This is a genomic window from Streptomyces sp. NPDC058279, from assembly GCF_042881255.1.
Classification (GTDB): Bacteria; Actinomycetota; Actinomycetes; order Streptomycetales; family Streptomycetaceae; genus Streptomyces.
On the sequence record NZ_JBHVYA010000008.1, the window covers coordinates 281,766 to 323,478 of the forward strand.

Below are 41,713 nucleotides of genomic sequence, written 5' to 3' on the forward strand. Positions count from 1 at the left end.
CCGCCTGCGCGGGCGTGGTCGCGGACCTCGGGTGCCGGGCGATGTCGATGAACGTCTTGAACTCCGGGGTGACCTGGAGCTTCGGCGACGCCAGCGCCTCCAGGGTGGAGGGCACGTTGTGGATGGCGTTGGCGAAGGCCACCACCGCGTCGGTGTCGGTGGTCATGTACTTCACCAGCTCCCAGGCGGCGTTCTGCTTGCGGCTCGCCGAGGAGATGCCCATGATCGTGCCCGAGACGTAGCCCTTGCCGTAGTCGGCGACCTGCTCGTCCGGCACGGGCAGCGGGGCGGTGCCGATCTCGAACGCGACGCCCGCCTCCTTCGCCATCGCGGGCCGCCATTCGCCGTCGATCTGCATGGCGACCTTGCCGGTGTGGAAGGGGTGTTCGGCGCTCCACTCGTCGCCGAAGGTGGTGCGGTACTTCTCCAGCTTCTCGTAGCCGCCGAGCTTGCCGACGAGGTCCTTCTGCGCGGCCAGCATGTTCGCGAAGGCAGGGTCCTTCGCCAGGTTCGACTTGCCCTGGGCGTCGAAGTAGGTCGCGCCCCACTGGGCGGCGAGCCGGGTCGGTTTCGTCTCGTAGCCGTGGAAGGTGGGCATCACGCCGAGCCGCTCGTAGCTGTCGCCGCGCGTCACCGTGAGCTTCCGGGCGTCCTCCGTGAACTCGCTCCACGTCTTGGGCGGTGCGCCGATCCCGGCTTCCGCGAAGGCGGTCTTGTTGTAGACGAGGCCGTACGCGTCGCTCAGCAGCGGCAGGGTGCACTGGTCGCCGGCGAACTGGGTGTACTCCAGCAGCGTCTTGGGGAAGACCTTCGCCTTGTCGACGCCCGACTTCTTCAGGAAGGGGTTGAGGTCCGCGAAGGCGCCGGAGTGGCAGAACTTGCCGACGCTGTCGGTGGTGAAGGAGGAGACCACGTCGGGAGCCTTGCCGCCGCCCGCGCGCAACGCCTGGTTGATCTTGTCGTCGGTCATGTTGGCGGTGACCTGGACCTTGATGTTCGGGTGGGCCTTCTCGAACCGCGCGATGTTCTCCTCGATCGCCTTGACCTCCCCGGGCGCGGACCAGCCGTGCCAGAAGGTGAGGGTGACCGGCGCCTTCGGGTCGTCGTCGGCGGCGGCGCCGCTCTGGCCCGTACAGGCCGTGGCGAGGGCGGCCAACGCCGCGAGGGCGGCGAGGGTGGTGGTCGGTCGTCCGGATCTGGGCATGGCGGGGCTCGCTCTCTGGGTGAGGAACTTCCGTGGGGGGTGCCGTGGACGGGGTACGGGCGTGGTGCGGTGCCGTGGACGGGTACGGCGTGGTGCGGTGCGTGGGGGTGTCAGCGTCGGCGGGAGGTGTCGAAGACCTCGTCGCGGGTGGTGATCAGGGCGCTCTCCAGCGCGCCGCGCAGGACGGGCCGCTCGCGCACTTCGCCGGGGACCAGCCGGGGCCGGGAAGGCGCCAGTTCGGCCAGTTCGTCCTCCAGCAACGCGCGCAACGGTTCGCCGCCGGCCCCGATCGCCGAGCCCGACAGCACCACGATCTCCGGGTCGAGTACGGCGACCAGGGAGGCCAGACCGGTCGCGAGGACGGTGGCGTACGACTGGAGGAAGCGCAGGTACGCGCCCTCGGGCCGGGCGGCGGCCCGCTCCAGCAGCGCGACCCCGACGGCGACCTGCGGGCCGCCCGGCTCCCCGCTCGCGCCGGGCTCCCCGCTCGCGCCGGGCGCCTCGCCGCCGCCCGGGGCGTCCGGCCCGCCCGGGACCTCGATCCCCAGCTCCCGGGCCAGGCGGGGCAGCACCTGCACGCCCGCCAGTTCCTGGTAGCCGCCGGTGTTGGCGCGGGTGACCTGCCGGACCAGGGGGTGGCCGGACACGGGCAGGAAGCCCACCTCGCCCGCGCCGCCGGTCCAGCCGCGGTGCAGCCGGCCGCCGAGCACGAGCGCGGCGCCGAGCCCCTCCTCGTTCCACAGCAGGACGAAGTCCTCGTGGCCGCGGGCCGCGCCGAGCCGCTGCTCGGCGATCGCGGCGAGGTTCACGTCGTTCTCGTACTCGACCGGCATCGGCAGGGCCGCCGCCAGTTCGTCGAGGAGGGTGGGGGAGTGCCAGCCGGGCAGGTGGCCGGCGTAGCGCAACTGGCCGGTCTGCGGGTCGAAGGCGCCCGGCGTCGCGATGACCAGCCGGTGTACGTCCGAGCGCTGGAGCCCGGCGGCCTCGACGGCCCCGGCGAGCGCCTCGGTGACCTGCGCGACGGCGTCGGCGCCCGCCGCGGAGGGGAGTTCGAAGCTGCCGACCACCTCGCCGGTGAGGTCGGCGACGGCCGCGGCGACCCGGCCGGGGGTGACGTCGAGCCCGGCCACGTGGGCGGCGCCCGCGTCGAGGGCGTAGAGCTGGGCGTTGGGGCCGGGACGGCCGCCGTCGGTGCCGGTGGCCACGACCAGCCCGGCGGCCTCCAGCCGGGCCAGCAACTGGGAGGCGGTGGGCTTGGACAGACCGGTCAGATGCCCGATCCGGGTCCGGGACAGCGGTCCGTGCGTCAGCAGGAGCTCCAGCGCGGCGCGGTCGTTCATGGCGCGCAGCAGGCTGGGCGTTCCGGGGGTGGCGGCGGGCATGGGACTGGTTTCTCCCTCACCGAAGCGAACTGTTAGGTAAGTTTCCTATTGCGGTCCGAGGCCTGTCAATGCCGCTGCCCCGCAGGTTGTGACCTGCGGGGCAGCGGAGGGGTGAGAAGGCGCTACGCGACTACTTGGTGATGCGGGGGTTCCCCGGTGCGGCCGGGGGCGGGATCGGGTTGGTGGCCAGCGACTGCACGGAGGTCGGGTTGGCGAGCGCCGACGGCGGCGCGACGGCGGCCGTCGGGTCGGCGGCGCTCTTCTCGTCGTCGTCGGCGGCCGGCAGACCGCCGATGATGCCGATGCCCGCGGCGTCGAAGGCCTCCTTGATCCGCCAGCGCAGTTCCCGCTCCACGGCGAGCTGCTTGCCGGGCATCGTCTTCGCCGACACCTTCACCGTCATCGAGGCCAACAACACCTCGTCCAGGCCCAGCACCTCCACCGGGCCCCACAGCCGCTCGTCCCACGGCGACTCCTTCGCCATGCCGTCGGCGACCTCCTGGATCACCTCGCGCAGGCGGGCGAGGCTCTCCGTCGGCTTGACCTGGATGGCCACCCCCGCCGTGGCCCAGCCCTGGCTGAGGTTGCCGATCCGCTTGATCTCGCCGTTGCGCACGTACCAGATCTCGCCGTTGTCCCCGCGCAGCTTCGTCACGCGCAGCCCGACCTCGACCACCTCGCCCGAGGCCACCCCGGCGTCGATCTTGTCGCCGACGCCGTACTGGTCCTCAAGGATCATGAACACGCCGGACAGGAAGTCCGTCACCAGGTTCCGGGCGCCGAAACCGATCGCCACACCGGCCACCCCCGCACTCGCCAGCAGCGGCGCCAGGTCTATCCGCAGTTGGGCGAGCACCATGAGCACGGCCGTGCCGAGGATCAGGAACGAGGCCACCGAGCGCAGCACCGAACCGATCGCCTCCGAGCGCTGGCGGCGCCGCTCGGCGTTGACCAGCAGCCCGCCCAGCGCCGTCCCCTCGACGGCCTCGGCGCCCCGGTTCATCCGGCTGATCAGCTTGGTCAGCGACTTGCGGATGACCGAGCGCATGGCGAAGGCGATGACCAGGATCAGCAGGATCCGCAGCCCCATCGCCAGCCAATCGGCCCAGTTCTTCTCGATGAAGTCCGCGGCGTTCGTCACGCTCTCGGTCGCGTCACCCGTCGTCGTCGGGATGTCGTCTGCCATCGGTAGCAAAGTGGCGGGCGAGGGCACGGCGGGAAACCTCCAGGCATAGCGGTCCGCCCGAAGGGGGAAAAACGGGCGGCCCCACCACACTAACGGGGGAGCCGCCTTGACCCCGTCGTCGTGTTCGAGGGAGAGACCGGACTCACGCGGGGATGAATCGGGTGTGGTGGAAAACACCTCCGACCCGTTACGAGCGCGTGGTGGCGCTTCGACCAGCCGTAAGGGGAGACTGGAGAGCAGATCGTCCCGGCGCGAGCCACGCGCCGCCGGCGTACAAGGAGGCAGTCCGTGCCGCACGTCCTGGTCCTCAACGCGTCGTACGAGCCCCTCGGCGTCGTACCGCTCCGCCGCGCGCTCGTCCTCGTCCTGGAGAACAAAGCGGTCTCCCTGGAGGAATCCGGCGCCTTTCTGCACAGCGCGACCAGAGCCGTCCCCGCGCCCAGCGTGGTCAGGCTCAAGCGCTTCGTGCGGGTCCCCTACCGGGGGCCCGTTCCACTCACCCGCCGCGCGCTCTTCGCCCGGGACGGCGGCCGCTGCATGTACTGCGGGGCCGTCGCGACGAGCGTCGACCACGTCGTCCCGCGCAGCCGGGGCGGCCAGCACGCCTGGGACAACGTGGTCGCCGCGTGCAGGCGGTGCAACCACGTCAAGGCCGACCGCCACCTGCTGGAACTCGGCTGGCGGCTGCGTCACCAGCCGGCCCCGCCGTCGGGCCTGGCCTGGCGCATCATCGGGACCGGCCACCGCGACCCCCGCTGGATGCCGTACCTGGAGCCGTACGGGGCCGAGGCCGCGCTGGACCGCATCGGGGTGGCCGCCTCGTAGCCGAGCGCCGGCCCGGTCGGGAGAGCCGTACGACCGGGCCGCGCCCTCTCGACGGCGTACGGGGCCGCGCGCGCCCGGCGTGACCGGCGCTGCGCGCGCCGCGCCCCCGACCCGTCCCGGACGTGCCGGGAATGCCCGCCGTCCGACGGGGTAGTGCTGCGGTGTTCGCCGGGCGTGTTACATCGGTCCCACGAACCCGCGCGAAGGAGTGCTTCCATGAAGGCCCGATCCGCCCGCACCGCCGCCGTCCGCCCCCCGACCCCCCGCGCCCTGCCGGCCCTCCTCCGCGGCCAACGCGGCCCGGCGGACGTGCCCCACACGCCGTTGACCAGCGAACCCCCGCTCGACTGCACCGCGTATGCCCCCCTGACCAGCGAACCCCCGCTCACGCACGAGACCGCGCTGACGAGCGAGCCCACCGTGCCCACCCGCGCGGGCGACTGACCCCACCCAGCGATCAGACAGGGACCCACATGGACGACCTCGACCGGCTCGCGGCCCTGCACGGCGTCGCCACCTCCTACCAGCCCGCCGAGGACGTCACCCTGCGGGTGCCGGAGGCCACCGTCGTCGCCGTGCTCGACCGGTTGGGGGTGTCCGCCGGGGACCCGGAGGCCGTACGGGGCGCTCTGGCGGCGGCGGAACGGGCTGCGGCGGACCGGCTGCTGCCGCCCGTCGTCGTCGGTTGGGCGGGCTCGGCCCCGGCCGCGCTGGACGGGCTCCCGCCCGGCACCACCCTGCGCGTCGCCCTGGAAGAGGGCGGCGAACTGCCCTGGGGGCCCGGACTGCCGTTGGGCGTCCACCACCTGACGGCCAGTGCCCCCGACGGCCGCACCGCCACCGCGACCCTGATCCTGGCGCCCGACCGGGCCCCGGCCGCGCCCGACCGCACCGTCCCCGGCCTGCTCGTCCAGCTGTACTCGCTGCTCTCCGCCCGCTCCTGGGGCATGGGCGACCTCGGTGACCTGGCGGCCCTGGCCGACTGGGCGGCCCGCACGCACGGCGCCGAGTTCCTCCAGGTCAACCCGCTGCACGCGGCCGTACCCGGCAACCCGACCGACCCGTCCCCCTACCGGCCGTCCTCACGCCGCTTCCCCGACCCGGTCTACCTGCGCGTCGAGGACGTCCCCGAGTACGCCGGCTGCCCCGACCGGGAGGCCCTCGCGGAGTTGGCCGCCCGGGCCGGAGAGCTGCGCCGCGCGGTCCTGGAGAAGGGCGCGCTCATCGACCGGGACGCGGTGTGGGCGCTCAAGCGCGCCGCCCTGGAACTGCTGTACGCGGTCCCGCGCGAGCCGGCCCGGGACGCCGGGTTCCGCGCGTTCCGGAAGGCGGGCGGCTCCGCGCTGGCCCGGCACGCCACCTGGTTCGCGCTGGTCGAGCGGTACGGCACCGACCCCGCGGCCTGGCCCGAGGGCGCCGAGGACGCGCCGGAGACCGCCCGGGGCGCCGAGTTCCACTGCTGGCTGGCCTGGCTGACCGACGCTCAGCTGACCGCCGCCCAGCGCGCCGCGAAGGACGCGGGCATGACGGTCGGCCTGGTGCACGACCTGGCCGTCGGGGTGCACCCGGAGGGCGCGGACGTCTGGGCCGCGCCGGACACGCACGCCGCGGCGGCCACCGTGGGCGCCCCACCGGACGCCTTCAACGCGCGCGGCCAGGACTGGGGCCTGCCGCCCTGGCGCCCGGACGTGCTCGCCGCCCGCGACTACGCCCCCTTCCGGGCCCTGCTGCGCGGGGTGTTCCGGTACGCGGGCGCACTGCGCATCGACCACGTGATGGGCCTGTTCCGGCTGTGGTGGATCCCGCGCGACACCCCGCCCGCCGAGGGGACGTACGTCTCCTACGACGCGGAGGCGATGCTGGCCGTGCTGGTGCTGGAGGCCCACCGGGCCGGGGCCCTGGTCATCGGCGAGGACCTCGGCACGGTCGAGCCCGGCGTGCGCCGGGCGCTCGCCCGGCGCGGGGTGCTCGGCACGTCCGTGCTGTGGTTCGAACGGGACTGGCAGGGCGACGGGCAGCCGCTGGAGCCGGCGGACTGGCGGGCGGACTGCCTGGCCACCGTCACCACCCACGACCTGCCGCCCACCGCCGCGAAGCTGGCCGGCAGCCACGTCGAACTGCGCGACCGGCTCGGTCTGCTGACCCGGCCCGTGGACACGGAGCGGGCCGAGGACGCCGCCGACACCGCCCAGTGGCTGGCGGTGTTGGACCGGCTGGGTCTGGAGGCGAAGGGCGAGGAGGCTGCCGTACGGGGCCTGTACGCCTTTCTGCTGCGGACGCCGGCTCGGCTGGTCGGCGTGTGGCTGCCCGACGCGGTGGGGGACCGACGCCCGCAGAACCTGCCGGGCACCTGGGACCAGTACCCCAACTGGCGGCTGCCGGTCGCCGACGAGGCGGGCCGGCCGGTCACCCTGGAGGCGTTGATGGCCTCGCCCCGCGCGAACGCCCTGCTGAGCGCCGTGCGCGAGGGTGCGCGCACCCGTACGGCACCCCCGGGCGCGCGCCCCCTTTAGGTGTTCGCTACGTTTGCACCGTGGACAAGAAGAACGCTCTGCGCGCCGGCGCCGTCACGGCCGGAACGACGCTGATGATGCTGCTGATGACGTCTCCCGCCCTCGCGACGATCCGCGACGACGGCGACGACCCGGGTCCGGGCCTGAGCATCGGCGAGACGCTCGGTCTGTACGTGGCCACGCCGATCGCGCTGTTCCTGATCATCGCGGGTCTGGTGATCGTCGGCGACAAGTCGCGCAAGCAGCGTCCGACCGACTGATCCGGCCGCCCCGACCGGGGCGGTCCCATCGGTCATTCGTCAGAACTTCCGGGGCGCCGGGGGTCCGCACACCGAAACGGTGCGCACGGGACCCCCGGCGCTCCGTCGTGCCCTGCCCCGAGGGGCCGGGCCCCGGAGCACCCTTCCCCGGAGCACCCTTCCCCGAGGCGCGGGCCCCGACGGGCCGGGTCAGGGGGCGCCGGCCATCAGCTTGCGCAGCAGCCCGCTGAGCGCCGTCACTTCCTCGTCCGCCAGTCCCGCGAGCGCGGCGCGCTGTACCTCCAGGCCCGCGGCGACGGCCTCGTCGATGAGTTCGAGCCCGCGCTCGGTGATCGTCACCTGGAGCCCGCGGCGGTCGTTCGGGTCGGGGTTGCGGCAGAGCAGCCCGGCCTTCTCCAGCTTGTCCAGCCGCCCCGTCATGCCGCCGCTGGTGAGCATCAGCGTGGCCGAGAGCTGGCGCGGCGAGAGGGTGTAGGGGGCGCCGGACCGGCGGAGCGTGGCGACCACGTCGAACTCGCCGAGGGAGACCCCGTAGCGGTTGTAGGTGCGTTCCATCTCGTCGCTGACGGCCCGGGCGATCCGGTTGATACGGCCGAACACGGCCATCGGGACGGTGTTCAGGTCCGGTCGCACCGCGTGCCACTGGTCGGTGATCGCGTCGACGGCGTCCTTGTTGGCCTCGGTCATGAGCACAGTATCCGGCCTCCCCTTCTTCGATCACCAAAAGTCGCTTGACGAAAAGTAGCTTAGCGCTAAGCTACTTACAAGCAACCTAAGCAGCGGTGTTGCGAGGGGCTTCGCCACCTCATCGCCGCGCCGTCCCCGAGGAGTCGCCGTGAACCGCCTCGCCACCGTCGCCCTGACCGCCCTGGCCCCGATCTCCTGGGGCTCCACGTACGCCGTCGCCACCGAACTACTGCCACCCGACCGGCCGCTGTTCACCGGCGTCATGCGGGCGCTGCCCGCCGGGCTGCTGCTCACCGTCCTCTCCCGCCGGCTCCCCAAGGGCGAGTGGTGGTGGAAGTCCGCCGTCCTGGGGGCGCTCAACATCGGCGCGTTCTTCCCGCTCCTCTTCCTCGCCGCCTACCGACTGCCGGGCGGCGTCGCGGCCGTCCTCGGCAGCGCGGGCCCGCTGTTCGTCGTCGGGCTCGCCGCCCTGGTCCTGGGGGAGCGGGCGAGCCTGCGGACCGTGCTCGCCGCCGTCACCGGCGCGCTGGGCGTCAGCATGGTGGTGCTGACGGCCGCCGCCAAGCTCGACCTCATCGGGATCGTCGCCGGCGTGGTCTCCTCCGCCTCCATGGCCGCCGGCACGGTGCTGACCAAGCGCTGGGGCCGCCCGGACGGGGTGGGACCGCTGGCCATGACCGGCTGGCAGCTCACCGCCGGCGGGCTGATCATCATCCCGATCGCGGCCCTCCTCGAAGGCGCCCCGCCGGCGCTCGACGGCAAGGCGTTCCTCGGCTACGGCTACATGATGCTCATCAACACCGGCACCGCGTACTGGCTCTGGTTCCGCGGCATCGGCAAGCTCTCCGCCACCTCCGTCACCCTGCTCGGCCCGCTGTCCCCGCTCACCGCGGCCGTCATCGGGTGGGCGGCCCTCGGCCAGGCGCTCTCCCCGGTCCAGCTCGTCGGCATGGCCATTGCCTTCGGGGCCACCGTCGCGGGCCAACTCTTCGCCGCCCGCGCCGCCGCCCGCCCCACCGCCGAGGCCGGTGCGTCCGCCCCGCAATCGTTCAGTTCTGCTGAAAAGACCGATCGGAACATTTCGATGGACCTGACGGCTGAGCCGGTGCGACGGTAGCCCTACGCACCGTCGATCGAATCCCGAGGGGGAGACACCCAGTGGCCGTCCTGGACCGCACACCGTCCGCTTCACCCGCCGAGCAGCCGGCCGACGCCGAGCAGCCGGCCGACGCCGAGCAGCCGGCCGACGCCGGGAAGCCCGCCGGTCCGGGGAAGAAGGGCGCCGCCGGGCTCGGGCTGCTCCTGGCCCTCGTGGCGACGGTCGTCTGGTCCGGCAGCTTCGTCGCCACCCGGGGAATGGCCGAGACCGTCCCGCCCGTCCAGGCCGTCTTCTGGCGCTGGGTCATCGCGGCCGTGGCCGTCGCCCCCCTCGCCGCCCGCCAGGCATGGCGGCAACGGGCCCTGATCCGGCGTCACCTGGGCTACATCGCGCTCGCCACCCTCTTCGGCGTCACCCTCTACAACACCCTCGTGCACCAGGCGGGCCTGACCACCTCCGCCTCCAACATGGGCATGATCATGGCGGCCTCGCCGGTCATCATGGCCCTCTACGCCCGCCTCGGCGGCGAACGGCTCGGCCTCCGCCGCGTCCTCGGGATGCTGCTCGCCGCCTTCGGGGTACTCCTCCTGGTCGGGGACGGCTCGCTCGGCTTCGACTTCACCGCTGGCGACCTGTGGATGTTCGCCGCCGCCCTCTCCTTCGCCACCTACAGCGCCCTGCTCAAGCGCAAGCCGGCCGAACTGGGCGGCCTCGCCTTCCTGCTGACCACCTTCGTGCTCGGCGCGCTGATGCTGGCACCCGCCTACGCCGTGTCCATCACCGTCCAGGGCGGCTTCCACCTCACCCCCGGCACCGGCGGCATGCTGCTCTACGTCGGCGTGATGTCCTCCGCCGTCGCCTTCTTCGCCTGGAACAAGGCCATCTCCCTCATCGGCGCCGCCCGCGCCGGCATCGTCTACTACCTCCAGCCGGTCTGCGTCGCCGGCCTCGGGCTGCTGCTGCTGGACGAGCGGACCGGCCCGGCGCAGTTGCTGTGCATGGCGCTGATCCTCGCGGGCGTGGGGCTGGGGAGTGCCCGCCGGTAGGTTCGGGCCCATGACCGAGTGGGACATCAAGAAGCTGCGCATCCTGCGGACCCTGGCCGACCGCGGAACCGTGACCGCGACGGCCGGGGCCCTGCACATGACGCCCTCGGCCGTCTCGCAGCAACTGACCAACCTGGGCCGGCAGCTCGGCGTGCCGTTGCTGGAGGCGCAGGGTCGGCGGGTGCGGCTCACCGACGCCGCCCACCTGGTCCTGCGACACGCCGAGGCCGTCTTCGCCCAGCTCGAACGGGCCGACGCCGAGCTCGCCGGGTACCTGTCCGGCGAGGTGGGGGAGGTGCGGGTCGGGGCCTTCTCCACCGCCGTGCCCGCCCTGGTGGTGCCGGCCGTAGCGGCCCTGCGCCGGACCCGGCCCGGGGTGGAGGTACGGGTCCGGGAGACCGAGGCCGCCGAGTCCTACGCCCTGCTCTCCGCCGGGGACGTCGACCTCGCCCTCTCCCTCGCCGCCCACGCGCCGACCGCCCGCGACCCCCGCTTCACCCGGGTCACGCTGCTGGAGGACCCGCTCGACGTGGCGCTCCCGCCCGACCACCCCCTGGCCGCCGCCCCGACCCTGCGGCTGGCCGACCTCTCGGGGGACCGGTGGATCTACGGGGGCAGTGGCCCCTGGTCGGAGATCACCCGTTCCGCGTGCGAGGCGGCCGGGTTCGTGCCCGAGCAGGCGCACTCGGCGTCGGGCTGGAGCGCGATCCTGGCCATGGTCGGAGCGGGGATGGGGGTGGCCCTCGTACCCCGGATGGTGACCGAACGCGCCTCCGGCATCGCCGTCCGCGTCCTCGCCCACGACCGTCCGGCCCGCCACGTCATCGCGGCCACCCGCAGCGGCGCCGAGTCGGCCCCGGCGCTGGCCCCCGTCCTGGCGGCCCTCCGCGACGCGGCCGCCCTGCGCGGCGCCGGCTCCGGCTCCGCCCCCTAGGGGTTGCCCGACGCATCACGGCCGGGCTCGGACAGGTGTGCCCCGGCCGCCGGGGGCGGACCGGGGCACAGCCGGGCTCAGGACGCGGCGGCCGCGTCCGCCGCCTGGGCCCTGAGGGCACGCTCGACACCCGCGCGCGCCTCCGACACAAGCCGGCGCAGACCCGCGTTCGGCTCGGCCGAGGCCAGCCAGGCGTCCGTCGCCTCCAGCGTCTCGCGGGAGACCTGGAGGGACGGGTAGAGCCCCACCGCGATCTGCTGTGCGATCTCGTGGCTCCGGGTGTCCCAGACCTCCTTGACCACGGCGAAGTACTTCTCCGTGTACGGCGCCAGCAGCTCGCGCTGATCCATCTGGACGAAGCCGCCGATCACCGCCTCCTGCACCGCGTTCGGCAGGTCACCGGACTCCACGACCGAGGCCCACGCCTCCGCCTTGGCCTCCGCCGTCGGGCGCGCCGCCCGGGCGGTGGCCGCGTGGCGCTCGCCTGCCGCCGTGGCGTCCCGCTCCAGCTCGGCCGCGATCGCCTCCTCGCCGGCCACGCCCGTCGCCACCAGGCGCTCCAGGAACGCCCACCGCAGCTCGGTGTCGACGGCCAGGCCCTCGACCCGCTCCGACCCGTCGAGCAGCGCCGACAGGTACGACAGCTGCTCCTCGGTCCGGGCCGTCGCCGCGAAGGCGCGGGCCCACGCCAACTGGTGGTCGCTGCCCGGTTCGGCGCCGCGCAGGTGCTCCAGCGTCGCCTCCGTCCACGTGGCCAGGCCCTGCTCCCGCCACGCCGGGTCGGCGTACAGGTCCACGGCCAGCTTGACCTGGCGGTGCAGCGACTGCACGACGCCGATGTCCGACTCCTTGCCGATGCCCGACAGGACCAGGGCCAGGTAGTCGCGGGTCGCCAGCTCGCCGTCGCGGGTCATGTCCCAGGCCGAGGCCCAGCACAGCGCGCGGGGCAGCGACTCGGTGAAGTCGCCCAGGTGCGCCGTGACGTTCGCCAGCGACACCTCGTCCAGGCGGACCTTCGCGTACGACAGGTCGTCGTCGTTCAGCAGCACCACGGTCGGCCGGGCGCGGCCGACCAGCTCGGGCACCTCCGTCAGACCGCCGTCGATGTCCAGTTCGATCCGGTCGGTGCGGCCCAGCACGCCGTCCCGCAGGTCGTACAGGCCGATGGCGATGCGGTGCGGGCGCAGGACGGGCTCGCCCTTGGCGCCCGCCGGCAGGGCCGGGGCCTCCTGGCGGACGGCGAAGGACGTGATCACGCCCTGGGCGTCCGTCTCGATCTCCGGACGCAGGATGTTGATACCGGCCGTCTCCAGCCACGCCTTCGACCAGGCGGTCAGGTCGCGGCCGGAGGTCTCCTCCAGGGCGCCCAGCAGATCCGACAGGCGCGTGTTCCCGAAGGCGTGCGCCTTGAAGTACGCCTGTACGCCCTTGAAGAAGGCGTCCATGCCGACGTAGGCGACGAGCTGCTTGAGCACCGAGGCGCCCTTGGCGTACGTGATTCCGTCGAAGTTGACCAGGACGTCGTCCAGGTCCCGGATGTCCGCCATGATCGGGTGCGTGGACGGCAGCTGGTCCTGCCGGTACGCCCAGGTCTTCATCGAGTTGGCGAAGGTGGTCCACGCGTGCGGCCACTTCGAGCCCTCGGCGTACGCCTGGCAGGCGATCGAGGTGTAGGTGGCGAACGACTCGTTCAGCCACAGGTCGTTCCACCACTCCATGGTGACCAGGTCGCCGAACCACATGTGCGCCAGCTCGTGCAGGATCGTCTCCGCGCGCACCTCGTACGCCGCGTCCGTCACCTTCGAACGGAAGACGTACTGGTCGCGGATGGTGACCGCGCCCGCGTTCTCCATCGCGCCCGCGTTGAACTCCGGCACGAAGAGCTGGTCGTACTTGGCGAAGGGGTAGTCGTACGCGAACTTCTCCTGGAACCAGTCGAAGCCCTGCCGGGTCACCTCGAAGATCGCGTCCGCGTCGAGGAACTCGGCGAGCGAGGGCCGGCAGTAGATGCCGAGCGGCACGGACTGCCCGTCCTTGCCCTCGTAGGAGCTGTGCACCGCGTGGTACGGCCCGGCGATGAGCGCGGTGATGTACGTCGAGATCCGCGGGGTCGGCTCGAAGCGCCAGACGTTGTCCTTGACGTCCTCCGGCCGGGCCCCCTCCGGAATCTCCCGTGGCGAGTTCGAGACGACCGTCCAGCCCTCGGGCGCCGTCACGGTGAACCGGAAGGTCGCCTTCAGGTCGGGTTGCTCGAAGTTGGCGAAGACCCGCCGCGCGTCCGGCACCTCGAACTGGGTGTAGAGGTACGCCTGCTGGTCGACCGGGTCGACGAACCGGTGCAGGCCCTCGCCCGTGTTGGTGTAGGCGCAGTCCGCGACGACGCGGAGCTCGTTGTCGCCCGCCACCAGGTGCTCCAGCGCGATCCGGGAGTCCCGGAAGACCGCGCTCGCGTCGAGCGCCTCGCCGTTCAGGACGACCTCGTGCACGGCCGGCGCGACGAGGTCGATGAAGGTCCCGGCGCCCGCCTCGGCCGACCGGAAGCGCACGGTGGTCACGGACCGGTAGGTGCCGCCCTCCTGCGCACCGCCGAGATCGAGTTCGATCTCGTACGAGTCGACGGTGAGCAGCTTCGCCCGCTGCTGAGCCTCTTCACGGGTGAGATTCGTGCCTGGCACGCGGTCATCTCCTTCGATGGTGACGTTGCCGCCCCATCCTTCCACGCGCCCCGGGTCACCGCGCCGGAGTAATCCACGGGCGAACAGGGGCGGCCCGCGACCGGCCCCCGACAGGCCGAAGGGCGGCACCGCGGGGGTGCCGCCCTTCGGCGCGTTCGGGTCGGGGCGGATCAGCCCTGGCGCAGCTCCTCGGCGACCAGCTCCGCGATCTGGACCGCGTTCAGCGCGGCGCCCTTGCGCAGGTTGTCGTTCGAGAGGAACAGCGCCAGGCCGTTCTCGACCGTCTCGTCCACCCGGATGCGGCCGACGTACGAGGCGTCCTTGCCGGCCGCCTGGAGCGGGGTCGGGATCTCGGAGAGCTCGACGCCCGGCGCGTCGCCCAGCAGCTCGTAGGCGCGCTGCACGCTCAGCGGACGCGCGAAGCGGACGTTGACCTGGAGCGAGTGGCCGGAGAAGACCGGTACGCGCACACAGGTGCCGGAGACCTTCAGCTCGGGGATCTCCAGGATCTTGCGGGACTCGTTGCGGAGCTTCTGCTCCTCGTCGGTCTCGAAGGAGCCGTCGTCCACGATCGAGCCGGCGAGCGGCACCACGTTGTAGGCGATGGGACGCTTGTAGACGGCCGGCTCGGGGAAGTCCACGGCGCCGCCGTCGAAGGTGAGCTGGTCGGCGGCCTCGGAGACCGCGCACGCCTGGGCCTTGAGCTCGGCGACGCCCGCCAGGCCCGAGCCGGAGACGGCCTGGTAGGTGGTGGCGATCAGCGCGGTCAGGCCGGCCTCGTCGTGCAGCGGGCGCAGGACCGGCATCGCGGCCATGGTGGTGCAGTTCGGGTTGGCGATGATGCCCTTGGGACGGTTCTTGATCGCGTGCGGGTTCACCTCGGAGACGACGAGGGGGACCTCCGGGTCACGACGCCAGGCCGAGGAGTTGTCGATCACGACGGCGCCCTGCGCGGCGACCTTCTCCGCGAGCGCCTTGGACGTGGCGCCACCGGCGGAGAAGAGCACGATGTCCAGGCCGGAGTAGTCGGCCGTGGACGCGTCCTCGATGGTGATCTCGCGGCCCTCCCACTCCAGGGTCGAACCGGCCGACCGGGCCGAGGCGAACAGCCGCAGCTCGTCCACCGGGAACTTCCGCTCGGCGAGGATGCCGCGCATGACTCCGCCGACCTGTCCGGTGGCTCCGACGATTCCGACCCTCACGGTGACTCCCTCATGTGTGCTTCGACGCGGGCGCGCGTAAGGCCATCATGCGTTCGACCCCACGAGCCTTGTCCAATCCATTGTCCGAGGACCGGACGGTGTCCCGGTGAGACACACCCCGGGCGGGCCGGGTACGGGCGTGTCGGCGTCCTTGAGGGGAAGCGTTTTGCCTGGTCAGCGGGGCGTGTCGGCGGCCCGGGGGCGAAACGCCCCGAGGGGCGGCGCTCGGTCGAGCACCGCCCCTCGGGTTTCCCGCGTACCGCTCCGGGTCTATGCCCGGACTACGGCAGGACCTTCTCGATCTGCACGCTGCCGGTGCCCGCGGCGGTGCCGCGGCCGTTCAGCAGCTGGACCTGGCCGAAGAACTGCCGGCCCTCCGGGGCCGCGCTGTTGACCAGGACGTTCGCCGAGACCTGCGCGCTCGCGCCGGTGGCGAGGTTCACCGCGGCGGCCTCGTCGACCTGGACGGAGCCCAGGGCGGCCGAGAAGTACACGTCGCGGTAGTCGTACGTGGTGCTGCCGGACGGGACGGCGTAGCCGATCACCTTGATGCTGTAGGTGCCGGCGGCCGGGTTGAGCAGGCTCACGGCCTCCTCGGAGTCGCCGTCGGCGGAGGAGCCGACCTTGACGCCGTCCTTGTAGACCTCCAGGTCGAGGTCGGCGGCGGCGTCGGAGACCTTGCCGATCGCGACGTCGAGGCGCGAGACGCCCTCGCCGACCGTGACCTCGGTGGTCTGGGTCTCACCGGCGGTGATGGTCGGCTTGGCGACCTTCGCGGAGCCGAGCGGGCCGCCCTTGAGCTTGCCGCCCGTGATGGCCGCGGCGTCGTTCTTGATGGTCCACTGGACGGGCGCCGGGGCGCCCTGCTTGACCTCGGGGAGCACCTTGACCGCGGGGTCGAAGGAAGCGCCGAGGACCGAGACGTCCAGCTTGAACGGGTTGTCGAGCAGCGGCGACGTACGGCGCGACTCGACCTCGATCTCCCAGACGCCCGGGGTCGGGTCGGCGTAGGAGCGCAGGTCGGGGCGGCACTGGTTCGCCGGGTTGTCGTAGTTCGGGTAGCACTGGGTCGTCGCGCTGTCCTCGACGCCCACACCGTACGGGTGGATCGAGATGAAGCGCGTCTGGCTGCCCGCCGCGAGACCGCCGAGGGCGACCTCAAGGGTCTTGGCGCCCTGCGGGACGGTGACGAAGTACGACTTGGTGCTGTTGCGCTGCACCGAAGAGGTCTGCGACAGCGCGAACGAGGGGCTGTTCAGCGGGGTCGAGGCGATGACCGTGGTGAGGATCTGCTTGTCGATGCCCTCGGTGGTCTCGTCGTCCAGCTGAAGGATGCCGCTGTGCACGCCGGCCGTCTTGGCGTTGGCCTCGACCTTGATCGTGACGGGCTTGTTCAGCGGCAGGGTGACGTAGTCGTAGCCGCCGACCACCTTGAAGGTGCCGTCGTTGTTGCGCCAGCTCAGGTTGTGCCGCGTGCCGTACTTGACGCCGGTGGTGCGGGTGACGACGACGTCGTAGACCTTCTTCTGGCCGACCTTGAGACCGCCCTCGCGGTCGTACAGGCCGGTGCCGAAGCCCGGGGTCTTGAGGAACTGGTCGATCGCGGTGTCGACCGGCGCCTTGACGGTGAACTCGTTGGCCTTCGCGCCGCGCTGCAGGGACTCCCACGCGCCGGGGACGTTGATCAGACCGGCGCCCTGGGCGTGCGCCGGGACGTCCGCGATCTTCTTCGCGGTGCTGGTGAGCGCCACGCGCAGGCTCGCCGGGGTCACGGCGATGTGCTGCTGCTTGGCCGCCGACAGGAGCAGGGCGCTCGCGCCCGTCGCCTGCGGCGAGGACATCGAGGTGCCCTGCAGCATGGAGTAACCGGCCGGCAGGTTGTAGCCGGCCTCCTTCACCGGGGAGCCGGGCAGCCAGGTCTGCGTGGTGTTGATGGCCGCGCCGGGGGCGGTGATGGTCGGCGTGAACCCGCCGTCCTCACGCGGACCGCGCGAGGAGAAGGGGAACATGTCGTACTTCTTGGTGACGCCGGAGCCGTAGTTGGCGGCCCAGGTCTCCTTGGAGACCGCCGCGCCCACCGAGACGACCTTGTCCGCGAGGCCGGGGTCGCCGATCGTGTTGACACCGGGGCCCTCGTTGCCGGCCGAGATGACCAGCTGGACGCCGTAGGTGTCGATCAGGTTCTTGTAGAGCTCGGCGCGCGCGTTGTTGCCGTCGTTCAGCGCCGGCAGGCCACCGATGGACATGTTGACGATGTCCACACCGCGGTTGGCGACCAGGTCGATCATGCCCTCGGTCAGTGCGACGTTGGTGCAGCCGCCGGACCAGGAGCAGGCGCGCGAGGAGACGATCTTGGCGCCGGGCGCCTCGCCGTTCATCTTGCCGCCGAACAGGCTGTTGGCGGCGGTGATGCCCGCGACGTGCGTGCCGTGCTCGGACTCGATGATGCCGATGTTGACGAAGTCGGCCTTCTTGCCGACCCAGTCACCACCCAGCGGGTCCATCGGGACGTCCTTGCGGATCTGGATCACGAACGGGACCCGCTCGACGACGTCGGTCGCCGGGTTGTCCGTGCCGAAGTAGCCGATCTGGTAGCCGTCCTTGTACGGCTTCATCGGCTCGTTGTTCGTGAAGTCGTTGTCCTGGTCGGTGTCGACGCGGACGGTGCCGGCGACCGGGTCGTAGAGCATGCCGAACTTGTCGGTCGTGTCCCCGTCGCGGTTGACGTCGCCCTTCTCGTCACCGGTCGCGGTGATCGACTCGCTGAAGCGGCTGAACTGGAAGGAGCCCTCGGGGGCCTTCCAGCTCTGACCGCCGGCGGTGAAGGAGGAGCCGGAGACCGGGGTGATCTGGGGGCGCCAGGTGGCGTCGTTGTCCGTGATCGGGTCGGTCGCGGTCACCCAGTCGACGATCTTGCGCTCGCCCGTGGTGGTCTTCTGCAGCGCCGGGTGACCGAGGTCGACGCCGGAGTCGAGGATGCCGATGGTCACGCCGCGGCCGTCGGCCTGCGGGTTCTGGGCGACGAAGTCCACCGCGCCCGTCTCGAAGGACGGGTTGTACGGGTTCTTCGCGGGGGTGTCCTTGCCCGGGCCGGGGTAGGTCTCGGCCGCGGTCTTCTGGCTCGCGCCCGCGTCCTTGCCCGAGTCCGGCCGCGGGTCCGGCAGCTGGATCTCGTGCTTGAGGTCCATGGCGTGGACCGAGGACAGCTTGCCGGCCGCCTTCAGCGCGGCCTCGGCCTTGCCGGTGGGCAGCGTGGCGCGCACGTAGCCGAGCTTGTCGTTCGTCTGGCCCACCGAAGCGCCCTGGACGGCGCCCAGCTGGTCGGCGACCTGCTTGGTCTGGCCGGGCGCGGTGGCCACCATGACGGTGACGGTCGCGTCACCCTTGGCCTTGGCGTCCTGGAGCAGTTCCGCGTCGGACGAACCGAGCTTCTGGTCCGCGGACTTGACCGCCGCCGGGGCCCCCGGGTCGGTGGCTCCCGTCGCGGCGAAGACGGGCATCGCCCCGGACGCGCAGAGCGCGGCCACCAGGCCGGCGGCCGCCGCGACACGGGCGACGCGCCTGGAGGCCGGTATTGCCCCGGATATGGAGCTGGGGGATTCGAGGGTCATCAGCATCCCTGGCTAAGTGAAAGATACGGTCCGGATTTCGGTGCCGGATGACCGGTCAGCCTTGCGCAAGTGACCACTGTTTGGGGAGACATGTCATTGACCGATACCTGACATGGCGGACTCTCGCCACCGTGGACCATGTGCCAGTGGGGACGCACCGGGGCATAGGGGGGCGACTCGCAGAGGTCAGCGAGTGGATTTATCGACTTCGCGACGGCGTGTCAGGCCGGTGTGGATGTCCGGACGCGCCGCGGGTGTGACAACTTTCGCCCGTTCAGCGCTCGCGCGTGCGCGCGTAGTGTCGTGATGCCTTCGCCCGGTTTCCGCAGGCGGCCATCGAGCACCAGCGCCGGGTGCCGTTGCGCGAGGTGTCGTGGAAGTGCAACACGCAGGTCTCGGAGGCGCACTTGCGGATGCGGTCCGGCGCGGAGCCCAGCAGTTCCAGGTAGTCGCGCGCCGCGATCCAGGCCGGCCCCCAGGCGGGATCGGCGAACTCGGCCCGCTCGCCCGGCCCTTCGGCCGTGAGCGTGGCCCGGATCCGGCCGTGTTCCAGCACCGCGTCGACCAGTGCGCGCGCGCTCGCGTCGGTCGGGTCCGCCACGGCGCGGGCCAGCGACTCGCGGGCGGTCAGCAGGTGCACCAGGGTCGGGGCGTCGGCGCGGAAGCGGTCGGCCAGGCCGGTGCTCTCCAGCCACACGGCGAGCCCCTCGACGCGGGTCAGTCCGAAGGCGCCCCCGAACAGGTCGGCGATCTCGCCGTCCGACACCCAGCGCGTGTTCAGCAGGTCGAGGGAGACCGGCTCGCCGGTCAGCGGACGCGGATCCGCGGGACTCTGCGCCGTCATCACGCGCCTCCTTGTCGATCCGAGGCCCGTCTCCCGCGCCTTCGCTAACCCGTCAAGGGTACGTGACCGGTTCGTGTCGAGCCTGGCGCGAGCGGGGCGACGCGGGCCGCCGGGGCGGACCCCGCGTCCGGCTGCCGTTTTCCGAGTGGGAGGGAGGCGGGGAGAGGGGCGGGAAGGGAGGGCCTGTACCGGGGGGCTGGTGTGGAGCGACCCGGAGTGCTCCCGGGCCGACCCGGTGCTCCCGGTTCACCGGGGCAGTACGACCAGATAGGCGGCGGGTTCGCGGTCGTCGGCGGCCGTCAGGGCGGTCCGGACGACCGCCGCCTGCTGCTCGGGCCAGTCGCGGAGCTTGCGCGGGGTGACATGGATGACGGTCACCCCCAGCCGCTCCAGCGCGTCCCGCTTGCGCACGGCCTCCGACCACTGCTCGTCCTCGCGCTGGCGGGGCGCCCGGGTGTCGATCTCGACGGCCACGGCGTGCTCGGGCCAGAACGCGTCCACCCCGCCGAGGTGGGGGCCGCCGGGCAGCCGCAGGTCCACGTTCCAGACCGGCTCCGGAAGCTCGTAGCCCCGTACGAGCTGGTACAGCCGGTCCTCGGCGATGGCCCGCCCCTCCGCCAGCAGGGACTCGACGGCATCGACCACGTGCGGCCGGTTCAGCAGCCGGGCCACCGTCAACTCGCGTACCAGGGCGGCGGGTTCACAGTGTCCGGCGCGCACGGCCTCGCTCAGGAGGCGACGTACCGTGCCCGCGTCGGAGAGCCGGCCGACGGCGTCGGCGACGGCGCGGGCCACGGGGGCGACGGGCAGGCCGGTCACCTCCGCCGGCCGGGGCGGGGTCTGCGCGCGGATGATCCGGACGCCCCCGGTGGAGCGGAGCCGGCGGGAGTTGGAGACGAGCACGTCGATGTGCGGGAGCGCCGTGAGCGCGGGGGCCGCGCCGAACCGGTACAGCGCGAGGGCGGCCAGCCCGGTGATCATCGCTTCGTCGCCGGCGCGGCGCCCGGCGTACAGCAGCGCGGCGTGCAGCCGCTCCTCGCTGGTCGCGGGGCCGGAGTGGAGCAGGAACACCCCGGGCAGGATCTGCTGCCAGGCCCGTCCGGCGGCGTCGGAGGCGCTCACGCCGTGCTCGCGGAGCTGCGCGAGGGTCAGCACGCGGGGGCGGCTGCCGGTGAGGTGGGTGAGGGGGAGGGGCGCGTTGTGGTTCATGACGCGGAGGTTCCCGCACGGCGGGGGCCCGCTAACCCTTGTTACAGTCCCGTCGACAAATCGGGACAAGAACGCACTAAAGTACGGCCGTTCGAAAGCCGATACCGCCGTTCGCATCCGCCCGGACCGGGACCCCGGGCGGATGCGGACAACGGGCCCCTATCCGACGGCGCCGGCGGTGGCCGTGCCGGCGCGCGCGTCACAGTCCTGCGCGCGCAGCGCGCGGGCCAGGTCGTCGCGGGACTCGATCACCAGCCGCCGCAGCGCCGGCGCGGCCGATTCGTGCGCGGCCAGCCACGCGTCCGTCGCGTCCAGCGTGGCCGGCGAGTCCTGAAGGGCCGGGTACAGGCCCTTCACCACGTCCATCCCGATCTGGATCGACCGCTGCGCCCACACCCGTTCGATCGCCTCGAAGTACCGGCCGGTGTAGGACGCCAGCAGAGCCCGCTGCGAAGACTGCTGCATCCCCGCGATCGTGGCTTCGACCAGTGCGTTCGACAGCGCGTCCGACTCCACCACCGCCGCCCACGCCTGGTCCTTCACGGCCGCCGACGGCCGGGCCGCCAGGCACCGAACGTGGTGGCGGCGCCCCGACGCCGTGTCGTCGCGCGCCAGTTCCGCGGCCAGGACGCCCTCGTCCACCGCCCCGTGCGCGGCCAGCGGCAGCAGGAAGTCCCACCGCAGCTCCTGGTCGACCTCCAGACCGTCGATGCGCGCCGAACCGTCCAGCAGCCCCAGCAACAGCTGGAAGTCACCCTCCGTCGTCGCGGCCGCCGCGAAGAACCGGGCCCAGATCAGCTGGTTCTCGGACGCCGGCTCCGAGAACCGCAGTTCCTGCAGCGCGACCGCCGACAGCACCCGCCCGCCCTGCTCGCGCCACTCGGGCGCCGCGTAGTGGGTGACGGCCGTCAGCGCCTGGGCGTGCAGCATCTGCAGCACGCCCAGATCGCTCTCGCGCCCCGCGTGGGACAGGATTAGGGAGACGAAGTCGCGTGCGGGCATCAGGGCGTCGCGCGTCAGGTTCCACAGCGCCGACCAGCACAGCGCCCGGGCCAGCGGGTCCCGCACGTCGCCCAGGTGCGTGCGCAGCGTCGCCAGCGAACCCTCGTCGAAGCGGATCTTGCAGTAGGTGAGGTCGTCGTCGTTGACCAGGATCAGGTCGGGCCGCTCCTGTCCGACCAGGTCCGGCACGCTCGTCCGCGCCCCGGCGACGTCCGCCTCGGTCCGCGCGTACCGCACGAGGGCGCCGTCCTCCAGCCGGTACAGGCCCACCGCGACCCGGTGCGGGCGCGGTGTGTCGCCCTCCTGCACCACGGCGAGTTCGGCGATCCTGCCGTCGCCGTCGTAGGACACCGCCGGGGTCAGCGCGTTCACCCCGGCCGTCTGAAGCCACGCCCGCGACCACGCCGGCATGTCCCGGCCCGAGACCTCCCCGAGCACCGACAGCAGGTCGTCCAAGGTGGTGTTCCCGTACGCGTGCGCCTTGAAGTAGCGCCGCGCGCCCTCCAGGAACGCCTCCCGCCCGACGTACGCGACGAGCTGCTTGAGCACCGCCGCGCCCTTGGCGTACGTGATGCCGTCGAAGTTCAGCTTCGCGGCCTCCAGGTCACGGATGTCGGCCGTGATCGGGTGCGTGGAGGGGAGCTGGTCGGCCCGGTAGGCCCACGCCTTGCGGTTGTTGGCGAAGGTCACCCACGCCTGGTCGAACCGGGTCGCCTCGACCAGCCCGAACGAGCCCATGAAGTCGGCGAAGGACTCCTTGAGCCACAGGTCGTCCCACCACTTCATGGTGACCAGGTCGCCGAACCACATGTGCGCCATCTCGTGCAGGATGACGTTCGCGCGCCGCTCGTAGGAGGCTCGCGTGACCTTCCCGCGGAAGATGTACTCCTCCCGGAACGTCACCATCCCGGGGTTCTCCATCGCGCCCAGGTTGTACTCCGGCACGAACGCCTGGTCGTACTTGCCGAACGGGTACGGGTAGTCGAACAGCTCGTGGAAGAGGTCGAAGCCCTGCTTCGTGACGAGGAAGACGTCGTCCGCGTCGAAGTGCTTCGCCAGGCCCTTGCGGCACATCGCGCCGAGCGGGATCGTCAGGTCCCCGCGCGTGTAGGTGTCGGTGACGTAGTGGTACGGGCCCGCGACCACACAGGTGATGTACGTCGAGATCGGGGCGGTCTCGGCGAAGCGCCGGGTCTGCCCCTCCCGGGACTCCTCGACCCCGTTGCTCCACACGTGCCAGCCCTCGGGCGCGGTGACCTCGAAGCGGTAGGGCGCCTTCAGGTCCGGCTGCTCGAAGTTCGCGTACACCCGCCGGGCGTCGGCCGGCTCGTACTGGGTGTAGAGGTAGACCTCGCCGTCCTCGGGGTCGACGAACCGGTGCATCCCCTCACCGGTGCGGCTGTAGGCGCAGTTCGCGTCGACCACCAGCACGTTCTCCGTGGCGAGACCGTCCAGGGCGATCCGCGAGCCGTCGAAGACGGCGGCCGGGTCCAGCGCCCGCCCGTTCAGGGTGATCGCGTTCACGGAAGGGGCGATCAGGTCGGCGAACGTGGCGGCGGCGGGGGTCGCGGCCCGGAAGCGGATCGTCGTCACCGAGCGGAAGGTGCGCGGCCCCTCGGCGGGTTCGGCCTCGTCCACCGCCGACCTCAGGTCGAGGGACACCTCGTACCCCTCGACGGACAGCAGCTCGGCCCGTTCGCGGGCCTCGTCACGGGACAGGTTCTCTCCGGGCACGTGCACTCCTTCGTGCGTGATCGCGGTCTTGCGTCGAATCCTCGCACGGGGGGAATGGGAGCGGCCCGGAGCTGGTTGGCCACTGGGCAGGTGACCGTACACGGGTGAACGATGTGAGGAGAGACATGGCCGACACGCAGGTGAGCGGGAAGACCCCGGTCGATTTCTGGTTCGACCCGCTCTGCCCCTGGGCGTGGATGACGTCGCGCTGGATGCTCGAAGTCGAGAAGGTGCGCGACATCGAGGTCCGTTGGCATGTGATGAGCCTTGCCGTCCTCAACGAGAACAAGCTCGAAGAGCTGCCCGAGCGCTACCGCGAGATCCTCGGCCCCAAGGGTTGGGCGCCGGTGCGCGTGGTCATAGCCGCCCAGCAGAAGCACGGGGACGAGGTCACCGGCAAGCTCTACACGGCCCTCGGCACCCTCATCCACAACGAGGACAAGGGCGCGACCCGCGAGGTGATCGCGCAGGCGCTGGCCGAGGTCGGCCTCCCGGCCGAGCTGCTCGCCTACGCCGACTCCGACGAGTACGACGAGGTGCTGCGCGCCTCGCACAACAACGGCATCGAGCGCGTCGGCCAGGAGGTCGGCACCCCGGTGATCTCCGTACCCGGCGCCGACGGCGCCGAGGTGGCGTTCTTCGGGCCGGTCGTGACGCCGGCCCCGCGCGGCGAGGCCGCGGCCCGGCTGTGGGACGGCACGCTGCTGGTCGCGTCCACCCCGGGCTTCTACGAGATCAAGCGCACCCGCACCCGGGGCCCCGTCTTCGAGTAGGCGCCCCCCGCGGATGATCCCGCGCACGGAAGACCCCCCTGAGTCACGTTCTCAGGGGGGTCTTCCGCTGAACACGCCCGCCGGTGAAGGTTGAGAAGACGATCACGAGGCGGACGGGTCGGTGGCGCCGATCAGCCCTTGGTGGGGACCAGCAGCGGGGTGTTGGCCTTGGCGTCGGCGTAGCGCTTGGCCACGTCCTGCCAGTTGACGACCTTCCACATCGCCTCGATGAAGTCGACCTTCTGGTTCTTGTACTGGAGGTAGAACGCGTGCTCCCAGGCGTCGAAGACGAGGACCGGCACCGAGGCCTGGCCGACGTTGCCCTGGTGGTCGTAGACCTGCTCGACGATCAGCCGACCGCTGATCGGCTCGTACGCGAGCACGCCCCAGCCGGATCCCTGGGTGGCGGACGCCGCGAAGGTCAGCTGCTTCTTGAACGCGCCGAAGGAGCCGAAGGATTCGGTGATCGCGTCGGCCAGGTCGCCCAGCCCGTCGGCGGCGGTGGGCTCGCCGCCGCCCTCGCCGGTCTTGGGGCTGGCCATGTTGTGCCAGTAGATGCTGTGCAGGATGTGGCCGGAAAGGTGGAACGCGAGGTTCTTCTCCAGGCCGTTGAGCGCGCCCCAGTTCTCCTTGTCGCGCGCCTCCGCCAGCTGCTCCAGCGTGCTGTTGGCGCCGGCGACGTAGGCCGCGTGGTGCTTGTCGTGGTGCAGTTCGATGATCTGCGGGTTGATCACCGGCTCAAGTGCCGCGTAGTCGTACGGAAGCTCAGGAAGCGTGTAGATGGCCATGCGTGTATCCGGTCCCCTCGGCGTGCCAACTGCTTATTGCAATCCATGCGCAACTGCACGCTAACAGTATCTATTCCCGAGCACACGTAAGGGTGGCCTGCCTCGCGTGCCCGCCCGCCGTGCCCGCCCGCCTTCGCCCGGGCACACGAAAGGCGCGCCCCGTGCTGTCGCACGGGACGCGCCCGGGAACGCGGGGGACGGCTCAGGCCCGGCGGGCCCGCAGTTCCCGTACGCCCGCGATGACCAGCACCACCGCCGCCGCGCCGGAGGACCACAGCAACTGAGGCCGCGCCGAGTCGTCGAACAGCATCAGCACCAGCACGGCCGCCATGCCGAGCAGCGCGGCCCACGTGAGGTACGGGAAACACCACATCGGCAGCGTCAGCCGCTCCGGCATCTCCCGCTCGATCCGCCGGCGCAACCGCAACTGCGAGACCGCGATCAGCGCCCACACGAACAGCAGCACCGCGCCGACCGCGTTGAGCATGTAGAGGAACACCGTGTCCGGCCACAGCAGGTTCAGCACCACCGACACGAACCCGAACGTCACCGAGGCGAACACCGCGCGGCGCGGCACCCCGCCCCCGGACACCTTGAGCAGTCCCTTCGGCGCGTCACCCCGCTCGGCCAGCGAGAAGACCATGCGGGACGATCCGTAGAGATTGGCGTTCAACGCGGACAGCAGCGCCACGAACACCACGATCTGCATGATCTGGCCGGCCGACGGGATGCCGATGGAGTCGAGGACGGCCACGTACGGGCTCTGCCCCGGCTCCAGCGAGTCCCAGGGCAGCAGGGTCACGATCACCAGCATCGAGCCGACGTAGAAGAAGAGGATGCGCCACACCGCGCTGCGCACCGCGCGCGCGACGGAGCGGGCCGGGTCGTCGGACTCGGCGGCGGCGATGGTGACGACCTCCAGGCCGCCGAAGGCGAAGACGACCGCCAGCATGCCGGCGACCACACCGTCGAACCCCTTGGGGAAGAACCCGCCGTGGCCCCTCAGGTTCTGCACACCGACGGGGTCGGTGTCGGGCAGCAGGCCGAAGATCGCCAGCGTGGCCAGGATCAGGAACAGCACGATCGCGCCGACCTTCAGGGCCGCGAACCAGAACTCGAACTCGCCGAAGTTCTTCACGGCGGTCAGGTTGGTGACGGTGAACACCACCATGAAGACCAGCACCCAGACCCACTGGTCGACCGAGGGCACCCAGCCGTTCGCGATCTTCGCGGCGCCGGTCGCCTCCACCGCGAGCACCACGACGAGCAGGAACCAGTACAGCCACCCCGCCGAGAAACCGGCCCAGCGCCCCAGCGCCTTCTCCGCGTAGACGGAGAACGAGCCGGACGCGGGCATCGCGGCCGACATCTCGCCGAGCATCCGCATGACCAGCATCGCGAGGACACCGGCGAGCAGATACGAGCAGATGATCGCCGGTCCGGCGATGGAGACGCCGGCGCCGGAGCCGACGAACAGCCCGGCGCCGATCACTCCGCCGAGGCCCAGCATGGTCAGGTGGCGCTGCTTGAGGCTGTGGCTCAGGGGTTCGGGGGGAAGCCCGGCCGTTTCGGGGGCGGGCTTGTCGGTCAGGCGGTCGCGCATGAGGGTGGGCTCGTACTCTCGTTCGGCCTGGTGGCGATGTGGGGATTCGCGCAGATTGGAGGGACCCTACAGTCTCGCCGGAGGGCGTTCGTCTGCGCAAAACGGACGTGAAGTCTCTCGTGGTTGGTGATGGGGATCACTGCAACTCGGGTGTGGCGGAGGGCCTTTGTCTACTCTCCACCAAACCGGGCAGTACGACTTGTCCCAGGCGGCGGTGGGGCGGCGACCGGCCCCGGACTAACGTCGATGATCGTCCCGTCATCCGTTCACCCCTCCGCGGAGTCCCCTGATGAGCACTGCTTCCGTCTCCTCCCGGCCCGGCGCCGTCCTCGCCGACCTGCTGCCCGCGAGCCGCGTCCGCGACGTCGCGCTCGTCGCCGGCGGAGCCGCGCTCATGGGCGTCGCCGCCCAGATCGCGGTCAAGGTGCCGGGCCTGATCGTGCCGATCACCGGCCAGACCTTCGCCGCGCTGCTGATCGGCGCCGCCCTCGGGCCGGCCCGCTCCTTCCTCTCCATGACGCTCTACACGCTCGTCGGCATGGCCGGCGTGCCGTGGTTCGCGCACGGTTCCTCGGGCGCGGGCGGCGCCACCTTCGGCTACGTGCTCGGCATGCTGCTCGCCTCCACCGTCGTCGGTGCCCTCGCCCGGCGCGGCGCCGACCGCTCCGTCCCGCGCACGGCGGCCACGATGGTGCTCGGCTCGGCCCTCGTCTACGCGGTGGGCGTCCCGTACCTGGCCCTCGCCACCGGGATGTCCTTCGGCGCGGCGGTCGCGGGCGGCATGACCCCGTTCCTGATCGGCGACGCCGTCAAGGCGGCCCTGGCGATGGGCCTGCTGCCGGCTACCTGGAAGCTCCTCGACCGCGGCTGACCGGCCCCGCGCCCGACCGGCCCCACGCGCGGACGCGCGTACGTGAAACAGCCCCGGACCACGAGCGTGGTCCGGGGCTGTTTCACGGGAGGCGTCCCAGGACTACGCGGTGGTGGCCACCTTGCGACGACGCCAGTCGCGGACCGCGCCGATCACCAGGACGACCGCCGCGACGAGCAGCGACAGCGCCACGGTCTCGCGGTTGTCCTTGTCGTAGACCATGTAGGCCAGCACGAAGGTGATCATCCCGGCGGTGATCCAGGTCAGACCCGGGAACAGCCACATCTTGACGGTCAGCTTCTCCGGCGCCTCGCGCTCCAGGATCCGGCGCATCCGCAGCTGGGTCAGGCAGATGACCAGCCACACGAAGAGCGCGATCGCACCCGAGGAGTTCAGCAGGAAGTCGAAGATCGTGTCCGGGAACGCGTAGTTGAAGTACACGGCGAGGAAGCCGAAGACCACGGACCCGAGGATCGCGGCGGTCGGCACGCCGTTCTTGCTCACCTTGGCGAACGCCTTCGGGGCGTCACCGCGCTCGCCGAGCGAGAACGCCATGCGGGAAGCGGTGTAGAGGCCCGAGTTCAGGCAGGACAGCACGGCCGTCAGGACGATCACGTTCATGATCTGACCGGCGTGCGCGATGCCGATCGAGTCGAGGGCGGCGACGTACGAGCCCTTCTCGACGATCGACTTGTCGTTCCACGGCAGCAGGGTCAGCACGATGAAGATCGAGCCCAGGTAGAAGACGCCGATGCGCCAGATCACCGAGTTGGTGGCCTTGGTGACCGCGCGGCGCGGGTCCTCGGACTCGCCGGCGGCCAGGGTGACGATCTCACTGCCCATGAACGAGAAGACGACCATCAGCACACCGGTGAGGATCGAGCCCCAGCCGTTGGGCATGAACCCGCCGGCGTCCGTGAGGTGCGCGAAGCCCGCTCCGGGGTTGTCCGAGCCAGGCAGCACACCGAAGACGGCGAGCATGCCGACGATCACGAAGGCGCCGATCGCGACGACCTTGATGCCCGCGAACCAGAACTCGAACTCGCCGTAGGAGGCGACCGAGCCGAGGTTGGTGACGGTCAGGACCGCCATCACTATCAGGGCCCAGCCCCACTGCGGGACGGCCGGGATCCAGCCTTCGAGGATCTTCGCGCCGGCGGTGGCCTCCACGGCCAGGACGACGACCCAGAAGAACCAGTAGAGCCAGCCGATCGAGAAACCGGCCCAGCGGCCGAGCGCGCGGTCGGCGTACGCGGAGAAGGAGCCCGAGTTCGGGCTCGCGGCGGCCATCTCGCCGAGCATGCGCATCACGAAGACGACCATCGCGCCGACGAGTGCGTACGACACGAGGATGGCGGGACCGGTCTTGGCGATGCCGCCGCCGGAGCCGACGAAGAGTCCTGCCCCGATGACACCGCCGATGGCGATCATGGACAGGTGGCGGTTCTTGAGACCGGCCTTCAGACCATCGGAGGGCTTGGCGTCGCCGGGGGTGCCGGAGGGGTCGCCTGCCTTCTGAAGGGTCGTCGTGGAGCTCATGGACGATTCCTTAGGTTCTCGGGTTGCGAGTCCCGGCATTGAAACCTGAGATGAACGCCAGACGGAAGACCTCGTTCCGGAAGGTTGCCCGGGGCTAAAGTCCGGGACCTTCGTCCCACCCCGTCCCGTCTGGGTTGTTGGGGATAATTTGAGCTTGCCGAGTGACCCATGCCACACTCCGCCCGGCACCCTCCAGCGGGACTCGGGCCCGGCCGTGCCACACTCGACCCATGCGCGTGTACCTCGGATCTGACCATGCCGGCTTTGAGCTGAAGAACCACCTCGTGGACTGGCTCAAGAACAACGGCCACGAGCCCGTCGACTGCGGGCCCCACATCTACGACGCCGTCGACGACTACCCGCCGTTCTGCCTGCGCGCGGCGGAGAAGACCGCCGCCGACGCCGACGGCCTCGGCATCGTCATCGGTGGTTCCGGCAACGGCGAGCAGATCGCCGCGAACAAGGTCAAGGGCGTCCGCGCCATCCTGGCCTGGAGCGTCGAGACCGCGAAGCTCGGCCGCGAGCACAACAACGCCAACGTGATCTCCGTCGGCGGGCGCATGCACACCCAGGACGAGGCCGTCAGCTTCATCGAGGCGTTCCTGGCGACCCCGTACTCCGGCGAGGAGCGCCACACCCGCCGTATCGACATGCTCACCGCCTACGAGACCACCGGCGAGCTGCCCCCGATCCCGGCCCACCACCCCCAGGGCTGATCCGCCCCGTCCCACCCGGGCCGTGCCGCCGGACCACCGGCGGCACGGCTTCGCCGTGCACCGCCCGCGCCTACACGGCCCGCGCCTCACCGCCCGCGCGGTTTCGCGCGCGCCGTTTCGCCCGTCGTCGCACGCCCGTCGTCCCACCGCCCGTCGTCCTCGTCGTCCCACGCCCGTCGCCGTCAGGAGCCTCGCCGTGCCCGAGGGGCATACGATCCACCGCCTCGCCCAGGACCACACCGCGCGCTTCGCCGGCCGCCCGGTACGGGTGAGCAGCCCGCAGGGCCGGTTCGCCGAGAGCGCCGCCCTGCTCGACGGACGCACCCTGGAAAGCGCCGAGGCCCACGGCAAGCACCTCTTCCTGGAGCTCGGCGACGCCTGGATCCACATCCACCTCGGCCTCTTCGGCAAGCTCGGCTTCGGCCCCGCCCCGGCCCCGCCCGCCACCGACACCGTGCGGCTGCGCCTGGTCAACGAGGACCACTGGGCCGACCTGCGCGGGCCCACCGCCTGCGCGCTGCTCGGCGAGGGCGAGAAGAAGGCGATACACGAACGGCTCGGCCCCGACCCGCTGCGCCCGGCCGACGACCCCGACCGGGCGTGGAAGCGGATCTCCCGCTCCCGTACGACCGTCGCCGCGCTGCTCATGGACCAGAAGGTGGTCGCGGGCGTCGGCAACGTCTACCGGGCCGAGGTGCTCTTCCGGCACGGCATCGACCCGTACCGGCCCGGCAAGGACCTGACCCGGGCCGAGTGGGACGCGATCTGGGCCGATCTGGTGGTGCTCATGCGCGAGGGCGTACGGAACAACCGGATCGACACCGTCCGCGACGAGCACCTACCCGAGGCCATGGGGCGCCCGCCGAGGGTGGACGACCACGGCGGCGAGGTGTACGTCTACCGGAGGGCCAACATGCCCTGCCACATCTGCGGGGGCGAGATCCGCACCGCCGGTCTCGCCGCCCGCAACCTCTTCTGGTGCCCCGGCTGCCAGGCCCGCTAGCGGGCCTGGCAGCCAGCCGGCGGATCGATCGGCTGACCGGCCGGCTGACCGGCCGGCGGCGGCCTAGAAACCGTGGGGGAGCCAGGGGGCCACGTCGCCGGCGAACGCCCGCGAGGCCCGGGCCAGCGCGCCGGGGCGCACCTCCCGCACCCGCCCGGCGCCGGCCAGGGAGGTCAGCGTGATCCCGCCCAGGTACGCCGAACCCAGCTCCCGTACCGACAGCTCCAGGTCCACCGGATCCGCGCTGCGCACGCAGGACGCCGCGCCCTCCGGTCCGACGCGCAGCCGCCACCGGCCCTCGTTCCAAGGGCAGAACGCGTCCTCGACCTCCAGGACCACGTCCAGCGGCGCCGCGTACCGCCGGGCCTCCAGGGCCGCCCCCAGGTCCACCAGCCGCAGGTGCAGCGCGTCGCGCGGGTTCGGCCGGCACCGCCGTACGTCGTTCACCAGGTGCAGCACCGGATCGTCCGCCGGGCGCCGGCCGGCCCGCACGGTCCAGGTCAGGTCCATCTCGCAGAGGTAGCGCCACAGCGCCGCGTAGGCCGCCGGGTCCGACGCGTCCAGGTCGGCGACCTCCACCGTGCCGGCCGCGCCGGTGAGCTGCCAGTCCGCCTTCACCCGGTAGCGGGCGTACCCGACGACCTGACCGTCCGGCGCCTCGGCGACCACGCACATGAGCGGCGAGGCGCCCGCGCGCCCGGACTCCGGGTCCAGCAGCGCCTGCCGCTCCCACCCCGGCTGCCGGGCGGGCGCCCCCGGCCGCCGGGCCACCAGCTCGGCGTAGACCCGCTCGCAGTCGGCCAGGGCCTTGCCCGGATCCACGAGGCGCAGCCGGATGCCGTCCGTCCCCGGCGGCACGGAGAGCCGTACCCGAGTGGTGTCGATCTCCAGGGCCAACGCGTAGGCGGCGGTGCCGTAACCGAACCGCCCGTAGATCTCCGGCTCGGAGGCCGTCAGCACGGCGAGCGGTTCACCACCCGCCCGGATGTCGTCCAATTGGCGGCGCATGAGCGACGTCAGCACTCCGCGCCGGCGGTGGGTCGGCGCGACGCCCACCATGGTGACCCCCGCGGCGGGCACCAGCGGCCCGCCCGGTACGGACAGTCGGAAGCTGAACGCGCCCGCCGAACCCACGCAGTCCTCGCCGTCCCACACGCCGAGCGAACGCTCCAACTCGGTGAGGGACTTGTAGAGTTCGCGTTCCTCGGGGGACTCGGTCAGACCGCCGAACGCCAGTTCAAGGTGGTCGTACCAGACATCCCACTCATCAGCCTGCAATACCCGCGTCTCAAGAGCCATATGGGCATCCTTACCAGGGCATTCCCGTCCAGTCGAGGTGATTTCGCCGCTCGGCGGGCCTCAGGTCCGGGGGTACCCCTGCGCACGCGCGGCCAGGATGGATAGGGTCCCGAAGCAATGGCCGGAGCACGTGTCGAGACGCTCATGGCCCGGACGCGCATGCTGTCGCACCGGGCCCGCACCGGCGTGCGCAAATCCGCCGTCGACTACTTCCGCGGTGACGCCTCCGACTGGCTCGCCTTCGCGGGCCTGCTCCTCACCGTGCCCGCGATCGCCTTCGGCACTCTGATGATGCCCGTCTGGTTCTCGCCGTCGGCGCTCGTCCTGCCGATCGTGGCGGGCGGTCTGCTGCTGCGGCCGGCCAGCCTGCTCGCCCTGTACGCCGCCTCCGCCGTCGCCCTGATCGTGGAGGCCCTGGTACTCGGCCCGTACACGGAGGGGCCGGCCCGGGTCACACCCGGCACCGTGCTGGTGGTCGCGGCCTGCGGGTTCTTCGGGCTGGTCATCGCCCAGTTCCGCAGCCGGGTCGGCGTGCCGTGGCGGCGCGGCGGCACCATGCTGTTCGACCTGCGCGAACGCATCCGGGTACAGAGCAAGCTGCCGCCCCTGCCGAGCAGCTGGCACCGCGAGATGGCCCTGCGGCCGGCCGGCGGACAGTCCTTCTCGGGGGACTTCGTCGTCGCCGCGCGCACCAACGGCGGGCGCACCCTGGAGATCGTCCTGACCGACGTCTCGGGCAAGGGCATGGAGGCGGGCTCGCGCGCCCTGCTGCTCTCCGGGGCCTTCGGCGGCCTGCTGGGCGCACTGCCGCCGCACGGCTTCCTGCCGGCCGCCAACGGCTACCTGCTCCGCCAGGACTGGGAGGAGGGCTTTGCCACCTCCATCCACCTCGTCCTGGACCTGGAGACCGGCGACTACGAACTCCTCTCCGCGGGCCACCTCCCCGCCCTGCAACTCTCGGCGGGCACCGGCCGCTGGCGCGAGGTCTCCGGCGAGGGCCCGCTGCTCGGCGTCTACGACGGCGCCGAATTCACCCCGGCCCGCGGGAGCCTGCGGCGCGGGGACGTCCTGATGCTCTTCACGGACGGCCTGGTCGAAACCGCGGACCGCGACATCAGCGAGGGCATCGACCGCCTGACGGGCGAAGCCGACCGCTACGTCGCCGCCGGCTGGGACGGCGCGGCCTGGCACCTCATCGAAAAGGTCGCCAAGGACGTCAACGACGACCGCGCCCTCCTCCTCATCCGCCGCTCCCCGTGACCGGGGCCAGCTCCAGCCCCGCCGGCGTTTGAGGCGCGGGCAAACCGGCCTCGCCGAAGCTTGGGCGCGGCAACCTCTGCTCCGCCTGCGTTCGGGCGCGGGCAACCCAAGCTCCGCCGGTGTTCCTGGTGCGGGCGAAACCAGCCCCGCCGGCGTTCGCGGGGCCCGCCGATCCCGCCTCCCGGGGGGCAGCTCCCGGCGGTGGCCGGGGGAGTTGGGGTGCGGTCAAACCAGCCCCCTGGGGGCACCTCAGCGGTAGCTGGGGGAGTGTGAGGCGGGGCCAAGCCAGCCTCGCCGGCGTTTGAGGCGCGGGGTCTGGGGCGGAGCCCCAGGAAGCCCGGGCGCAGCCCGGCTTCGCTCGCGCCGCGCCGCGGCGCCGCACCCGCCCGCGGCCCGGGCCCCGGTCCCGGCGGAGCCAAGCGGCCCGGGGCCCGCCGCCCGGCCCCGGCTTCGCTCGCGCCGCCCGGCCCCCGCCCGGCCCCGGCGGAGTCACCCGGCCACCACCGGCGGAGCCAAGCGGTCACCGGCCACCCGCCCCGGATTGGCCCGCCCCACCCCCGCGTCGGCCGCCTACCGTGCCCCCATGCACCCCACCCTCGCCGCCGACCTCGCCCGCCTCCCCGCCCTCCTCGGCGCCGCCCGCCACGCCGCCACCGAGGCCCTCACCACCCTCGACACCCGCCCCGTGATCCCGGCGACGAGCCCCCTCACCCCCGAACCCCTCCCCGACCACGGCTCCGGCGCCGAAGCCACCCTCGCCGCCTTCCGACACCGCTGGGCGCCCCGCCTCTCCGCCTCCGCCGGCCCCCGCTACCTCGGCTTCGTCACCGGCGGCGCCACCCCCGCCGCCCTCGTCGGCGACTGGCTGACCGCCGCCCACGACCAGAACAGCAACTCCGCCCTCGACGGCGCCGGCCAAGACCTCGAACGCGAAACCGTCACGTGGCTCCGCGACCTCTTCGGTCTGACCCCCGCCCACACCGGGACCTTCGTCAGCGGCGCCACCATGTCCAACACCGCCGGCCTCGCCATCGCCCGCGAGTGGCTCGGGGAAAGGGCCGGCGTCTCGCCCTCGGACGACGGGGCGGCGGCCCTCGGCTCCGTCCGCGTGTTCTCCGGCGCCCCGCACTCCTCCATCGCCAAGGCCCTCTCCCTCCTCGGCCTCGGTCGACGCGCCCTGGTCACCGTCCCCACCCTGCCCGGCCGGGAGGCCGTCGACCCCGTCGCCCTCGACCGCGCACTGGCCGACACCCCCGGCCCCGCCGTCGTCGTCGCCAACGCCGGCACCGTCAACACCGTCGACTTCGACGACCTCCGCGCCGTCGCCGCGCTCAAGACGCGGCACGACTTCTGGCTCCACACCGACGCCGCCTTCGGCGCCTTCGCCGCGCTCTCCCCGGACCACGCCCACCTCACCGCCGGCCTCGACGCCTCCGACTCCGTCTGCGTCGACCTGCACAAGTGGCTCAACGTCCCCTACGACAGCGCCGTCCAGTTCACCCGCCGCCGCGACCTCCAGGCCCGCGTCTTCCAGAACGCCGCCGCCTACCTCGGACCCCTCGGCGACCACCCCGACCTGGTCCACCTCACCCCGGAGAACTCCCACCGGCTGCGCGCCCTCGCCGCCTGGTTCACGCTGCGCGCGTACGGCCGCCAGGGCCACCGGGAGATCGTCGAGCGCGACATCGCCTGCGCCCGCGCCCTCGGCGCCGAGCTCTCCGAGGACCCCGCCTTCACCGTGCTCGCCCCGGTCCGCCTCAACGTCGTCTGCTTCACCCTCGCCGACGCTCCCACCCCCGCCCGTCTCGCCGCCTTGCGGGAGTCCGTCCGGCAGGAGGTGTTCGTCACCCCCACCGTCTACGCGGGAACCCCCGCCCTGCGCGCCGCGTTCTCCAACTGGCGCACCACCGGGGCGGATGTGCGCCGGGCCGCACAGGCCCTGCGGACGGCAGCAAGGGAGCTCACATGACGGACCAGGCCCTGACCCTCCCGGAGGTGGAGGCCCTCGCCCGCGCGGCGCACGAGGGCCAGACCGACAAGGCCGGCCGCCCCTACGCCGAGCACCTCGCCGCCGTGGCCGAAGGCGTCCGCCTGCGCGGCGGCACGCCCGAGCAGCAGGCCGCCGCCTGGCTGCACGACGCGATCGAGGACCACGCCCTCACCCCCGACCGGCTCGAATCGGCAGCCCTGCCCGACGCGGTCAAGGCGATGGTCCGCGCGCTGACGAAGGTCCCGGGCGAGCCGGTCGAGGAGTACGCGGCCCGCATCCTCGCCACCCCGGGCGCCCTGCTGGTCAAGGAGGCGGACCTGGCGCACAACGCCGACCCCGCCCGCCTCTCCGTCCTGGACCGTCCCACCCGCGACCGGCTGTCCGCGAAGTACGCGTATGTCCGTTCCCTCCTCGGCCTGCCCACCCCGTGACCCTCGCGCCGCCCCCGAAATCCCGCCATGGCGATTCGTCACGAGACGGATAGCGGGGCCCGGTTGGTGGGAGGATGGTCCTTGTGGGGGCATGCGCCCCAGGCCGACCAGGGGACGACCGAAGGTGTGATCAGTAGTGGCCATTTCGCTGTCAGTGGTGGTTCTGTTGGCGATCATTTTGGTGGTGCTGATCCGCGGCAGCCACATCAAGGCCGGCCCCGCGATCGTCGCGGTCCTCTTCGGCTTCTTCCTGGCGTCCAGCTCCATCGCGCCGGACGTCAACCGCTTCCTGAACTCCCTGGCGGACACCATCGCCGGCATCAAGCTCTGACCCCCACGCCGACGGTCCGCGAGCCGCTCGGTAGCTTCTGCGCATGCCCGCCGCGCTCACCGTCGCAAACACCAATGTCGCGGTCCTGTCCGTCCTGCTCGCCGCGATCAACGCCGTCCAGGTCGTCCTGGGTCGCCAACTCGTCAAACCGTCGGCGAGCAAGCGCCCACCTCGACAACTGCGCATCGAATCGGCCGCCGCCGCCGTCGCCATGGGCGGCGGTTCCCTGCTGATGGTCGGGGTACTCACCTTGAAGGGCCCCCTCCTCGTGTACGGCGGCGTCCTCATGCTCTCGGGCTTCACCGCGCTCACGGTGGCCCGCAAACGCCTCCCGGGCCTCCGCGCGGCCCGCACCCGTACCTGAAACGGCGCCGAAAACGTCCGAGGGCCGGGCCGGAGGAACAAACCTCCGACCCGGCCCTCGGCCAGGAAGAGCGGGTGACGGGAATCGAACCCGCGTAGCTAGTTTGGAAGATCGCGTATGCGGATGGCTGCCGAGCTGGCACCTTGCTGACCTGCGGGAAGGTGGACTGCTCACCCCGGTTCCCCGCAAGTCCCCGCTGGTTTTCGCTGGACCGGGCACGCCAGGGGCACGCTGACTGGGCCACCGCATCGATCGCCACCCTTCGCGCACACTTCTAACGGGCGAAGGACCAGACCAGCAAGATCACCACCAAGACACCAGCCCACAGAGGTATGCCGGTCTTCGTGAACCTTCCTCGGCTGTCCCTCGGCTGCGGCCGTCGACGCTTAGCCATCCACACCCCCTCGCTGGGCCCCCATGGGCCCCCGGCACACGGTGTCGAAGAAGTGCGGCGGGCAATAGGCGCATGGCGGTTGCAGCGGGGGCACTGCGTGGCACAACGCCACATGCGACACGCGAGGCGGGTTAGAACGGGTGGAACGTCTGGGCCTCGAAGCCGGGGAGGCGCTGGCGGCTGAACGTCACGTAGACCGGGCCGTAAGGCGTCTCCGTTTGGATGTTCTCCCACTGGTCCAACTCGTAGGTGCAGAACCTGCGGAGGAGCGCGTTCATCTGCTGAAAGTCCTCGGGGCTCAACCTGCCCCCGTTTGCGCTGTCGTCCATGCCGGCACCGTATCTGGGCAGATTCGCGCAGGAGTAGATCTTGAGCATCACCGATCTTTCGCAGCGGAGCCGTTCTCTGTGACCGGCCCTTGCGTCGGCCCGCTAGCGGCCCACAGGGATCTCGTAGACGATCTCGCACAGTGCGGCGGGGATGACGATGTCCGCGGTCTCCACGGGCTGCCCCTGGTCGCTGTAGTACGTCCGCCGGATGTGGGTCACCAGAGCGGCCTTCTGGATCCCGAGGAGCGACGCCTCCTCGGCTGTCGCCTGCCGCGGTTCCGGCTGCTCCACAGCATGGCTGACGGTAATCCCGATCGCGGCCATCCGGTTCACGACGCCAACGCCGGCGTGCGGTCCACCCTCCGGCAGGACGACGAGCGTGCCTGCGGTGAGCTCATACGGCTCCCAACTTGTCGACAACTGCACCGGCCGTCCATCAGCGAGGAACTCGTAGACCGTACGCACGCAGAGGCCACCCTCGGCGATCCCGAGCCGCGCCGCGATCTCAGCCGGGGCCGGCACCTTCGCTTCGGTCCGACTTTCCCAGTTGCCCTGCTTGCCCAAAGCCTGCATGTCCGCCCGGAAGGGAGACCCGCCGGGCTGCTCACGCGCCGCGGACCGAACGACCCGCACGCGCCGACGAGGCTCGGCGACGTACGTGCCCGACCCGGCGCGGCCTTCAAGCACGCCCTGGGAGATCAGTAGCTCCTGCGCCCGACGAACCACGTTCTCGCCGACGCCGCACTGCTCGGCAATCTGGGCGCGGGAGGGGAGCCGATCCCCGGCCGTCCACACGTGCTCCGCGATCCGCTGCCGCAGGACGTCGGCGATGCGGAGATAAGGCGGTTGCTCAGGCATGTGGAAAATCTAGTCCACTAGCTCTAATCTAGTTAACTAGCTTCACTCAACGTGATCGATCGGCGACGGAGGCCCTTCTGTGCCCGCTTCGCAAGCAAGGGCCGAGGATCTCGCCGCCCGGCTGTCAGCCCTCGGGCTGACCACGCGTGTGGAGCCGCACGCCGCGTACACGTCGATCGAAGCGGAGGTGCCGGAAGCGCTGCCCGCCGAATCGTGGCGGGAGGTCCTGGACGTGGTGGCGGAGGCCGACCGATTTGGACTCCTCGCCAGCAGCTTGACCGGCCGCACCCTCTGGGCCGCCGTACACAAAGAAGTCCCCGCGACGGGCGACGTCCGGGGACCTGGCCATCAGCGATAGGAGCTGATCAGCATGTCCAACCGTATGGGCTCCACAGCCACCCACACCAGTGGGCGCTACCCATCTGAGGGCTGGCGCCGCCTTGCCTTAACGGGACCGCCACCCACCCCGCTTGACGGCAAGGAGCGCCCAGAAAGGGCCTCTACCGCCATCTCCCGCCCTCTCTCGACCCAGAACCCTCCCCACACGGGCGGAGGCCGTCTGATGCCTCCTCAGCGGCGCTCAGCGGCTTACGCCCCAGCCGCCCCGTACCTGTCGAGCTCGTGTGCGATCGGCATTCATCGCGCGTGCGCGCAGTCGTCTCCCGCCACCGCACCAGTCGGTGTACCGGTGATCTACGACGCATGCGTCTGCTCTTGCCACCCGGCGGACGAGCGATCCGAACCGCGGCGGGTGACCCGGTGAGGGGATGGACACCGAGCGGTGCCCTCGCCGCGAATATCGAGATCACTTCGGCCACCGTCCAGCGTGGTGACGTCATCCAGATCGGCGGCCAGCCATGTCGCGTCGCCGACCTCATCCAGCTACCAGCCGGAGCTAAAAGGCTTTGCTTCGAATCGGGTGAACTGCTGACCGTGCACGCCCGGACCCGCCTCGTCGCCCTTCGTATGCAGAGGAAGTGGTGAGCCGGCCCATGTCCTCTCGTCGTCACGCCATCGCCGATGACCTGCGGAGCCAGATCCTTACGGGCCGCATCGAGGCCGGCGCACGTCTCCCTTCCGAGGCGCAACTCGCTGCCCGCTACGCGGTCAGCACCCCAACGCTGCGGAGCGCCCTCGCACTCCTCCAGGGCGAAGGGCTGGTGGAGAAGTTCCACGGAAGCGGCAACTTCGTCCGGCACCCCCGCCTCAAAATCACCTACGTCGGCGGGGGGCGTGCCTCAGCCGTGCAGCTCGCGACTGATCGGGCGCTGCGCGTCAGCGTTCGCGCCACCCAGCTCCGCGCGCGAGCGCACCTGACTGCCCTGCTCAACGTCTCGCCTGGAAGCCCTCTGACGGAATTCCTCTGCCTCAGCCACGAGGGGAAGTCGGCGCACAGCCTGACTCGCATCTACGTCCCTCGCGACCTGGCGCCGGCCGACCTCTCCGCTGCGTTGTCTGACACCGACGACATAGCGGCGAAGCTGGCAGCGCTACGTCCACCCCTGGCCGAGGTCCAGGAGACAGTCAGCGCCGGCCTCCCTAACCCGGAAGACGCGGCGGCCCTTCGGATCAGCGCATCCCTGGCTGTCCTCTCGATCAGGCGCGTGGCGACCGACACCACCGGTCGCGTGGTCGAAGCAGCCCTTCTGCTGCTCCCCGGGGACCGAGCGGAAGCCCACTTCACCACCCGCCACACGACGGAAGAGAGGGGCTCGAACGCATGACGCCGCACAACGAACTGCGACTTCTCCCGTGGTCGGGCCCAGATGGCAAGCCCTGCTTCCTAAGCGCTGGCACCAACGACGGCTACCTGTCGCATCTGGCCGACCGGTCAGAAGCAGCACAGCTCGCCCTGGGGACCGAGCTCCTGGAACACGCCCTCGAACTACTCGCCGACGAAGAGGTGGAACCAGACGAACTGCGCGCCCTGGCCATCGACCTGACCCGAGCCCTACGCGCTGCGGTCCGCGTAGCAACCAGCCGCGGCCACCGCCTATCCACACCGGCTCATTCACCTCACGAGGAAGCCGATCACATCGACGACACGTCGCCCGCCTAGCGGAACGGACCACTCAGGACAATGAAGCCCCGGACCTTGTCTGGGGCTTCACTGCTTAGCTTCGGCTCCTTGGGACTGCGACTTACAGGCCAACGGCCTATGCCATTGTTGGGAAAGCTTGGCCGCGTCCACGGATGGTGCACGGCTACTCAGCGCTCATCGGTGCGTTGTTACTTTGCAGGCAGAAAAGGATAGCCCTTCAGCTCCTGCAGCAGATTCTCTTTTTGTGCAGCCGTGAGGCCTTCAGTGGTTAGCGGAGTGTTCTTGACTCGGCTCATTGTCTTCCTCTGGCGTGCCGCATAAGCAAGGGACAAGTCGCGCTTCTTGCCCGCAGGGAGGGCGGCTTTAATCGGGCCTATTTCGGTGGACAAAATGCCAGGACTCATGCCTTCAAGTGCTTTTGCGGCGCGCAGACGGGCCACCAAATTCGAAGAGTGAGCGATATGGTGAATCAAAGCCCGAATCGCGTATTCGTTATTTTCATTCGTTCGTATCCAGTAACTTAGGTCTTTCCGGCCGTGGTGTACTGCTGATACGAGCGCGTATCCATGCATTTTCCGATTCTCTTCGGAATCCGGCAGTATTGCCGCCTTTCGGAACTGAGAGAGCTGCTCGGGGCGCAACAAGTGCTCATCGCGACGCTCCTCTTCTCTCCAAGCGCGATAAGAAACATCAAAGCGCTCCGAAAACTCCCCCACCGATTCCCATCCGTGCTGCGGATCCACCCGGCAGAGCTCAGACAACTGCGTTTTTAGGCCCATCTTTCCGGAAACGCTGGCTAGGCTTATGCGGTTGATACCTTCGAGATCCGTGAACACTCGACCCGAGCGGGTCTCCACGATTACTGTACGATCCTTGTAAAGCCCCAACGCTAGGCCGGCTTCGAAAATTACATTCGGTCTCGGCTGCTCCGCCGGCAACCTCTCACCTTCCGATTCCGCGAACTCATTTTTTAGCTCAACCGTTTCATCAGGCGTCATCAGCACGAGTATGACCTTGCATTGGTGCATGCCCGTCTCAATTATCTCAAGGGTGGTAGGAGCCCCAGCTCTGACCTTCCTGGTCGCTTGTGTACGCGCGTCCTCCCATGTAAGCACTTGCAGGCCGAGTGCTTGTACAAATTTGGTTAGCTCGTCCCGCGTACGGTGGTCACGGCCGTGAACTATGAAGACCTGCTTGTGATAGGAGTCGTCCATCGCTATGCCCCTTAGCGGAGGCCTGGACCGTATGTCCCCCACATCCCAGGCTACGAGCCACCAACATGTGCCGCATCTCAGGCAGTCTGGCCTCGCTGCACCCTCGCTGGCCTCAATCAGGCTACTGACGCCGTCGATCAGGGCAAGCCACAAGGTGCTGGCCTCTGACGACCATGGCGGAGCCCTCTGCTCGGAAAGGTGCGAGCATTCGCGGCGGTTGGGTACTTATCTGGGCGAGTGGCTGTCGCGCAGCCTCGTCGGACTCGGTTGCTCTCCTCTGGTTCTCCGCTGTCCCGGCTCATGCTGGTGCGCTTGTGTTGTGGCTGCCGCACCGCCTGCTAGTAATGGCATCACCTAAGAGCGAACACCAGGCGCCCGGCAGGCCACAGTGGACGGTAGCCCCCTAAGGGTTGTCCCGTAAATGATCTTCGGGGCGGCTCTGACGTCGTGGGCCGTGAGTGGGCCGCTCGTTTATCCGGCGAGGGCGAGGTTGTGC

General features: G+C 71.1%; 37 protein-coding genes (1 of these 37 running past the window's edge). 20 read left to right on the forward strand and 17 right to left on the reverse strand.

From position 1 onward, the window contains the following. From ACFVXJ_RS18370 to ACFVXJ_RS18380, 3 genes are all read right to left on the reverse strand, one after another. A protein-coding gene (locus ACFVXJ_RS18370) for an ABC transporter substrate-binding protein (protein WP_389662796.1) crosses the window boundary here: on the reverse strand, nucleotides 1-1,204 show its 5' portion. Its footprint begins 131 nt before the window's first position; the window shows 1,204 of its 1,335 coding nt (coding positions 1-1,204); its start codon is at nucleotides 1,202-1,204; its stop codon lies beyond the left edge, outside the window. A gap of 110 nt (nucleotides 1,205-1,314) precedes the next feature. Further along, a complete protein-coding gene (locus ACFVXJ_RS18375; protein WP_389662798.1) occupies nucleotides 1,315-2,586 on the reverse strand; it encodes an ROK family transcriptional regulator in 1,272 nt (423 codons plus the stop codon). A 130-nt stretch (nucleotides 2,587-2,716) separates the two neighbouring features. After that, nucleotides 2,717-3,772 (reverse strand): mechanosensitive ion channel family protein, encoded by a 1,056-nt coding sequence (locus tag ACFVXJ_RS18380; RefSeq protein WP_389662800.1) that lies wholly within the window; start codon nucleotides 3,770-3,772, stop codon nucleotides 2,717-2,719. A gap of 288 nt (nucleotides 3,773-4,060) precedes the next feature. On the opposite strand from ACFVXJ_RS18380, the gene ACFVXJ_RS18385 reads away from it, so the two are divergent. From ACFVXJ_RS18385 to ACFVXJ_RS18400, 4 genes are all read left to right on the forward strand, one after another. After that, on the forward strand, nucleotides 4,061-4,597 hold the full coding sequence (locus tag ACFVXJ_RS18385; protein ID WP_136216423.1) for an HNH endonuclease: 537 nt from the start codon (nucleotides 4,061-4,063) through the stop codon (nucleotides 4,595-4,597). Between the two features lie 216 nt (nucleotides 4,598-4,813). After that, nucleotides 4,814-5,041, forward strand: a complete 228-nt coding sequence (locus ACFVXJ_RS18390) for a hypothetical protein (protein WP_389662802.1) — start codon at nucleotides 4,814-4,816, stop codon at nucleotides 5,039-5,041. A gap of 29 nt (nucleotides 5,042-5,070) precedes the next feature. Next, the gene (gene malQ, locus ACFVXJ_RS18395; protein WP_389662804.1) at nucleotides 5,071-7,110 is read left to right on the forward strand and encodes a 4-alpha-glucanotransferase; all 2,040 of its coding nucleotides are present in this window, start codon (nucleotides 5,071-5,073) and stop codon (nucleotides 7,108-7,110) included. A gap of 20 nt (nucleotides 7,111-7,130) precedes the next feature. Continuing rightward, nucleotides 7,131-7,370, forward strand: coding sequence for a hypothetical protein (locus ACFVXJ_RS18400; protein WP_361311072.1), 240 nt, complete (start codon nucleotides 7,131-7,133; stop codon nucleotides 7,368-7,370). 189 nt (nucleotides 7,371-7,559) lie between these two features. Here ACFVXJ_RS18400 and ACFVXJ_RS18405 read toward each other — a convergent pair whose 3' ends face one another. Continuing rightward, nucleotides 7,560-8,057, reverse strand: a complete 498-nt coding sequence (locus tag ACFVXJ_RS18405) for a MarR family winged helix-turn-helix transcriptional regulator (protein ID WP_389662806.1) — start codon at nucleotides 8,055-8,057, stop codon at nucleotides 7,560-7,562. Between the two features lie 148 nt (nucleotides 8,058-8,205). Between ACFVXJ_RS18405 and ACFVXJ_RS18410 the strand changes: the two genes are divergently transcribed. From ACFVXJ_RS18410 to ACFVXJ_RS18420, 3 genes are all read left to right on the forward strand, one after another. Continuing rightward, nucleotides 8,206-9,174 carry an EamA family transporter gene (locus ACFVXJ_RS18410; protein WP_389662808.1) on the forward strand — a complete coding sequence of 323 codons (969 nt, stop codon included), beginning with the start codon at nucleotides 8,206-8,208 and terminating at the stop codon, nucleotides 9,172-9,174. Nucleotides 9,175-9,353: 179 nt separating this feature from the next. Beyond that, nucleotides 9,354-10,202: a DMT family transporter gene (locus ACFVXJ_RS18415; protein WP_389662875.1), complete on the forward strand. Its 849-nt coding sequence runs from the start codon at nucleotides 9,354-9,356 to the stop codon at nucleotides 10,200-10,202. A 10-nt stretch (nucleotides 10,203-10,212) separates the two neighbouring features. After that, nucleotides 10,213-11,136, forward strand: a complete 924-nt coding sequence (locus ACFVXJ_RS18420; protein WP_389662809.1) for a LysR family transcriptional regulator — start codon at nucleotides 10,213-10,215, stop codon at nucleotides 11,134-11,136. A gap of 77 nt (nucleotides 11,137-11,213) precedes the next feature. Here the strand turns inward: ACFVXJ_RS18420 and pepN (ACFVXJ_RS18425) are convergent, their stop codons facing one another. The 6 genes from pepN (ACFVXJ_RS18425) to pepN (ACFVXJ_RS18450) all read right to left on the reverse strand — a co-directional run bounded on the left by pepN (ACFVXJ_RS18425) (nucleotide 11,214) and on the right by pepN (ACFVXJ_RS18450) (nucleotide 23,413). After that, nucleotides 11,214-13,811 (reverse strand): aminopeptidase N, encoded by a 2,598-nt coding sequence (gene pepN, locus ACFVXJ_RS18425; protein WP_389662811.1) that lies wholly within the window; start codon nucleotides 13,809-13,811, stop codon nucleotides 11,214-11,216. A 170-nt stretch (nucleotides 13,812-13,981) separates the two neighbouring features. Continuing rightward, nucleotides 13,982-15,013 carry an aspartate-semialdehyde dehydrogenase gene (locus ACFVXJ_RS18430; protein WP_389662813.1) on the reverse strand — a complete coding sequence of 344 codons (1,032 nt, stop codon included), beginning with the start codon at nucleotides 15,011-15,013 and terminating at the stop codon, nucleotides 13,982-13,984. 281 nt (nucleotides 15,014-15,294) lie between these two features. Further along, nucleotides 15,295-18,624, reverse strand: a complete 3,330-nt coding sequence (locus ACFVXJ_RS18435; RefSeq protein WP_389662814.1) for a S8 family serine peptidase — start codon at nucleotides 18,622-18,624, stop codon at nucleotides 15,295-15,297. A 274-nt stretch (nucleotides 18,625-18,898) separates the two neighbouring features. After that, nucleotides 18,899-19,468, reverse strand: coding sequence for a CGNR zinc finger domain-containing protein (locus ACFVXJ_RS18440; protein ID WP_389662816.1), 570 nt, complete (start codon nucleotides 19,466-19,468; stop codon nucleotides 18,899-18,901). 246 nt (nucleotides 19,469-19,714) lie between these two features. Continuing rightward, nucleotides 19,715-20,677, reverse strand: coding sequence for a hypothetical protein (locus ACFVXJ_RS18445; RefSeq protein ID WP_389662817.1), 963 nt, complete (start codon nucleotides 20,675-20,677; stop codon nucleotides 19,715-19,717). Nucleotides 20,678-20,836: 159 nt separating this feature from the next. Continuing rightward, nucleotides 20,837-23,413 (reverse strand): aminopeptidase N, encoded by a 2,577-nt coding sequence (pepN, locus tag ACFVXJ_RS18450; RefSeq protein WP_389662818.1) that lies wholly within the window; start codon nucleotides 23,411-23,413, stop codon nucleotides 20,837-20,839. 125 nt (nucleotides 23,414-23,538) lie between these two features. Here pepN (ACFVXJ_RS18450) and ACFVXJ_RS18455 point away from each other — a divergent pair, with 125 nt between their 5' ends. Beyond that, nucleotides 23,539-24,186, forward strand: a complete 648-nt coding sequence (locus ACFVXJ_RS18455; protein ID WP_389662820.1) for a DsbA family protein — start codon at nucleotides 23,539-23,541, stop codon at nucleotides 24,184-24,186. A 131-nt stretch (nucleotides 24,187-24,317) separates the two neighbouring features. On the opposite strand, the gene ACFVXJ_RS18460 is transcribed toward ACFVXJ_RS18455, so the two are convergent. Both ACFVXJ_RS18460 and ACFVXJ_RS18465 read right to left on the reverse strand, forming a co-directional pair. Next, nucleotides 24,318-24,974, reverse strand: coding sequence for a superoxide dismutase (locus ACFVXJ_RS18460; protein WP_389662822.1), 657 nt, complete (start codon nucleotides 24,972-24,974; stop codon nucleotides 24,318-24,320). A gap of 202 nt (nucleotides 24,975-25,176) precedes the next feature. Continuing rightward, a complete protein-coding gene (locus ACFVXJ_RS18465; RefSeq protein WP_389662823.1) occupies nucleotides 25,177-26,577 on the reverse strand; it encodes an amino acid permease in 1,401 nt (466 codons plus the stop codon). Between the two features lie 289 nt (nucleotides 26,578-26,866). Here ACFVXJ_RS18465 and ACFVXJ_RS18470 point away from each other — a divergent pair, with 289 nt between their 5' ends. Next, nucleotides 26,867-27,448 carry a biotin transporter BioY gene (locus ACFVXJ_RS18470; RefSeq protein WP_389662825.1) on the forward strand — a complete coding sequence of 194 codons (582 nt, stop codon included), beginning with the start codon at nucleotides 26,867-26,869 and terminating at the stop codon, nucleotides 27,446-27,448. A gap of 102 nt (nucleotides 27,449-27,550) precedes the next feature. Here ACFVXJ_RS18470 and ACFVXJ_RS18475 read toward each other — a convergent pair whose 3' ends face one another. Further along, a complete protein-coding gene (locus tag ACFVXJ_RS18475; RefSeq protein ID WP_389662826.1) occupies nucleotides 27,551-28,987 on the reverse strand; it encodes an amino acid permease in 1,437 nt (478 codons plus the stop codon). A gap of 230 nt (nucleotides 28,988-29,217) precedes the next feature. Here ACFVXJ_RS18475 and ACFVXJ_RS18480 point away from each other — a divergent pair, with 230 nt between their 5' ends. Next, nucleotides 29,218-29,703 (forward strand): ribose-5-phosphate isomerase, encoded by a 486-nt coding sequence (locus tag ACFVXJ_RS18480; protein ID WP_361311040.1) that lies wholly within the window; start codon nucleotides 29,218-29,220, stop codon nucleotides 29,701-29,703. A 196-nt stretch (nucleotides 29,704-29,899) separates the two neighbouring features. After that, nucleotides 29,900-30,706 carry an Fpg/Nei family DNA glycosylase gene (locus ACFVXJ_RS18485; RefSeq protein WP_389662827.1) on the forward strand — a complete coding sequence of 269 codons (807 nt, stop codon included), beginning with the start codon at nucleotides 29,900-29,902 and terminating at the stop codon, nucleotides 30,704-30,706. A 63-nt stretch (nucleotides 30,707-30,769) separates the two neighbouring features. On the opposite strand, the gene ACFVXJ_RS18490 is transcribed toward ACFVXJ_RS18485, so the two are convergent. Beyond that, the gene (locus ACFVXJ_RS18490; RefSeq protein WP_389662829.1) at nucleotides 30,770-32,005 is read right to left on the reverse strand and encodes a GNAT family N-acetyltransferase; all 1,236 of its coding nucleotides are present in this window, start codon (nucleotides 32,003-32,005) and stop codon (nucleotides 30,770-30,772) included. Between the two features lie 117 nt (nucleotides 32,006-32,122). Between ACFVXJ_RS18490 and ACFVXJ_RS18495 the strand changes: the two genes are divergently transcribed. The 5 genes from ACFVXJ_RS18495 to ACFVXJ_RS18515 all read left to right on the forward strand — a co-directional run bounded on the left by ACFVXJ_RS18495 (nucleotide 32,123) and on the right by ACFVXJ_RS18515 (nucleotide 36,381). Further along, nucleotides 32,123-33,265, forward strand: a complete 1,143-nt coding sequence (locus ACFVXJ_RS18495; protein ID WP_389662830.1) for a PP2C family protein-serine/threonine phosphatase — start codon at nucleotides 32,123-32,125, stop codon at nucleotides 33,263-33,265. Between the two features lie 583 nt (nucleotides 33,266-33,848). After that, nucleotides 33,849-35,234, forward strand: a complete 1,386-nt coding sequence (locus ACFVXJ_RS18500) for a pyridoxal phosphate-dependent decarboxylase family protein (RefSeq protein WP_389662832.1) — start codon at nucleotides 33,849-33,851, stop codon at nucleotides 35,232-35,234. Then, nucleotides 35,231-35,686 carry an HD domain-containing protein gene (locus ACFVXJ_RS18505; RefSeq protein ID WP_389662834.1) on the forward strand — a complete coding sequence of 152 codons (456 nt, stop codon included), beginning with the start codon at nucleotides 35,231-35,233 and terminating at the stop codon, nucleotides 35,684-35,686. The genes ACFVXJ_RS18500 and ACFVXJ_RS18505 overlap by 4 nt, the downstream gene beginning before the upstream one ends. 136 nt (nucleotides 35,687-35,822) lie before the next feature. Next, the gene (locus ACFVXJ_RS18510; protein ID WP_136216973.1) at nucleotides 35,823-36,017 is read left to right on the forward strand and encodes a hypothetical protein; all 195 of its coding nucleotides are present in this window, start codon (nucleotides 35,823-35,825) and stop codon (nucleotides 36,015-36,017) included. A gap of 43 nt (nucleotides 36,018-36,060) precedes the next feature. Next, the gene (locus ACFVXJ_RS18515) at nucleotides 36,061-36,381 is read left to right on the forward strand and encodes a hypothetical protein (protein WP_389662835.1); all 321 of its coding nucleotides are present in this window, start codon (nucleotides 36,061-36,063) and stop codon (nucleotides 36,379-36,381) included. Between the two features lie 525 nt (nucleotides 36,382-36,906). On the opposite strand, the gene ACFVXJ_RS18520 is transcribed toward ACFVXJ_RS18515, so the two are convergent. Both ACFVXJ_RS18520 and ACFVXJ_RS18525 read right to left on the reverse strand, forming a co-directional pair. Next, nucleotides 36,907-37,104: a hypothetical protein gene (locus ACFVXJ_RS18520; RefSeq protein ID WP_389662837.1), complete on the reverse strand. Its 198-nt coding sequence runs from the start codon at nucleotides 37,102-37,104 to the stop codon at nucleotides 36,907-36,909. Nucleotides 37,105-37,206: 102 nt separating this feature from the next. Continuing rightward, nucleotides 37,207-37,962: a GntR family transcriptional regulator gene (locus ACFVXJ_RS18525; protein WP_389662839.1), complete on the reverse strand. Its 756-nt coding sequence runs from the start codon at nucleotides 37,960-37,962 to the stop codon at nucleotides 37,207-37,209. Nucleotides 37,963-38,041: 79 nt separating this feature from the next. Between ACFVXJ_RS18525 and ACFVXJ_RS18530 the strand changes: the two genes are divergently transcribed. The 4 genes from ACFVXJ_RS18530 to ACFVXJ_RS18545 all read left to right on the forward strand — a co-directional run bounded on the left by ACFVXJ_RS18530 (nucleotide 38,042) and on the right by ACFVXJ_RS18545 (nucleotide 40,021). Further along, on the forward strand, nucleotides 38,042-38,320 hold the full coding sequence (locus tag ACFVXJ_RS18530; RefSeq protein ID WP_389662840.1) for a hypothetical protein: 279 nt from the start codon (nucleotides 38,042-38,044) through the stop codon (nucleotides 38,318-38,320). Between the two features lie 344 nt (nucleotides 38,321-38,664). Continuing rightward, complete coding sequence (locus ACFVXJ_RS18535; RefSeq protein ID WP_389662841.1) at nucleotides 38,665-38,946, forward strand: hypothetical protein; 282 nt, start codon at nucleotides 38,665-38,667, stop codon at nucleotides 38,944-38,946. 8 nt (nucleotides 38,947-38,954) lie between these two features. After that, nucleotides 38,955-39,686, forward strand: coding sequence for a GntR family transcriptional regulator (locus ACFVXJ_RS18540; protein WP_389662842.1), 732 nt, complete (start codon nucleotides 38,955-38,957; stop codon nucleotides 39,684-39,686). Next, a complete protein-coding gene (locus ACFVXJ_RS18545; RefSeq protein WP_389662843.1) occupies nucleotides 39,683-40,021 on the forward strand; it encodes a hypothetical protein in 339 nt (112 codons plus the stop codon). The genes ACFVXJ_RS18540 and ACFVXJ_RS18545 overlap by 4 nt, the downstream gene beginning before the upstream one ends. 170 nt (nucleotides 40,022-40,191) lie before the next feature. On the opposite strand, the gene ACFVXJ_RS18550 is transcribed toward ACFVXJ_RS18545, so the two are convergent. Continuing rightward, nucleotides 40,192-41,217, reverse strand: coding sequence for a nucleotide-binding protein (locus ACFVXJ_RS18550; protein ID WP_389662844.1), 1,026 nt, complete (start codon nucleotides 41,215-41,217; stop codon nucleotides 40,192-40,194). Between the last annotated feature and the right edge of the window lie 496 nt (nucleotides 41,218-41,713).

Coding starts and splice junctions, on each gene's coding strand:
- ACFVXJ_RS18375 (WP_389662798.1), bottom strand. CDS start 2,586: ATGCCCGCCGCCACCCCCGGAACGCCCAGCCTGCTGCGCGCCATGAAC.
- ACFVXJ_RS18380 (WP_389662800.1), bottom strand. CDS start 3,772: ATGGCAGACGACATCCCGACGACGACGGGTGACGCGACCGAGAGCGTG.
- ACFVXJ_RS18390 (WP_389662802.1), top strand. CDS start 4,814: ATGAAGGCCCGATCCGCCCGCACCGCCGCCGTCCGCCCCCCGACCCCC.
- malQ (WP_389662804.1), top strand. CDS start 5,071: ATGGACGACCTCGACCGGCTCGCGGCCCTGCACGGCGTCGCCACCTCC.
- ACFVXJ_RS18405 (WP_389662806.1), bottom strand. CDS start 8,057: ATGACCGAGGCCAACAAGGACGCCGTCGACGCGATCACCGACCAGTGG.
- ACFVXJ_RS18420 (WP_389662809.1), top strand. CDS start 10,213: ATGACCGAGTGGGACATCAAGAAGCTGCGCATCCTGCGGACCCTGGCC.
- ACFVXJ_RS18435 (WP_389662814.1), bottom strand. CDS start 18,624: ATGACCCTCGAATCCCCCAGCTCCATATCCGGGGCAATACCGGCCTCC.
- ACFVXJ_RS18440 (WP_389662816.1), bottom strand. CDS start 19,468: ATGACGGCGCAGAGTCCCGCGGATCCGCGTCCGCTGACCGGCGAGCCG.
- ACFVXJ_RS18445 (WP_389662817.1), bottom strand. CDS start 20,677: ATGAACCACAACGCGCCCCTCCCCCTCACCCACCTCACCGGCAGCCGC.
- ACFVXJ_RS18455 (WP_389662820.1), top strand. CDS start 23,539: ATGGCCGACACGCAGGTGAGCGGGAAGACCCCGGTCGATTTCTGGTTC.
- ACFVXJ_RS18460 (WP_389662822.1), bottom strand. CDS start 24,974: ATGGCCATCTACACGCTTCCTGAGCTTCCGTACGACTACGCGGCACTT.
- ACFVXJ_RS18465 (WP_389662823.1), bottom strand. CDS start 26,577: ATGCGCGACCGCCTGACCGACAAGCCCGCCCCCGAAACGGCCGGGCTT.
- ACFVXJ_RS18470 (WP_389662825.1), top strand. CDS start 26,867: ATGAGCACTGCTTCCGTCTCCTCCCGGCCCGGCGCCGTCCTCGCCGAC.
- ACFVXJ_RS18475 (WP_389662826.1), bottom strand. CDS start 28,987: ATGAGCTCCACGACGACCCTTCAGAAGGCAGGCGACCCCTCCGGCACC.
- ACFVXJ_RS18480 (WP_361311040.1), top strand. CDS start 29,218: ATGCGCGTGTACCTCGGATCTGACCATGCCGGCTTTGAGCTGAAGAAC.
- ACFVXJ_RS18490 (WP_389662829.1), bottom strand. CDS start 32,005: ATGGCTCTTGAGACGCGGGTATTGCAGGCTGATGAGTGGGATGTCTGG.
- ACFVXJ_RS18495 (WP_389662830.1), top strand. CDS start 32,123: ATGGCCGGAGCACGTGTCGAGACGCTCATGGCCCGGACGCGCATGCTG.
- ACFVXJ_RS18500 (WP_389662832.1), top strand. CDS start 33,849: ATGCACCCCACCCTCGCCGCCGACCTCGCCCGCCTCCCCGCCCTCCTC.
- ACFVXJ_RS18505 (WP_389662834.1), top strand. CDS start 35,231: ATGACGGACCAGGCCCTGACCCTCCCGGAGGTGGAGGCCCTCGCCCGC.
- ACFVXJ_RS18515 (WP_389662835.1), top strand. CDS start 36,061: ATGCCCGCCGCGCTCACCGTCGCAAACACCAATGTCGCGGTCCTGTCC.
- ACFVXJ_RS18520 (WP_389662837.1), bottom strand. CDS start 37,104: ATGGACGACAGCGCAAACGGGGGCAGGTTGAGCCCCGAGGACTTTCAG.
- ACFVXJ_RS18525 (WP_389662839.1), bottom strand. CDS start 37,962: ATGCCTGAGCAACCGCCTTATCTCCGCATCGCCGACGTCCTGCGGCAG.
- ACFVXJ_RS18535 (WP_389662841.1), top strand. CDS start 38,665: ATGCGTCTGCTCTTGCCACCCGGCGGACGAGCGATCCGAACCGCGGCG.
- ACFVXJ_RS18540 (WP_389662842.1), top strand. CDS start 38,955: ATGTCCTCTCGTCGTCACGCCATCGCCGATGACCTGCGGAGCCAGATC.
- ACFVXJ_RS18545 (WP_389662843.1), top strand. CDS start 39,683: ATGACGCCGCACAACGAACTGCGACTTCTCCCGTGGTCGGGCCCAGAT.
- ACFVXJ_RS18550 (WP_389662844.1), bottom strand. CDS start 41,217: ATGGACGACTCCTATCACAAGCAGGTCTTCATAGTTCACGGCCGTGAC.